At 50.5% G+C, this 57,671-nt stretch carries 46 protein-coding genes (2 of these 46 only partly in view); 20 read left to right on the forward strand and 26 right to left on the reverse strand.

Annotation, left to right across the window (positions count from 1 at the left end; translation table 11 throughout):
• Positions 1–1,442, reverse strand: partial view of an ATP-binding protein gene (locus tag ACO0LK_RS07000; RefSeq protein WP_422973492.1) — the 5' portion only. It extends 595 nt beyond the left edge of the window; the window shows 1,442 of its 2,037 coding nt (coding positions 1–1,442); the start codon lies at positions 1,440–1,442; its stop codon lies beyond the left edge, outside the window.
• Between the two features lie 375 nt (positions 1,443–1,817).
• On the opposite strand from ACO0LK_RS07000, the gene tviB reads away from it, so the two are divergent.
• Positions 1,818–3,092 carry a Vi polysaccharide biosynthesis UDP-N-acetylglucosamine C-6 dehydrogenase TviB gene (tviB, locus tag ACO0LK_RS07005; RefSeq protein ID WP_422973494.1) on the forward strand — a complete coding sequence of 425 codons (1,275 nt, stop codon included), beginning with the start codon at positions 1,818–1,820 and terminating at the stop codon, positions 3,090–3,092.
• A 41-nt stretch (positions 3,093–3,133) separates the two neighbouring features.
• Entirely contained in the window at positions 3,134–4,177 is a 1,044-nt protein-coding gene (locus ACO0LK_RS07010) for an NAD-dependent epimerase/dehydratase family protein (RefSeq protein WP_422973496.1), read from the forward strand.
• 91 nt (positions 4,178–4,268) lie between these two features.
• On the opposite strand, the gene ACO0LK_RS07015 is transcribed toward ACO0LK_RS07010, so the two are convergent.
• The 4 genes from ACO0LK_RS07015 to ACO0LK_RS07030 form a co-directional block, all read right to left on the reverse strand.
• On the reverse strand, positions 4,269–4,724 hold the full coding sequence (locus tag ACO0LK_RS07015) for a cache domain-containing protein (RefSeq protein ID WP_422973498.1): 456 nt from the start codon (positions 4,722–4,724) through the stop codon (positions 4,269–4,271).
• A gap of 142 nt (positions 4,725–4,866) precedes the next feature.
• Positions 4,867–5,754 (reverse strand): alpha/beta fold hydrolase, encoded by an 888-nt coding sequence (locus ACO0LK_RS07020; protein WP_422973500.1) that lies wholly within the window; start codon positions 5,752–5,754, stop codon positions 4,867–4,869.
• A gap of 59 nt (positions 5,755–5,813) precedes the next feature.
• Positions 5,814–6,647 (reverse strand): hypothetical protein, encoded by an 834-nt coding sequence (locus tag ACO0LK_RS07025; protein ID WP_422973502.1) that lies wholly within the window; start codon positions 6,645–6,647, stop codon positions 5,814–5,816.
• A 67-nt stretch (positions 6,648–6,714) separates the two neighbouring features.
• The gene (locus ACO0LK_RS07030) at positions 6,715–7,995 is read right to left on the reverse strand and encodes an MFS transporter (protein WP_422973504.1); all 1,281 of its coding nucleotides are present in this window, start codon (positions 7,993–7,995) and stop codon (positions 6,715–6,717) included.
• Between the two features lie 103 nt (positions 7,996–8,098).
• Between ACO0LK_RS07030 and ACO0LK_RS07035 the strand changes: the two genes are divergently transcribed.
• Entirely contained in the window at positions 8,099–9,001 is a 903-nt protein-coding gene (locus tag ACO0LK_RS07035) for a LysR substrate-binding domain-containing protein (protein WP_422973506.1), read from the forward strand.
• Positions 9,002–9,071: 70 nt separating this feature from the next.
• Here ACO0LK_RS07035 and ACO0LK_RS07040 read toward each other — a convergent pair whose 3' ends face one another.
• Complete coding sequence (locus ACO0LK_RS07040) at positions 9,072–9,776, reverse strand: SOS response-associated peptidase (protein WP_422973508.1); 705 nt, start codon at positions 9,774–9,776, stop codon at positions 9,072–9,074.
• 230 nt (positions 9,777–10,006) lie between these two features.
• Here ACO0LK_RS07040 and ACO0LK_RS07045 point away from each other — a divergent pair, with 230 nt between their 5' ends.
• Positions 10,007–10,429 carry an Ig-like domain-containing protein gene (locus ACO0LK_RS07045; protein ID WP_422973510.1) on the forward strand — a complete coding sequence of 141 codons (423 nt, stop codon included), beginning with the start codon at positions 10,007–10,009 and terminating at the stop codon, positions 10,427–10,429.
• Positions 10,430–10,533: 104 nt separating this feature from the next.
• Here ACO0LK_RS07045 and ACO0LK_RS07050 read toward each other — a convergent pair whose 3' ends face one another.
• From ACO0LK_RS07050 to ACO0LK_RS07060, 3 genes are read right to left on the reverse strand one after another with little or no spacing between them, the layout of a single operon-like run.
• Entirely contained in the window at positions 10,534–11,112 is a 579-nt protein-coding gene (locus tag ACO0LK_RS07050; RefSeq protein ID WP_422973512.1) for a DUF4865 family protein, read from the reverse strand.
• An 11-nt stretch (positions 11,113–11,123) separates the two neighbouring features.
• A complete protein-coding gene (locus ACO0LK_RS07055; protein ID WP_422973514.1) occupies positions 11,124–11,528 on the reverse strand; it encodes a tautomerase family protein in 405 nt (134 codons plus the stop codon).
• A 3-nt stretch (positions 11,529–11,531) separates the two neighbouring features.
• Positions 11,532–11,894 (reverse strand): carboxymuconolactone decarboxylase family protein, encoded by a 363-nt coding sequence (locus ACO0LK_RS07060; protein WP_422973516.1) that lies wholly within the window; start codon positions 11,892–11,894, stop codon positions 11,532–11,534.
• A 104-nt stretch (positions 11,895–11,998) separates the two neighbouring features.
• Here ACO0LK_RS07060 and ACO0LK_RS07065 point away from each other — a divergent pair, with 104 nt between their 5' ends.
• On the forward strand, positions 11,999–12,898 hold the full coding sequence (locus tag ACO0LK_RS07065; RefSeq protein WP_422973518.1) for a LysR substrate-binding domain-containing protein: 900 nt from the start codon (positions 11,999–12,001) through the stop codon (positions 12,896–12,898).
• Between the two features lie 125 nt (positions 12,899–13,023).
• Positions 13,024–13,497 carry a YbaK/prolyl-tRNA synthetase associated domain-containing protein gene (locus ACO0LK_RS07070; RefSeq protein ID WP_422973520.1) on the forward strand — a complete coding sequence of 158 codons (474 nt, stop codon included), beginning with the start codon at positions 13,024–13,026 and terminating at the stop codon, positions 13,495–13,497.
• A 38-nt stretch (positions 13,498–13,535) separates the two neighbouring features.
• On the opposite strand, the gene ACO0LK_RS07075 is transcribed toward ACO0LK_RS07070, so the two are convergent.
• The 6 genes from ACO0LK_RS07075 to ACO0LK_RS07100 all read right to left on the reverse strand — a co-directional run bounded on the left by ACO0LK_RS07075 (position 13,536) and on the right by ACO0LK_RS07100 (position 21,646).
• Positions 13,536–14,678: a DUF1624 domain-containing protein gene (locus ACO0LK_RS07075; RefSeq protein ID WP_422973522.1), complete on the reverse strand. Its 1,143-nt coding sequence runs from the start codon at positions 14,676–14,678 to the stop codon at positions 13,536–13,538.
• 234 nt (positions 14,679–14,912) lie between these two features.
• Positions 14,913–15,086, reverse strand: a complete 174-nt coding sequence (locus ACO0LK_RS07080; protein ID WP_422973524.1) for a hypothetical protein — start codon at positions 15,084–15,086, stop codon at positions 14,913–14,915.
• A gap of 3 nt (positions 15,087–15,089) precedes the next feature.
• On the reverse strand, positions 15,090–16,298 hold the full coding sequence (locus ACO0LK_RS07085; protein WP_422973526.1) for an RtcB family protein: 1,209 nt from the start codon (positions 16,296–16,298) through the stop codon (positions 15,090–15,092).
• A gap of 446 nt (positions 16,299–16,744) precedes the next feature.
• Positions 16,745–17,779 carry an RNA 3'-terminal phosphate cyclase gene (gene rtcA / locus ACO0LK_RS07090; protein WP_422973528.1) on the reverse strand — a complete coding sequence of 345 codons (1,035 nt, stop codon included), beginning with the start codon at positions 17,777–17,779 and terminating at the stop codon, positions 16,745–16,747.
• Positions 17,780–17,954: 175 nt separating this feature from the next.
• Positions 17,955–19,190, reverse strand: coding sequence for an RtcB family protein (locus tag ACO0LK_RS07095; protein WP_422973530.1), 1,236 nt, complete (start codon positions 19,188–19,190; stop codon positions 17,955–17,957).
• Positions 19,191–20,080: 890 nt separating this feature from the next.
• Positions 20,081–21,646: a vWA domain-containing protein gene (locus ACO0LK_RS07100; RefSeq protein WP_422973532.1), complete on the reverse strand. Its 1,566-nt coding sequence runs from the start codon at positions 21,644–21,646 to the stop codon at positions 20,081–20,083.
• Positions 21,647–22,254: 608 nt separating this feature from the next.
• Here ACO0LK_RS07100 and rtcR point away from each other — a divergent pair.
• A complete protein-coding gene (gene rtcR / locus ACO0LK_RS07105) occupies positions 22,255–23,862 on the forward strand; it encodes an RNA repair transcriptional activator RtcR (protein ID WP_422973534.1) in 1,608 nt (535 codons plus the stop codon).
• Between the two features lie 49 nt (positions 23,863–23,911).
• Here rtcR and ACO0LK_RS07110 read toward each other — a convergent pair whose 3' ends face one another.
• Positions 23,912–24,832: a GNAT family N-acetyltransferase gene (locus ACO0LK_RS07110; protein WP_422973536.1), complete on the reverse strand. Its 921-nt coding sequence runs from the start codon at positions 24,830–24,832 to the stop codon at positions 23,912–23,914.
• A 423-nt stretch (positions 24,833–25,255) separates the two neighbouring features.
• On the opposite strand from ACO0LK_RS07110, the gene ACO0LK_RS07115 reads away from it, so the two are divergent.
• The 3 genes from ACO0LK_RS07115 to ACO0LK_RS07125 all read left to right on the forward strand — a co-directional run bounded on the left by ACO0LK_RS07115 (position 25,256) and on the right by ACO0LK_RS07125 (position 30,237).
• Positions 25,256–25,993, forward strand: coding sequence for a DNA/RNA non-specific endonuclease (locus ACO0LK_RS07115; protein WP_422973538.1), 738 nt, complete (start codon positions 25,256–25,258; stop codon positions 25,991–25,993).
• 272 nt (positions 25,994–26,265) lie between these two features.
• Positions 26,266–27,489, forward strand: coding sequence for a Yip1 family protein (locus ACO0LK_RS07120; RefSeq protein WP_422973540.1), 1,224 nt, complete (start codon positions 26,266–26,268; stop codon positions 27,487–27,489).
• Between the two features lie 354 nt (positions 27,490–27,843).
• A complete protein-coding gene (locus tag ACO0LK_RS07125; RefSeq protein ID WP_422973542.1) occupies positions 27,844–30,237 on the forward strand; it encodes a tetratricopeptide repeat protein in 2,394 nt (797 codons plus the stop codon).
• A 74-nt stretch (positions 30,238–30,311) separates the two neighbouring features.
• Here ACO0LK_RS07125 and ACO0LK_RS07130 read toward each other — a convergent pair whose 3' ends face one another.
• The 4 genes from ACO0LK_RS07130 to ACO0LK_RS07145 form a co-directional block, all read right to left on the reverse strand.
• The gene (locus ACO0LK_RS07130; RefSeq protein WP_422973544.1) at positions 30,312–30,752 is read right to left on the reverse strand and encodes a BON domain-containing protein; all 441 of its coding nucleotides are present in this window, start codon (positions 30,750–30,752) and stop codon (positions 30,312–30,314) included.
• A gap of 151 nt (positions 30,753–30,903) precedes the next feature.
• A complete protein-coding gene (locus ACO0LK_RS07135; protein ID WP_422973546.1) occupies positions 30,904–31,542 on the reverse strand; it encodes a Crp/Fnr family transcriptional regulator in 639 nt (212 codons plus the stop codon).
• 616 nt (positions 31,543–32,158) lie between these two features.
• Positions 32,159–32,470: a BON domain-containing protein gene (locus ACO0LK_RS07140; protein ID WP_422973548.1), complete on the reverse strand. Its 312-nt coding sequence runs from the start codon at positions 32,468–32,470 to the stop codon at positions 32,159–32,161.
• Positions 32,471–32,552: 82 nt separating this feature from the next.
• Positions 32,553–33,095: a hypothetical protein gene (locus ACO0LK_RS07145; RefSeq protein WP_422973550.1), complete on the reverse strand. Its 543-nt coding sequence runs from the start codon at positions 33,093–33,095 to the stop codon at positions 32,553–32,555.
• Between the two features lie 523 nt (positions 33,096–33,618).
• On the opposite strand from ACO0LK_RS07145, the gene ACO0LK_RS07150 reads away from it, so the two are divergent.
• From ACO0LK_RS07150 to cls, 6 genes are all read left to right on the forward strand, one after another.
• A complete protein-coding gene (locus ACO0LK_RS07150) occupies positions 33,619–33,801 on the forward strand; it encodes a CsbD family protein (RefSeq protein WP_422973552.1) in 183 nt (60 codons plus the stop codon).
• Positions 33,802–33,852: 51 nt separating this feature from the next.
• Positions 33,853–34,380 carry a hypothetical protein gene (locus ACO0LK_RS07155; RefSeq protein WP_422973554.1) on the forward strand — a complete coding sequence of 176 codons (528 nt, stop codon included), beginning with the start codon at positions 33,853–33,855 and terminating at the stop codon, positions 34,378–34,380.
• An 87-nt stretch (positions 34,381–34,467) separates the two neighbouring features.
• Complete coding sequence (locus ACO0LK_RS07160) at positions 34,468–34,764, forward strand: hypothetical protein (protein ID WP_422973556.1); 297 nt, start codon at positions 34,468–34,470, stop codon at positions 34,762–34,764.
• Between the two features lie 96 nt (positions 34,765–34,860).
• Positions 34,861–35,013 carry a DUF3309 family protein gene (locus ACO0LK_RS07165; RefSeq protein ID WP_422973558.1) on the forward strand — a complete coding sequence of 51 codons (153 nt, stop codon included), beginning with the start codon at positions 34,861–34,863 and terminating at the stop codon, positions 35,011–35,013.
• Between the two features lie 37 nt (positions 35,014–35,050).
• On the forward strand, positions 35,051–35,383 hold the full coding sequence (locus ACO0LK_RS07170) for a hypothetical protein (RefSeq protein ID WP_422973560.1): 333 nt from the start codon (positions 35,051–35,053) through the stop codon (positions 35,381–35,383).
• A gap of 248 nt (positions 35,384–35,631) precedes the next feature.
• Entirely contained in the window at positions 35,632–37,029 is a 1,398-nt protein-coding gene (cls, locus tag ACO0LK_RS07175; protein ID WP_422973562.1) for a cardiolipin synthase, read from the forward strand.
• 76 nt (positions 37,030–37,105) lie between these two features.
• Here cls and ACO0LK_RS07180 read toward each other — a convergent pair whose 3' ends face one another.
• The 4 genes from ACO0LK_RS07180 to ACO0LK_RS07195 form a co-directional block, all read right to left on the reverse strand.
• Positions 37,106–37,282: a hypothetical protein gene (locus ACO0LK_RS07180; RefSeq protein WP_422973564.1), complete on the reverse strand. Its 177-nt coding sequence runs from the start codon at positions 37,280–37,282 to the stop codon at positions 37,106–37,108.
• Between the two features lie 71 nt (positions 37,283–37,353).
• Positions 37,354–37,929, reverse strand: coding sequence for a BON domain-containing protein (locus ACO0LK_RS07185; protein ID WP_422973566.1), 576 nt, complete (start codon positions 37,927–37,929; stop codon positions 37,354–37,356).
• A 92-nt stretch (positions 37,930–38,021) separates the two neighbouring features.
• Complete coding sequence (locus tag ACO0LK_RS07190) at positions 38,022–38,951, reverse strand: OmpA family protein (RefSeq protein WP_422973568.1); 930 nt, start codon at positions 38,949–38,951, stop codon at positions 38,022–38,024.
• Positions 38,952–39,027: 76 nt separating this feature from the next.
• Positions 39,028–39,405 (reverse strand): DUF4398 domain-containing protein, encoded by a 378-nt coding sequence (locus ACO0LK_RS07195; protein ID WP_422973570.1) that lies wholly within the window; start codon positions 39,403–39,405, stop codon positions 39,028–39,030.
• Positions 39,406–39,707: 302 nt separating this feature from the next.
• Between ACO0LK_RS07195 and ACO0LK_RS07200 the strand changes: the two genes are divergently transcribed.
• Positions 39,708–48,494 carry a GH36-type glycosyl hydrolase domain-containing protein gene (locus ACO0LK_RS07200; RefSeq protein WP_422973572.1) on the forward strand — a complete coding sequence of 2,929 codons (8,787 nt, stop codon included), beginning with the start codon at positions 39,708–39,710 and terminating at the stop codon, positions 48,492–48,494.
• Between the two features lie 330 nt (positions 48,495–48,824).
• On the opposite strand, the gene ACO0LK_RS07205 is transcribed toward ACO0LK_RS07200, so the two are convergent.
• Positions 48,825–49,628 (reverse strand): beta/gamma crystallin-related protein, encoded by an 804-nt coding sequence (locus tag ACO0LK_RS07205; RefSeq protein WP_422973574.1) that lies wholly within the window; start codon positions 49,626–49,628, stop codon positions 48,825–48,827.
• A gap of 993 nt (positions 49,629–50,621) precedes the next feature.
• On the opposite strand from ACO0LK_RS07205, the gene ACO0LK_RS07210 reads away from it, so the two are divergent.
• The 3 genes from ACO0LK_RS07210 to ACO0LK_RS07220 are packed head-to-tail and all read left to right on the forward strand — an operon-like array spanning position 50,622 to position 56,432.
• Positions 50,622–53,828 carry an efflux RND transporter permease subunit gene (locus tag ACO0LK_RS07210; RefSeq protein WP_422973608.1) on the forward strand — a complete coding sequence of 1,069 codons (3,207 nt, stop codon included), beginning with the start codon at positions 50,622–50,624 and terminating at the stop codon, positions 53,826–53,828.
• Complete coding sequence (locus ACO0LK_RS07215; RefSeq protein WP_422973576.1) at positions 53,818–54,987, forward strand: efflux RND transporter periplasmic adaptor subunit; 1,170 nt, start codon at positions 53,818–53,820, stop codon at positions 54,985–54,987. Before ACO0LK_RS07210 ends, ACO0LK_RS07215 begins: the two co-directional genes overlap by 11 nt.
• Positions 54,984–56,432 carry an efflux transporter outer membrane subunit gene (locus ACO0LK_RS07220; RefSeq protein WP_422973578.1) on the forward strand — a complete coding sequence of 483 codons (1,449 nt, stop codon included), beginning with the start codon at positions 54,984–54,986 and terminating at the stop codon, positions 56,430–56,432. Before ACO0LK_RS07215 ends, ACO0LK_RS07220 begins: the two co-directional genes overlap by 4 nt.
• 80 nt (positions 56,433–56,512) lie before the next feature.
• On the opposite strand, the gene ACO0LK_RS07225 is transcribed toward ACO0LK_RS07220, so the two are convergent.
• Positions 56,513–57,671 carry the final stretch of a two-component regulator propeller domain-containing protein gene (locus tag ACO0LK_RS07225; protein ID WP_422973580.1) on the reverse strand. The gene runs 2,828 nt beyond the window's last position, so the window shows 1,159 of its 3,987 coding nt (coding positions 2,829–3,987); its start codon lies beyond the right edge, outside the window; it ends in the stop codon at positions 56,513–56,515.

Raw genomic sequence — 57,671 nt, forward strand, 5'->3', positions numbered from 1 at the left:
GGTGACAGTTCTGTGATGGTGCCGGATTCCAGCAGGCCCAATGCACCACGGATTGATGTAATCGGGGTGCGCAGTTCATGGCTGACAGTGGAAACAAAGGCTGCCTTGATCGTGTCTACCTGTTTGCGTTCTGAGATATCGCGGGCGATGGTGGATGCCCCGATAATCAGTTGTTGGCCATCACGAACGGGGGACATCGCAACCGATAACTGGACCCTGCCGCCGTCCTTGCGGCGACCGGTAGATTCAAAGTGGCTGACGCGCTCGCCTCTAATAATACTACCCAGGCGGGTTCTGGCAAGGTCGGTCTGTTCATCAGCGTACAGCATATTGGTGGACGAGCCTATGGCTTCGCTGGCGGTGTACCCAAACAGTTTTTCTGCGCCCGCATTCCAGCTGGTAATCACCCCGGCCAGAGTTTCACCAATGATGGCATCTTCGGAACTGTCAATGATGGCGGACAATTGCGACAGGCTGTCCGCAGCCTGTATTTGCCGGCTGAACTGGCGGACGATCACAATCCCAAAAATCACCAGGATAATCACCAGCACTCCGTTGCCAATTACTTGCACAATGGCGCTGGAACGCCAGCCCTCCAGTATTTCATCCCTGGACAGGGCGGCAACGGCGATAAGAGGGAATTGATCCAGGCGATTGAAGCCGACTACACGCTCGACCTTGTCGAGCCGGGATGTTACGGCAAATGTGCCGGACTTTGCGACTGAAACCTGCTGCCGGAAAATAGGATTGCTGCTGTAATTTTTACCTATGGCTGTCATCATCATGGGACGGCGCAAGACCAGGGTACCGTCCTCGGTCAGCATGGCGATGGAACCTTTTTTCCCCAGGTTAATACTATTGAAGTATTTCAGGAAAAACTCTACATTGATGTGGGCGAGCACGATGCCCGCAAAATCGCCGTTGGCATGATTGAAACGGCGCGACATCATGAAGACCCAACTGCCGTCATTCAGCACTTGTGCTGATTTACCGATGTACCATTCGACATTGGCATGGTCGCGGTGGTAGATAAAATTGGCGCTTTCCAGCTCGCTAATCCTGGTGAATTCTGTTGCTGTAGATACCAGCACCTTGCCTTCTGCATCGGTGACAGAGAGTTGTTTTAACTGCGGCAGACTTTCCCGCTGGCGACTCAGGGACAAGCCCAGTTTCTCGGCATGAGCGACCAGTACGGTATCCTGTTCCAACCGGTCTACCAGCGAAACGAGTGTGGCATTCACGGCCTTTAAGGTGTCACCGGAATGCTGGGACATGGCATGGGCAAGATTGCCAGCCGCCACTTCACCTGCACGCAAGGCCATTTCATGCGTCTTCCACATTTGCCAGACATTGTTCCCGATCAGCACACCGCAAACCAGCACCACAAACAGAGACATGGCTAACTTGATGGATAGTCGCTTTACTGGGAAAATTTTCTTCATACGGTATCAAGAAGGCAATAAAAGAAAGAAAGGCTGTTTGTGATTGCCTGCCATTGTAAGGCGCGTACCTGGAAATCGGCGTAAAGCGATCATTTTTTCTTGGGCCACCGCTTCGCTACTTCTTTGAATGGGTGGATACGAAGCAGCAGAAACATCTGCACTTTCTAAACACCGTGAATATTAGCTAAACAAATCAATCACTTGCTTGAGCCAGGCAGATCGAACTGAGCAACTGATGCTTCTTCTTTGCAGTGCATCAAAATCGGTGCAGATCAGGCCCAAAGTGCAAACTTGCGCATGAACCCGCACAAAAAGCCTGCTTTCACGCATAATGCAATAAACAACATGCACAGTGCCAAGAACCAAATGCCCTTCATGAAATTAACAGACATAAAACTTGCCGTCATTGGACTGGGCTATGTGGGCCTGCCACTGGCAGTTGAATTTGGTAAAAAACGCTCGGTGCTGGGCTTTGATATCAATACCAAACGCGTGCAGCAATTGCAGGCCGGCTATGACCATACGCTGGAAACGGAAGAATCCGAGCTAAAAGCTGCCCAACATTTAAGTTTCACGACCGATGCAGCATTACTGGCCGAATGCAATTGCTTCATCATCACGGTGCCGACCCCGATCAACATCCACAAGCAGCCCGACCTGTCGCCTTTGTTGATGGCGAGCGAATTAGTGGGCAAGGCGGTGACGGCCGGTGCGCTGGTGATATTTGAATCAACGGTGTACCCAGGTTGCACCGAAGAAGATTGCGTGCCGGTGCTAGAGCGTTTTTCCGGTCTGATATTTAACCAGGATTTTTACTGCGGCTATAGCCCGGAACGCATTAACCCGGGCGATAAGGAACACCGGGTCACGACGATCAAGAAAGTCGTCTCGGGTTCTACGCCAGAAATCGCGGATCTGGTGGATGCCCTGTATTCTGAAATCATTATCGCGGGCACCCATAGGGCACCATCGATCAAGGTGGCGGAAGCAGCCAAAGTCATAGAAAACACCCAGCGCGACCTGAATATTGCGTTGATCAATGAGCTGGCACTGATCTTCAACAAAATGGGAATCGACACCGAAGCGGTGTTGCAGGCAGCCGGCAGCAAATGGAATTTCTTGCCGTTTCGTCCTGGCCTGGTAGGCGGTCACTGCATAGGTGTGGACCCGTATTACCTGACCCATAAAGCCGAAAGCATAGGCTACCACCCGGAAATCATTCTGGCAGGAAGGCGCTTGAATGACGGCATGGGTGCCTATGTCGCCTCGCAATTTGTCAAAGCCATGACCAAACGCAGGATACAGGTGGATGGTGCCAATATACTGGTGATGGGTCTGGCATTTAAAGAAAACTGCCCGGACCTGCGCAATACGCGGGTGATTGATATAGTCACTGAATTGCGGGATTACCATTGCGAAGTGGATGTGTATGACCCCTGGATCAGTGCTGAAGATGCGCAAAGAGAATATCAACTGACGCCGGTGACACAACCCAAGGCACATGCCTATGACGGTATCATCGTCGCAGTGGCGCATCAGCAATTCCGCGCATTGGGTGTGGAAGCAATACGCCAGTTTGGCAAACCCGGACATGTGCTGTATGACCTGAAATATCTGTTCCCGGTTGATGCATCAGATTTACGTCTTTAAGTCAGAATTAGCACTATAAGCAAGCATTATAAGCAAGCCCTATGAGCACCATACAGACACTGGAAGCACAACTCCTGAAGCAGCCCAAACACTGGCTGATTACCGGCGTTGCCGGCTTCATCGGCAGTAATCTGCTTGAGCATTTGCTGAAGCTGAACCAAAAAGTGACAGGCCTGGATAATTTTGCCACCGGCTTTCAGAGAAACCTGGATGAAGTACGTAGCCTGGTCAGTGCAGAACAGTGGGACAACTTCCACTTCATTGAGGGTGATATACGTCAATTGCCTGATTGCCAGCAGGCCTGTGCCGGGGTTGACTATGTATTGCATCAGGCGGCACTGGGTTCTGTTCCGCGCAGCATTAATGACCCCATCGCCACCAATGCCACCAATATTGACGGCTTTCTCAATATGCTGGTGGCGGCCAGGGATGCGCAGGTGGCCAGTTTTACCTATGCAGCCAGCAGTTCTACCTATGGCGACCACCCAGATCTGCCCAAGCTCGAACATAAGATCGGTAACCCGCTGTCACCGTATGCCGTCACCAAACTGGTGAATGAGCTGTATGCGAATGTGTTTTATAAGACATATCAGTTCAAGGCCACGGGTCTGCGTTATTTCAATGTGTTTGGCAAGCGACAAAATCCCAACGGCGCCTATGCCGCCGTCATACCCAAATGGGTTGCCGCCATGATGGGAGGGGAAGATATTTTCATTAACGGTGACGGCGAAACCAGCCGTGATTTCTGCTACATACGCAACGCCATCGAAGCCAATTTGCTGGCCGCGCTGGCAAGTGATGAAGCGCGCGGCGATGTCTACAATGTCGCGCTGGGTGACCGGACAACCCTGAACCAGTTATTTGACGCCATCAAACATACCCTGAATGAAAATGGCATTGTCTATGCACAGGCAGCGCATTATCGCGATTTTCGTGCGGGGGATGTCAGGCATAGCCAGGCTAACGTAGACAAGGCTAAAAGCTTGCTGGGTTATCGGGCGCTATATAAAATCGCGGATGGCATCAAGGAGGCGATTCCCTGGTATGTCGCAGCCCAACGTGCCGGTTTTCTGGATCTGGAATAAGCGCAGTTCGTTCAATGTACTGTTCAGCACTGGATCAAAGTTGGATCAGTGTTGAAGATGGCTACGCATGCCGCGTAGCCATTCACGTGTATTATTTGCCTTTGTAAATACCAGCTTCCAGTATCACATCACCGCTACGCACGTAGTAGGTTGATTTGTGTTCCAGCTCTTTGGTGACGGGATTATTGAAACGGTAATCCACCCATCCCTTGCCTTTGGTTTTTGCGCCTTCCACGATTTCCTTGCGAAACATTTTTCCGTCCGCATCAGGCAAAACAATCAGATTTTTGCCGACCAGCTTGGGGTTAACGGGGTGGGCAATCGTGGTGCCATCCATCGCACGCATGTAGAGATAAATTTCACCTTTGATAAATTCAGGGTTTTTATTATTGATTTCCTTGATCAGGGCTTCTGCACCATTCTTCTTGATATAGGTCAGACCTTTTTCAACCATATCTACTGCATCGGCAGGATTATCTGCCGCCATTGCACCAGAGACAAACAGACTGGTCAGTAATGCCAGAAAAAACTTTAAATATTGTTTCATAGATGTCTCCGGAAAGGTGGAACACCCAGTGTAGGCAGTAATACTTGCTTACACAAGCTGCACTGCCGCATGGAAACATTTTATTCATCCAACTTTCCGGGTCTGTCGGTCAGCACAATAAGCTGATCATGCTGACTCTGGCTTAATTGAGGAAGGCTTTGACTTCAGTCTGAAATTGTTCTGGCTGATCCCACATGATAAAGTGGGCACTGGACGGAATACGCTTGAGCGTGACGTTTTTCACACTGGCATAGACCCCCTTGTAGAACACGTCCATCTGCGCTTCAGTCAGTGGCACCCCATTGGGCAATACGTACAAAACCGTCGTCGGTACCAGAATGTTTTTCAGTTCGGGTGTCAGGTCGGTAATGATCAGTTCATGATATGCGCGTGCAGATACATCGGGGTCACTCTTTTGCGCATCGTCAAGGGCACCGGGACGCATGGCCAGCGTATTGATCATGCTGTTGATAGTGGCTTCTGTTCTTTTTGCACGTGCTGCAGGTTCGGCATTGCGCATTTTAGCCAACATGTCGTCTGCCATGGGTTTGATGCTTTGCGATGTTGTTCCTGGTGGCCCAAACATGGCGCCCAGGAAAGGAAGCATGTCCACCACCATCAAGCTGCTGATGGCTTGCGGATGCCGTGCTGCCACCATCATGCCTATGGAACCACCCATGGAATGCCCGATAAGCACAGGTTTTTTCAAACCCTGCTGCTGAATATACCGGGCGACTTCTTCCGCCACCGGTGCCGCCACGGCACCGTCGGTATTGCCGCCCTTTGCCTGACCGGCAAAGCCCGATACCTGCACCAGATGATAACGATAGCCAGGCACAGCCTTGACCAGTTCAGCCCAGACCCGTGGCGAAGAACTCAGACCGGGTACCAGAATTACGTCCCTGCCCTCGCCTTCGGTTTTGACGGTGATGCGATCAGAACTGAAATCAGTTGCTGAAGCAAGCAAAGGAGTAAGGGTAAGGAAACTTACCGCAACTGCGGCAGTCAACAAATGACGTCGAGTAAACATGGAGGCGACTCCAGAAAGAAAAAAGTAGTGTAGCAGAGAGTACAACAATTACATTCGGACTAAACGCAAGAAACTCTCACATTTTCGAACCTTGTACGTAATCGCTTTATTTGCTTCTCATCTAAATCTATCCCATCCAACCAGATATTTTTTAATGAAGGAAATTTTTCCAGCTTTTGAATTAACTCAGCTCCATTGAATGTGGGCATATGGTCAAAATTACCAAGAGATAAATATTCCAAATGAGGCAAGCGGGTCAGTATGTCCAGATCATCAATGGTGATTTGCGTCGCCCATAAATCAAGTACCTTCAATTGACGCATATTGCACAGGTATGCGAGGCCTGCACCTGTGATCTTGGTAGCTCCGACATGCAACGTATGTATTTGCTTGCTGGTGCTGATTATTTCGGCCATGGAATCGTCAAATTCAGTACGCTCAATATCTAACGCAGACAGAAAGGGATGCGTCAGCACCTTGGCAATAACGCGAGAGGATAAAGTCGCTCCTTGTATTCCGACTTCTTGTAGAGAAGCACAATTGAGGACTTCTAATACATCGTCTTCAGACAAATAATGGTTAGCACGAAAAATCTCAAGACTTGATGCACCTGCGAAATTTTCCAATCTCCCAGGAAACTTAATTGCCAATATGTCGAGTACACGCAAGCCAGGAATTCGTACTACATTACGCATGGCACTACGGGTCACATCACACCAAAGCCATAGTTGTTCCACCGATTGCAAAGAAGGTAATGGGCGGGTCAACTCAACTGTCAACGTAGATGATTTCGTGATTTTAAGTTCGTGTATTGGCCCTTTAACATGCAAGCCACGGATATCAGCAATTGTGATCTTGCCGCTCAATTCAACGTCGATGTCGCTCTTGACCAATCGCTTTTTCGCTTTCTAAAGTGGCCCCACGCCAGTGCATGACATGTTAGCACAAGAGAAAGTCATTTCAGGCTGTAACCACCGGCAACACCGTACGCAAGCGCAGCGTAATCATCAACCCAATGCTGAGCAGCCCGCCCAACAACATGACCACACCTTGCCAGCCATGTGATGCCCAAACGACGCCGGTGTATGAACCTATCAGGCTGGAACCCAGGTAATAAAAACACAGGTACAGCGCCGACGCGACAGCCTTGTGGGCCTGGGCACGACGGGCAACCCAGCTGCTGGCAACAGAATGCGAGGCAAAGAAGCCAAAAGTGAACAAGGCAACACCGGGAACCATGATGAATAATGAATTGGACAAAGTCAGTAGCAAACCACTGATCATCACAAGCAAGACCAGCCACAACACGCTGCGGCGGCCGATACGGTCAACCAGACGCCCGACCCAGACCGAACTGCCCATGCCCAGCACATACATCAGGGCAATGGCGCCAGCGGTACTCTGGCTAAAACCAAACGGCGCGCCTTGCAGGCGATAGCCTATATAGTTATACATACTGACAAAGCAGCCGGTCAGCATAAAGGCCAGGCAAAACAGCATGCACAGGCCGCCATCTGACAAATGCATGCGCAAGCCCTTGTTGATGGTGCCCCAAACATTTTCCGCAGGTTTGAAGTTACGCGCAAGTGGCAGACTGCGCCAGAATTCCCAGGCGGCATAAATGCCCGCCACACCCATCGCTGCCATGGCGGTGCGCCATGAAAAATAATCGCTGAGTACCGCCGTCAACAAGCGCCCCACCATACCGCCCATGGCACTACCTGCAATGTACAGGCCGACGGCCAGTCCCATGGAGGTGGCTTCTATTTCCTCACCAAGATAAGCCACCGCTACCGCAGGCATGCCACCCAGGGCAAAACCCAGCAAGCCGCGCAAGACCAGCAACTGCGAAAAATCTTCCGTCAATGCGCACAAGAGTGTGGCAATCGCAGCCAGGGCGAGCGCGGTCACCATCATGGGCTTGCGGCCTATGCGTTCACTGATGGCACTACTGATCAGCAAGGACAAGGCCAGCGACAATGTGGAGATGGACAGGGCCCAGCTACTTTGGGCCGGTGTCAGATGGAATTGCACAGCCAACAAGGGCATCAGCGGTTGCATGCTGTACAACAAGGAAAAAGTGGAAAAGCCGCCAAACACCATGGCACGATTGATACGACTGAATGCGGGTGTACCCGCAGCGATGCGATTGACCTGCCTGATTTCACCGACCTCACCGATCTCACTGGCCTTGCTGATCTCGCTGACCTGCTGTGGGCTATTGCTGCTTGCGACCGTCATGATGCTGTACCTGGACTATCAAGGAGTCGCCATCTTATATTTGCGCTTTTATAGCGTCCAATATATATTAAAGTACTTAGTAATACTTTTTTTAGATAACAATATGGAACTGCGCCATCTCAGGTATTTCATCGCTGTCGCGGAAGAATTGCACTTCACCCGTGCGGCAGAACGCCTGCATATAGGTCAGCCGCCCTTAAGCCATGCCATACAGATGCTGGAAGCTGATGTCGGTGCACAGTTGTTTGAACGCAGCAAACGCTGGGTACGCCTGACAGAAGCCGGCAAACTGTTTTTACAGGATGCGCGACATATACTTGCCTTGTCCGAACAGGCCAGTGAAACAGCACGCCGCGCCCAACGCGGAGAGACCGGCGAACTGCGCATAGGCTTTACGTTCTCTACCCCTTTCACCCCCTTGTTTGCTGCGGTTATCAATGGCTACCGCCAGCAATATCCGGATGTCACGTTGACGCTGCGTGAAATGGCGACGAATAAACAGCTGGAAGCACTTAGTCAGCATGGCCTTGATGTGGGCTTCATCCGCCCGCCTGAAGGCGGCGAACTGGCACGCGGCGTTTCTTCACCATTGCGCTTCAAGGCACTGCGTGAAGACCCGCTGGTGGTGGTGTTGCCAACCACACACGCGCTGGCGAAAAAGAAAAAAGTCCCGATGAAAGAGCTGGCGCAACTGCCTTTCATCATGTATCCACCCAGCGCCGGTACCGGTATTTATCCGCATATTTTGCGCCTGTGCCATGCGGCTGGCTTTGCCCCCAGGGTGACGCAAGAAGCCAATGATGCCTCTACCATCATCGGCCTGGTCGCAGCGGGTTGTGGCATATCGATACTGCCCGGCTCGTTTTACACCATCCATTTCGACGGCATCTGCTACCGGCCCGTCGCTGATACTGGTGCCACCACATCACTGCTGCTGGCGCAACGTAAAGATGAAGTGTCGCCACTGGTGGCTGCGTTTGTCGAGTTGGCGGCTGAGTTGGCTTGATCAACGGCAGAGATTTGACTAAGCAATATTGTCATGTTTGACAAACCTCGCATCAAAAGTGTTGATGCTTTCAATCAAATAAATCCATCGTTCTTGGCACAATGATTGTTGGATTTTTTGGCTTAGTGGCTTTCGCTACTTTTTCTTTCGGCGCTATTTCGGTGACCATGTGTTCAGCCGGATAAGGGCGCAGAAAGGCGCGGGCAAATTCGGGGTCGCGGCAAGACAGCCATTCGTCAAAATCTTCCGGCGGCACGATGACGAGGGAACGCTTTTCTTCACCTGGTTTGTGGAAGCGGCTCATCAAGGGATGGTCGTCAGCATTGATGGTGATCTGAGTGAAAGAATAACTGACGCTGCCATCTGCTTCCGGCCATTCTTTGAACAATCCGGCGACAGCAAAATCTGTTGTATCTTTCAAGCCAATGCGCCAGCGTTCGGCGACACCATTTTCGTAGTTGGGTTCAAAGAAATGCTGCATGGGAACCAGGCATAATTTACCCGTCTGCCATGAGGGTGCATAACTACGTAATGCGCCCAGGGTTTCTGCACGTGCATTCATGGTGGAAAAGCGTTTCACGCCAGGCGCTATCTTTGATTTGGGTATCATGCTGTACTGACCCAGCAATGCCTGTCGCCGCCCCCTGGCATCGTGCATGATGAAAGGCGCGTCATAATCCTGCCAGGTCTCGCCTTCCCATTCGTCCAGCGGATTGCTGCTCACGTCAAAATAACCGAGCCCTGTTTTGGTGGAGGGGGTGAAATTGATACACATACCAACAATCTTTCATGAGATTTTGCCTGAGCTAGCCCGGCACTCTGACGCCAGCACAAATGTTCTGCGGAAAACCCCTTATCTTATACCAGACTGGAAAAATCCACTGTCATCGCAAGTGTCGCCTTGACAAATCGGCTGTTCTGGCAAAGTATGCGCATTAAAGCTTATATGCGATACTTGCAGACACTGTTTCCCCCCGGGGATTGCCATTACCAGAAAGACGATAGATGATTTTTTACGACATGCCGCAAGACGCAGGCGCCCATGCATCGCCACCTGCCATCATTGCCAAATCCGCAGATAAAAAAGATGTTGCCAAGACCCTGACCATAGGGGGTTTTATTGCAGTGGATGCAAAGCAGAAATTTGTAGTCTGGGATGTGGCCAAAGTGGCTTGTGATGAATTGCGTTCTACCGGCTGGTTTCGTGAACCTGCCTATAAAAAGAAAGCCCCCGATTGCCAGGTCAAACTGGTAGAGAAAAAACCTGAGCACGGCAAACTGGAACAGCTTGCCGGCGGCAGTTATCAATATACACCAGCCAAAGGATTTTTCGGGGTAGACAAGGCGCAATTCATCGTGGATGCAGAAGGCAAGAAAGTGCGCCTGATGTGGTCTACGTCCGTACTGGAAAGTGAACCGAAAAAATAAGCGACACTCCGGCCATGTACCGCGCGCTGTAAGGAGACTCCATGCCATTCACATTGCGCTGAAGTTTCAATTACCTTGCAATTCCTCACATCACGTCAATACCGCTATTTCCCCGGTGCCGACACATGCCCCACGTCATAGCATTGTGCATCTGCGGGCAAACCCGCAGTCTGGGCGGCGCTGGTATCAGACCATAAAGTAAAACGTACCAACGTCCATTCATCCGGATCAAATGCAGTCAGCACAGCCAAGGCGCCATCTTGCTGGCTGGCAGTTTTGGCACTGGCAACTTCAGCTTCCCGCAGAGCACCCAGTGCGCTATAAGCTGCGACGGGTATGACCTGACGTGTCGCAAACCTGGCACTGCGGACCTTGTCATCCACATGGCTATGCCATACTGCCCAATGTTTGACAGCAGGCCAGCCAAAGGCTTGCGAGACTGCCGCGAAGCCATCACCGCAGAGGAAATTGTTCATGCCTTCACTGCTATCCCACAGATAAAACGGTGCATACACATTCTGTGCTGATGGCGGGTTCGTGCCTAGTTTGCTGGCGTGCAGATAGGCCTTAAAAATCAGACCAGGGAAATTATCCAGCATATGCCCCTTGCTGGCGATACGCTGACGCACAATATCCATGTTGTAGTCCGCTGGCAGGACAAAGTTGTATTGCATAGCGATCATGTGCATGTTCCTCAAGTTCTCGTGGTGAATGCGGGCACACCGTCGTACATCACGCCGCCACCGAACGACCAATCCTCTGCTGCGCTGGTACTGATGATGACCATGACATCTTGCGGCGGCAGGCCCGGCGACTGTGCCAGCAGGCTGACCAGTCGCTGGTAAAACGCCTGCCTGACGGCTGTGCTGCGCACACGCGCCACATTGATCTGGATCAGCACAAAATCATCCGATCTGGGGCCGCCCAGGTAATGCCGGTCAAAGATTAATTCATTCGCTTCGTGCTGATGAATAATTTGAAAACGGTCCGTGGGCGGCACTTCAAACGCCTCGACCAAGGCTTGATGCAAGCCATCCGACAAGGCTTGCAGATAAGCGGGCGATTTACCCTTTAATAAAGACAGGCGACTCATGGGCATGATTTATTCCTTGGTGGAAGATGGGGTGGATGAGACAGCTAAGGCAGATTGTCCAGGAGACAACTGGCGCAGCGCCGTAACAGCAGATGCAGCACACGGCCAGCCGGCATAAAATGCAAGGTGAGTGATTACTTCCACCAGTTCTGCGTGTGTCACGCCATTGTCGATGGCGCGGCCAAGATGAAAGGGTAATTGCTCGCTGCGGTTTAAGGCGATCAATGTGGCGACGGTGATCAGACTGCGTTCGCGGCTGGGCAAACCCTGTCTGCGCCAGACATCATCAAACAGGACCTGGTCAGTCAGCTCCGCGAATTTGGGAGCGATGTCGCCCATTAATTCACGGGCGATAGTACTTGCTGCTTGCATGCCGGGCTCCTGAAGATTGATTGACAACATCAAGATACCGTACTATCTTCATCCAGAAAATCAGATAATTTTAAATCAATAGTTCAGAAAAACAGGATTATTATATGAGCAAGATTACCTTTGATCTGGACGTCATGCGCACTTTCGTGACTGGCATAGAATTGGGTAGCTTTGCCAAAGCCGCAGACAGGCTGGGACGATCCACATCGGCAGTCAGTGCCCAGATCAAGAAACTGGAAGAACAGGTTGGCAGCCCCATCTTGCGCAAAGCCGGGCGCGGCATGCTGCCCACCGCAGCTGGTGAAACCCTGCTGGCTTATGGACGCCGCCTGCTGGAATTGAATGATGAAGCCGCAGCAGCCGTGCGTGGCGTAGACCTCGAAGGCTGGATCAGGCTGGGCATGCCCGAAGACTTTGGTGAGCGCATACTTACCGATGTGCTGGGCCGTTTTGCCCGCGCCCACCCCAAAGTCAGGATAGAAGCCAAAATTGCCCGCAATACCAGCCTGCTTGATCTGATGATAAGCGGCCAGCTGGACCTGGCCCTGACCTGGGACGGCGGTGTGGCAACTCCACATAGTGAGCACTTGCGCAGCTATCCCATGCACTGGATAGGCGCGGCAGATCCGCTTCTTCAACCGACAAATACACCTGAAGAGCCTTTGCCCCTGGTCGCCTTTGAAGCACCCTGCCTGATGCGCAGCTGCGCTACCGCAGCGCTGGATCGAGCCCATATCCCCTGGCGTCTGGCCTTTAGCAGCCCCAGCCTCAGCGGCATCTGGGCCGCTGCTGCTGCTGGCTTTGGAATCACAGTACGTACAGAAATCGGTCTGCCAGCTAATCTGCGCATTATCGACAATCAGGCATTACCTGAATTGCCGATGCTGGGCCTGACCTTGCATCGCATGGAAGCAGAACCCGACGCCGCAATACAAAGATTGCGGGAGATTATTGTGGAGGCATTGCAGGCAGATGACATGGGACAGAAACATCTGGCTGCATGACCAGGTTTCTGTTCAATGCAGGAATACTGCAAGCCATAAAACAACGGCTATATGCACAACGCCACTGTGACTTTAAAATTCTGAAATGATCATTTTTCCTGCCTGTGTTCTGACGAAAGACCATCATGTTCGAGCAATTGAAATCCTTGTTGCAAACCCATAACGCCCGCTTCCGTGTGGTGGAACACCCGGCCGAAGGCCAGTCTGAAAAAGTGGCAGCCATCCGTGGTACTGAAGTTGGTCAGGGTGCAAAAGCCATGCTGTGCCAGAGCAAGGATCAGGCAGCCAATCTGATATTGGCGATCTTGCCCGGGGACCAGAAGATAGACTTCAAGAAGCTGGCCGCGGCCGTACAGGTAAAAAAAACCAGCTTTGCGGCCCCGGAAATGGCGATGGAAAAAACTGGCTGCGTGATAGGCGCGATACCGCCTTTTGTATTCTCTGACGATATACAACTGGTAATGGATCCGTCGCTAGTCGCACGCTATACAGAAATTGCCTTCAATGCAGGTCGCCTGGATACCTCCATCATCCTGAACACAGACGACTATTTGCGTATTGCCAAACCGATGTTATGTGATATTTGTGCTACAGCCTGATGCAGCAATCCAAAACTATTCACCTTTGACAAACAGTTTCAATGTACAGATACGGCAGACCTGCCCGTACCTGTATTCTGGCGATTCCTGTTCCACCATCTGGTCAGCCCCCACATCAACACCAGTACCACTATCCAGGCTGCATAACAGATTAACAAAGACGGTTGATAGTCGTGGATGACCACGCCTTTGCTGCGAAAATCAATCTGCTGGCCATAGCGTACCTGCATATATACCCAGCCCAGCGCATGGATAAGGGCAATGTGCACCAGGTAAAAAAACATGGGGGACTTGCCAAACAACATCAGCGTTGGCCAGGGGCGTTGCACATAACGCTCCAGCAATCCCAGCGCGCCCAGCCCTATACCGAGGGTAATACACAGATACAGTAAGGAAGGTGGATATTTATGCACTTTCACAAAGGACATCAAGTCATACAAGAAATTTTTCCCTTGCACACCCCATGCATCCGGGTCGCCATAAAAATTACCACTACGTAAAATGACAAAGCTGAGCAACAAGACTATCGCTGCCGTAAATAAAAATTGTTGTCTGCGCCCTGCATCCCACAACATGACCGGTCCCATAGCGTATGCACCAGCCATTAATCCTATCCAGGGCATGAGGGGATAGGCAAAATAGATACCAACATCTCCCCACAAAGGGTAGTACCCACCCTGATGCCAGGCCATGAAGAGCAGGCCACTGTCCTTGCCATGCAAGGCATCCAGCAGGTTATGCGGCAGGATCAGGGCAACAGCACAGGTAATCAAAGCCCAGCGCGGCAGCCAGATCAAACCGGCCAATGCCATCATCGCGACACCTATGGCCCAGATCACTTGCAAAATGAATGTCGTAAAACCAAATTGCCAGCTAAAGCTGACCCAGGTCCATTCCAGCAATATCATCAGGGCACCACGGCTTAACAGGTAACGTGACATATCTTTCTTGTCCCTGTGCTGGCTGCGCAAAAAAGCCGACATACCGGCCAACATGACAAAAATGGGGGCGCACAAATGCGTGATCCAGCGCGTCCAGAACAATGCCGGATAACCCAGTTGCAAATTCAGGGGATCGAAAGCCGTGGGGGCAAAAAAATCGCGGGTATGGTCCAGCGCCATCAGCACGATGACCAGGCCGCGCAATAAATCGATAGCCTGCAGGCGTGATTGCTTGTTCATGAGATATTTTCGCTTACCTGGAAGCGTTATTATATTTTTGATGCACCGATTCTACCGAGCTACGCTGGCAGACCGCAAAGGATTTTCAGTCCTTCGATGAAAAACTGAAGCAGACTGTTCCTTTTATGCATACCGTCGCTGCAATGAGAAAAATTGCCGAAAAGAAAAAGCCCTCTATCCTGTTCAGACAGAGGGCTGATTCAATCAATACGAAATCAGTATATGGCAAACCTGTCAGTCACCATCCACATCTTTCGCGCGTCCACTCAATACCTTATGCAGACTCTGCTTTGCTTTCCGACGTTCGGTACGTTCGACGCGGTAACTGCCATGGGCACCGGCCTGGCGTTGCTTTGCCAGTACGGCCAGGGGGTTCCTGGGTTTGGGTAATTTAATACGGATTTTCATCTTCTACCCTTTCACACAAACGACCTGGCGCAGCGTATGTACCACTTCCACCAGATCATACTGATGCGCCATGACCTGGTCGATGTCTTTGTACGCTGCCGGAATTTCATCCACCACACCACCATCCTTGCGACATTCTATACCAGCAGTTTGTTCTGCCAGATCGAAGCGGTTAAATTTGCGCTTGGCTTCAGAACGGCTCATCCTTCGTCCCGCACCATGTGAACATGAGCAAAAGGATTCAGGATTACCCTTGCCTCTGACAATATAACTGCGTGCGCCCATGCTGCCAGGAATGATACCCATCTCGCCCGCACGGGCGGAAATGGCACCCTTGCGTGTAATGAACAGCTTTTCATTTGCATGGGTTTCCTGTGACACATAATTGTGATGGCAATTGATTGCCTCGCCATCCAGCCTGAAGCTGGTCACCTGCTGCGCCAATACATCCAGCGCACGACGCATCATTTCGCTGCGGTTGACGAGGGCGTAATCCTGCGCCCAGTCAACTGCCTCGATATAATCATCAAACAGTTCAGACCCTTCGCTGAAATAGGATAAATCCTTGTCCGGCAAATGTATCTGATGTCTTTGCATGTCCTTCTTTGCAGCGGAAATGAAATAGCGTCCTATGACATTTCCTATACCGCGCGAACCGGAATGCAACATGATCCAGACACGCTGTTCTTCATCGATACAGATTTCGATGAAGTGATTACCACCACCCAGTGTACCCAACTGACAGATCCAGGTTTGGGCAAACTTGTGCTGCATTTTCATGATGCCCTTGTGCCGGGCCACTATCCTGTCCAGTCTGTCGTTCAGGGGCCGACCAACGCGGGCATGGGCAGAACCACGTACCTTGTTCCATTCATGCTGTTCAAACCCGACAGGAATGGAAGCTTCCAGTGCACTGCGCAGTTTGGCCAGGTTGTCCGGCAACTGGCTGGCCGTCAACGTGGTGCGCACGGCATTCATGCCGCAACCGATATCCACACCGACTGCAGCAGGAATAATCGCCGAGCGGGTTGGTATCACACTTCCCACCGTTGCCCCTATGCCGGCATGCACATCAGGCATGGCCGCCACATGGGGGTGGACGATAGGCAGGTTGGCGATATTGAGCAACTGCTGCAAGGCAGTGTGATCAATATCGTCCGTAAAAATATGCACAGGGACACGTCCCTTGTGCAGGCTTTTTGCTATAGGCATACATTTTCTTTCTATGATGCCGGTGTTTTTTCATTGCTATATCAAGCAATATTTTGCAGATACTGATCTGGCTTTCTTTGGGATGAGCAAAGCCCGCCCCGTCATGAAATCAATCCATGACAGTGCTGCTTGCTCAAACCGCCATACAGGTCTGGAAAATGAAAAACCCCGACGAGTTTCCTCACCGGGGTTTTCGAAAAAAAACGACCGGCTCGGGTAGGCTGTGCCTTAACCCCGAGCGTCGCGCACGGGGCTAAGAATCTTGATTGTTATTAGCCGTATTCCGTGGCATGGTCGTTCCTTTCTTTGAATTGGGGTTGATGAAAAATCGAATTGCAAAATTACTGCAACCCGAACAACTTCTATTCTGCATGAAAAGAAATCGCTGTGTCAATACAATTAATTCAGATCATGTTTTTTGCATTTTATGCTTTTTCATGATGCGATCAAAGTACCGAACGCATACTGCACAGGAAAGCTTTTTCCTGAACGGAGAATTCGGTGTGTGCCGGTAAAAATTTACTGATTACCCCAGCATTGGTCTTTGCATGGCCGGACACTTGACTGGTCGTAAAGCTGCCACCACCAGCCAGGGCAAACAACAGCATGATCTGATCTGCCAGATGCTCACCCACGGCGGCGCCGGACGCGACGTATTCACGCAGTTCCTGCACTGCTCTTTTGGCGACGTTTTCTGCCTTGACTGCTTTTTCACCGAATCCACAAAACACCTCGGTAACATGTTGATGTTCGAGCGTAATCAGCAACACATTGCCTGGTCCCTGATCATTGCTCAGGCCACGGATCAACAACCGATCTTGTGACCAGCCCATGTCACTGCCCACACATTGCAACTCACGCTTGGCTACGTCTGCCGGTACGCCGGCAATAAAACTTTCGGCATAGCCTTTGAGTCGTTCGCCACGTTCCAGAATATCCAGCTTTTTCAACTGTGCACAAGGTGTGACGCTGGCAATAATTTCGCCTCCGCCTGCCGGAAAAAATCCATAACGTTTCAACTCGAAACTGACTTCAGCACCCATCTTTTCCAGCACCCGGCCATAGGCCTTTTGCAAAAACTGCGCAGGCGGTGCCATATCGTTATGGGTACCGCCCGTAATCTTGACAGTGCTTGCTGCATCGGCATACAGCAAGGCCGGCACCAAGGTCTGCAATACCAGGGTACAGCTACCGGCACTGCCGATGGCAAACTGGTAGTCACCACCACGGATGGTAGATGGAATAAATTCCAGTGTCGTCGAACCCAGTTGTGCACCCGTTACCTGCGCGCCACTGACGGCAGCCGCAGCCTGTACCGCTACCAGATGCTGGCGCAAAAGACCAGGTTTGGAACGTCCGGCACGGATATTTACGATACGGAAAGGCTGACCGGTAATCATGGACAGGCTGAGAGAAGTGCGCAAAATCTGACCGCCACCTTCACCCAAAGAGCCATCCAGCTCTATCATTTTTTTGTTCATTATTTTTATTTTCAAATCAAGTTCAAGACCATTAACCACAGAGACACAGACAAATTCAAGGGAATGTTTTTTTCTTGAAATTGTCTGCAAAAATACAAAATGACCTTGCCCTCCTCTGCTTTTCTCTGTGGCTCTGTGTCTCTGTGTTGAGAGGTCTAAGGCTTGAAAAGCCAAATCAACCCTTAACGCACACAACCTGCTTCAATACGTGCACCACATCTACCAATGCGCTTTGGGCCAGCATCACGGCGTCGATGTCTTTATATGCCATAGGGATTTCATCAATCACATTGGCATCTTTACGGCATTCCACCCCTTCGGTTGCGGCGATCTGATCGGCGACGGTGTACAGTTTCTTGGCTGCAGTACGGCTCATGGTACGACCTGCACCGTGGCTACAGCTGTTAAAACTTTCTTCATTCCCTTTACCGCGCACGATGAAGCTTTTTGCCCCCATGGAACCAGGGATGATCCCCAGTTCACCAGCACGTGCAGACACTGCCCCTTTACGGGTTACCAGTACATCTTTACCGAAGTGATGTTCTTTCTGCACATAGTTATGGTGACAGTTCACCGCTTCTACATGGGTTTCAAACGGCTTGCTGATCACAGTACGTACTGCTGCAATCAAATTCTGCATCATCACTTCACGATTCAAGCGGGCAAATTTCTGCGCCCATCCCACGGCTTCAATGTAATCATTGTAATGCTGGGTACCTTCCGGCAAATAAGCCAGATCCTGATCTGGCAGATTAATGAAATGGGTACGCATATCCTGCTTGGCCATTTCAATGAAATGGCTACCGATTGCATTACCTACACCACGGGACCCGGAATGCAGCATAAACCACACAGCATTGGCTTCATCCAGACATACTTCAACAAAGTGGTTACCGCTACCCAAAGTTCCCAGGTGACGGTAGTTATTGGTGTTTTTCAAACGCGGGGTTTTCAAACAAATTTCGTCAAAACCCTCTTTCAATTGCGCCCAGGCGGTATCCACTGCGCTTGGCGGGCTTTCCCAAGCACCTTTATCGCGGCCTTTGAAGCTACGGGTCTTGGGCGACATACCATGCGGTATGGCTTTTTCTATCGCTGTACGCAAAGGACCCAGGTTATCTGGCAAATCATTGGCATGCAAGGTAGTTTTGGCAGCCATCATTCCGCAACCGATATCCACACCGACCGCAGCAGGGATCACTGCACCGAGGGTAGGAATCACGCTACCGATGGTGGACCCTTTACCCAAATGCACATCCGGCATCACGGCAATATGTTTGTAGATGAAAGGCATACGCGCAGTATTCGCCAATTGTTTTTTGGCTTCATCCTCAACCGGAACCCCTTTGGTCCACATTTTGATAGGACGACCATTTTCGTATTGCACTACATCGTAATCTTCGTGTTTCATATTTTCTCTTTTTCTTTTTAAATTCAGGGTGGCGACAAGGGTTGATGAAACGTCTGTGGTTGCCCACAAGCGCTCTACCACTGAGCTACACGGAATCAATGACACCGTGATGGGGATCGAACCCACGACCTCTTCGTCCTTAGCGATGTAGTTTCATCAGCATTCGCCTAAAACTTTACTTCATGATCAATTTCATTAAAACAAACCCCGACAAGTGTTACCAGGACCTTCTGACCCATCCTTGCGGTGTGGCCCAGTTTGGAGTCGAACCAAATAGAACTCACTTCATCAATCGACATGAGTTCTAATACCTATGTAATCCTGATTGCATTCGGGTAAACCATATTAAACAAGCGCAAGACAAATATCTGAAGTGACCGTTTCATTTTCGTAAAATGTAGTCACGCCTGCATTCTTACACTGTCCAAAACCTTTACTACTTCAATTTCTTTGAATCGCCGAGTGACAAAAATTTCTGTGAACATTGCAAATGTAGTCACATGTGCATTCACACGGCATTCAAAAAACTACAGCAACGATATTTATTGAATATGGCATGACAAGGATTAAACGTGATAATCATTCCATATGTAATCACGTCAGCATTCATGCCATATTCAAAACCTGTACCGCGACATTCAATTACGGCCTTGAGAAACACTGTACGACAAGGTTTGCCTGCGATTGATTTGGATGTAATCGCCTGCGCATTCGTACTGCATTTAAAAATCAACACCATGTTCAAATGGTCTTTGAAGCACCACATGACAAAAATTAAAAGTGATTTTACAGTTTCGAGATGTAATCACATTTGCATTCATGTTGTGTTCAAAAACGTTTGTTACCTGGTCTGGCGAAGCTTTTACAGCATGTGCTCTGCCAGAGGTTCTTTAAATATCTATTGCTTTTACTTCACCTACCCAATGCTCCGCACTCAACTGACCGGCAGCGAATGAGGCGATGATCTTGAAGACGGCATCAGAAAAACCGCCGATATTCAATACATCATCTCTTTCTGCTGCCTGACTAGTGCCATACGGCGCTATGTCTATACAAACCAGTTTCGCTTGCGGATTACGTTTTTTAAACGCATTCCATTCAACCATGGTTGCCGTTGAACGGCTACGGCCGGCATCCATCCATGATTCATTGTCGGATACAAAAATTACCAGGTCGGCCTTGGCATTTTCTTTGTTCAACTGCACCAAAGGTGCGCTGCAATTGGTGCCACCACCGCCGATTGCTGCCAGTTTTTGCGCATTCGTCATCACGCTGTCACGTGGATTCAAATCGCATTTCACTACCTGGTTTTCAAATGGTAATACCAGCGTGGATGGATTCTTGCGCAACATGGCCGCCGCAACCAACGCTGCCACGTCTATGCAACGTACTGCTGTCGTCGCAGAACCACGATGACCGCTGACTGGTGAAGACATGGAGCCGGACACGTCAGCACAGACCACGACTTTGCCAAAAACTTCTGGCACATTACTCAAGGCAATTTCCATCGCATCCTGCAAGGCATTCTTGATCGGCAACGGTACGCCTTCATTGGCGGCCTTGTATGCTGCCATCAACTGATAAGGAAACACCTTGGCTTTGGCAATTGCCCCGGCATTACGCAGTTTGTCGGCAATCAAGTCAACCATGCCTGGCAATTCATACACGCCATGACGAGCAAAGGTATTCAGATTCATACGCAACATCTGCCAACCCGCCTGACGGGCGATTTGTGCCCAGTCTTCCGTTGTCAGATCCATCGCTGTCAGCATCTGGAAAGGCACATCCGGCAAAGCCAGGCTGCGGTCTTTCTTGTACGCTTCAAACGCTGCCACCACGGGCGGCAAAGCTTCGGTCTTGTATGGCTTGTCGATCAACCAGGCAAAGAAAGCTTCACGCCATGCTTCGACTGGTTTTGGATGCACCATCTTTACGACATCAGCCAAAGACGGTGTCGTACCTACGGCTGCCGCCAGCAGTTCTTTTTCGCTAGCTGTGTTCAACCAAGTTTGTACCAGTTTCTTTGGACGTGAACCCAAAGACTTGCGACCGATAGCACCGGAACGCAATATCTGTACAAAGTTACGCAACATCTTGCCGTTGTTCATTACCCGTTTAAAGGTGCGTGGCAATTCAGTTGCATTGCGCATGGTCAGCGCAGCGACCAGCAAGGCCGGCATGTCTTTCATATAGCCACGTTCACGGCAATAGATCGCAGTCTGGGCGGCAAACAGTGGTGACACTTCTTTTGTCAAATCCAGTACGGTTGCCAGTTGCGCTTCTGCACTTGCGTAGTAAGTCGCATTCAGGCAACCCGTTGCTGCGTATTGCGCCAGTTTGTGTTCAGGTGTGAACTTGTAAGCAGGTGCACCTGAAAAATTTGTTGTATCCGTCACTGGCAAAAATGTGTTTGCCAGAGATGTTTTTAAAGTTTGGAACAATTGAGTATTAACCATTTTCATTTCCCTTCTTTTTCAGGACTTACACAAAACTGCCCCAGTTGCGTTGCAGCTCCTAGCCGTACTGTTCGTACTGTCTTCGTCGCTACGGTGTAGTTGGGGTTTCAGACAACACGTTGTCTGCCAACCTAACGAGCCGCCCCTGCAAGGGCGGCTTACCAAAAGCGTTAGCCTTGCTGGGACAATTTTGTGTAAGTCCTGTAGCTTTCTCCTAGTGGACACGACGGGATTCGAACCCGCAAAACGTGGCAACCAGAGCATTACTTCCGGCCGCTGTGATGATTGGAAACGCGCGCCAGTTGACACCCTTACGGGGAGCGGCAACCTGCATCTGCAACCTTGCTCATCACAACACTTAGACCACATCTGGTGTTATCCAGACCACCCAGTCCTTAATCGTTTTCGGTGGTGGCACTCCCTTCATGCCTGCATGCCCTTCCCTTCATGTATTGCAATGGCCGTGCCAGCTTTGAAAAATCTGCATTTATTTTCTTTAAATCATTGATTTACATGGATATTTTTATAAATTACCCATTTCCATGAATTTTTCTTTTTATTCGAAAATAAACTATAATTATCTTTTTAGATACATATTTATCCAAAATATGAAACCCAAAAGTAAGGTCGTGATTGGATTTATCGGTACCCAGCTGGACAGTGGCAAAGGCAGTGGCCGCTGGGAAAAGTGGCGACCTACAGTGGCACTGACGCAGCGCGACGACATGGTCATCGACCGCATAGAGTTGTTGCACAGTGGTCAGCATGATGGATTGATAGGACAATTAAAAAACGATATCGCCGCCACATCGCCGACCACGGCATTACGCACGCATCAGTTAGCGATTCAAGATCTATGGGATTTTGAAGAGGTGTATGCCAGCCTGTTTGATTTTGCCAGGTCATACCGCTTCGATACCGATACTGAGGAATACTGGATACATATCACCACTGGCACGCATGTAGCGCAAATCTGCCTGTTCCTGATGACAGAGGCCAATTATCTGCCTGGCAAACTATTGCAGACTTCGCCACCACGTCGGCAAATCAAGGGCAATACCGGTGAAATTGCCCTGATTGACCTGGATCTGTCACGCTACAACCAGATCGCACAGCGCTTTACCCGTGAAAAAGAAGACGGTGTGGCTTTTTTGAAGTCCGGCATTGCCACCCGCAATGCGCGCTTCAATGCCATGATTGATGAGATTGAACGTGTCGCCATCAAATCCCGTGCGCCTATCCTGTTGATGGGCCCAACCGGTGCCGGCAAATCATTTCTGGCAAAACGGGTATTTGAATTAAAGAAAGCCAGACACCAGTTGGAAGGGAAATTTGTCGAAGTTAATTGCGCCACCCTGCGCGGTGATGGTGCTGGCTCTACCTTGTTTGGCCATATCAAGGGGGCGTTTACCGGTGCCATGTCGGATCGCCCCGGCTTGTTGCGCGCTGCTCACAAGGGCCTGTTATTTCTGGATGAAATCGGCGAACTGGGTCTGGATGAACAGGCCATGCTGCTCAAAGCGGTGGAAGAAAAGCGTTTTTTGCCAGTTGGCGGTGACCATGAAGTACAAAGCGATTTCCAGCTTGTGGCCGGTACCAACCGCGATCTGGGCAAGGAAGTCGCAGCCGGTCGTTTTCGCGAAGACCTGTTTGCCCGCATTAACTTATGGACCTATGAATTGCCGGGTCTGAGTGAACGCGCAGAAGATATCGCACCGAACATGGATTATCAGTTGGCGCAGTTCAGTAGCGAATATGGACAAATGGTGCGCTTCAATAAAGAAGCCCGGGATCGCTACATGGCCTTTGCCACATCTGCGCAAGCGGTATGGACAGGTAACTTCCGCGACTTGTCGGCATCGATCACCCGCATGGCAACCCTGGCAGACGCAGGACGTATCAATGACGACATCGTCGAGGATGAAATCAAGCGCCTGCAACGCCTGTGGTCCTTTTCCGGAGACAGGGCTGGTATTGCGTCAGAAGTTGATTTGCATGCCTATCTGGACATAGCGCAAATCGCAAATCTGGATTTATTTGATGCCTTGCAGCTCAAAGCGGTACTGGGCATATGCCTGCACAGCAAATCGCTATCAGAAGCAGGTCGGAAACTATTTGCTGCCTCGCGCAGTGCGAAAGCCAACCCGAATGATGCTGATCGACTGAAAAAGTATTTGCATAAATTTGGCCTAAGCTGGGCGACATTGAACCAGTAAGCCCAGGCAAACCACAGAAAACACGCAAATTGCCGACGCTAATTAAGCACTAATTAAGCCGCTCGATGATGATGTATTCGTTATCCGTAGAGCAGAAAAACGCAAACCCTCTACGGGTCAGCATTTTCATCATTTTGGAATCTGGCTTGCAGGCCGCAAACAAGCGGCGATTTTTAAAATGCATGCAGAAAAAGTCCGTCATGGCCGAGCCTATACCCAGCCCCAGATAATCGTCTTTCACCACCATGGCATGCAGTTCGCGCTCTGATCCATTCATGCTGTCCAGGCCATACAGCATGAAAAAACCGGCAACCCGCCCGTTGATGATGGATACCCAGAATTCGACGGAAACTTTTTGCTTTCCACCTATCCAGACATCCCTGATCGTTTGCCCCTCAACAATGCCTTGCCTGAATGCCTTGGCCAGCGTCTTTTGCAACACCGTATTGGATAATTCTTCCGACAGGCCACCACTCCTGGCACCGCAGACAGCAACCTCGACGATTTCATCTGCATCCTCTGGCAAGGCGCGCCTGATACTGGCCTTGATGCGTTTTTGTCGACGCAAATGCCGCAAATGAGTTTCCAGGAAATCTGCATACCTGGACTGGCGCCGACTTATTCTCTGGATGGCAATGGCCAGTATTGCGACAGTAGAAAACAGCAAAAAACTCTGGGCAATATCAAAGACCATCAAGGCAAAACTACCAACGGGAAAGCTTTGACTGAATACCTGTACCCGCGCCAGACTGCATAAACTGACAAAGAAAATAGTCCACCGGCGTGACAGCAAACTGGCACTCATCGCCACCGGAAAAATATAGAAAGGCGCAAAAAAAGTCAGTTGCCCGGTATATTCATCCAGCCAATAAATCAGGCTGACCATAAGCAAAAGGCACAGCACTAACCAGCGTTTATCCAGAGTGATAACTTTGTTTTTTACGACCGTAAGGAAAAGCTGAGCAGACATGACACTTCTAAAAGAGGGTGAAGATTTGCTGCAAGAATAAGTACAAATTAAATACAAATTAAATACAAATAAGGCGCACGTGAACGCCGACATAACTTGCATGGCAATCAATAACAATATGCCATGTTTCTTTAAAAAAAGACGTTTCAATTTGTTACCGTCACAACAATACCACTTGCCAATATGCCATTCAGCTTCATGTCAAAGAAATGAACTGCCTTGCTTGAGGGAAATGCCGTGTAGAATGCAGCCCCTTTTGCATTATTAAGGTCTTCATCTGTTTCATACCCAGCTTAGCGTCTGTTTCATCAGCAGCTTCACTCCCCCATTCCTCATTTGCTTCAACCCACGCACTAAAACCGTCATGACACGCGCCTGACGGCGACATTGCTCTGTCTTTTTTCTTACACTTTATATTTACCCATGCTCAAACAAGTCATTGTTGGTCTTGCTGTATCCCTTATTGGCATTCACGTTTCTGCGGCATCGGAATTTTCTGAATGCCGTCATTTTTTTGCCCAAGGGCAAATCCCCGACCTGCCACGTCAATCAGAATGGCGCACCCGCGCACTGTGTTCTTCTTCATTTGCCGTGCTGCATTCCGGCAAAAGCCGCACCCCCGTCTACGTCGCTGAAAAATTGAATCGCCAGACCATCAAGCTGGCCAAAGACAATGAAAGAACGAACCATTTTTTTGCCGATGCCCGCCTGCCGCGCGCGGACCGTGCAGAACTGGACGACTACAAAGGCTCAGGCTTTGATCGCGGCCACATGGCACCAGCCGGAGATATGGCTGGCACAGCAGCCATGGCGCAAAGCTTCTCGCTGGCGAATATGGTGCCGCAGGCACCGGTCAATAATCGCAAGACATGGGCATCCATAGAAAAAGGGACACGCCAGTACATTGCACGTGCGCAGGGCGATGTCTATGTCATCACCGGCCCGGTGTATGACGCCCGCCCGGCCACAGTGGGGCCGAACAAGGTTTGGGTGCCAAAATACCTGTTCAAACTTGTGTATGACCCGATTGCAGGACGTGCCTGGGCTCACTGGATAGAAAATTCAGACACCGCCCGAGCCAGCAAACCCATCAGCTATCAGGAACTGGTAAGCAAAACCGGCATACGATTTTTCCCTCGCTTGGGACAGATTGATATCTGAGCAGTATCCAACATAAATCGAGAAAAATTCATGCGTAAAACGGCTGAATCGCAGCAAATAAATGCTATCACTTTGGCATTATCGATGATTTATTACCGGCATTTCACGTCTAAATACTGATAACTGCCACAAAATACTCTGATTTAATGACTAACTTGCAAAAATCTGTAATAAACTTTGCCAGTTAGTCAAAAGCTAAGTAGCATCCCTTTCGCTTTATTGTTTTCCGTTACAAGTACTTGCGCCTTACCCTACTTATTGAAGGAAAATCCATGAACCTGATTGAACGTGCGAAAAACATCACGCTGACCCCACAAACAGAATGGCCAGTCATTGCGGAAGAAAACACCACTACGGCGAGTCTCTATCAACACTATATCGCCCCACTATCTGCCATCCCCGCTGTAGCCAGTTTCATCGGCATGACTTTCATCGGTATGAGCCTGCCTTTTGTCGGCACCGTACGTACACCTATCCTGCTCGGCATTACGACGCTGGTATTGGGTTTTGTGCTGGGCTTGGTCGCTACTTATCTGATCTCACTCATCATCAACGCGCTTGCGCCGAATTTCGGTGGTGAAAAAAATCCCATGCAGGCGTTGAAGGTCACCGCCTATGCATTTACACCGGCCTGGGTGGCGGGAATACTGAACATCATTCCTTCGCTGGGCATGCTGGGTATCATCGCCGCGCTCTACAGCTTTTATGTCTTGTACCTCGGTTTGCCTGTGTTGATGAAAGCACCCAAAGAAAAAGCGGCTGCTTATACCGCCGTATCGGTGATCTGTTCCATTGTCCTGATGGTGGTGATATCTACCGTGGTTGGTGCGGTAGGCGGTGCCTCGCTGTTCGGCGCAGGAGCAATGCACTCGATGAAATCCGAAGAAGCCAAAGGTGCTTTGGGCGAATTGGAAAAAATGGGCAAGCAAATGGAAGAGGCCAACAAGAAGATGGAAGCCGCAAAAAAATCTGGCGACCCACAAGCTGAAGCAAAAGCAGCAGCAGAAGCCCTGGGTACCGTCATGGGTGCTGGCAGCCAGGCTGAAGTGGTGGACAAGGATAAGTTGAAAGCACTACTTCCTGACGCCGTCGGCGGCCTGAAGCGCAGCAGCCTGGAAGGTGAAAAATCGGCCATGGGCGAATTCAAGATTTCCAAAGCCGATGCGCGCTATACCGATGACAATAACCGTCAGATTCAGGTGACAGTCACCGATACCGGCGGCAGCAAAATGTTCGGTGCCATGTTTGCCTGGGGCATGATGGAACAGGATAAGGAAACCGATGGCGGTTACGAAAAAATGGGGAAGATCAATGGTCGTCCCACCCATGAAAGATTTCAAAAAGATGGCTCGTCCGGTGAATACAGCTTGCTGGTAGCGGGCCGCTTCATCGTCGAAACCCGTGGCCAGAATGTCGATATGGCTGCAATCAAGGCGGCGTCTGCCGCTGTCGGTTACGACAAGCTGGAAGCGATGAAGAACGACGGAGCGAAATAAATCCTGCAAGCTCAGTGGCGACACCCGCAGGTGTCGCCATGACCAGAATAGCTCCTGACAACGCCAGGAGGCCAGAATATATTTCCTGCCCCCTACCGCGCTACCCAACCGACCCCACCAGTCACACAAGCATGAATGCTGATTTGCTGATCTGAGCCGCATGCGTCCTGTTTCCCGCATCAAATACAATCTTACCAGCTTTCCAGAAAGCAAAACAGCAAAAACGCAGGTTATACTGTTCATCAAAGTGCTTGAGTCCCTTATCCAGGATAGTGGGAAAGCGGAAAATAACATACCGCAACAAAGACACCCCAACCTCACCAAACTTTAATCTTGCATAGATAGACAAAGACGATGCTCAACAAGATCAAACAACTTTTTTCCGGCAAGAAAGCAGCTTCTGAACCGGCGCCATTGCCGGTACAAAGACCTGTCAGCCAGCCTTCAGCGATGCCAGAAAAAAACGCGCCCGAGCACAAAAAGCAAGGTGATCTTTATCTTGCCGAGGGCAAGCTTGCTGAGGCCGAGGCCAGCTATCGTCAGGCGATTACACTTGATCCTGGCCTGGCAAAGGCCCATGGTAATCTGGGCTTTGTGATTAAAGAGCAAGGCCGCATGGAAGAAGCAGAACCGCATCTGCAAAAGGCACTGAGTCTGGACCCATCCATCTCTGACGCCCATTATTTTTTGGGTAGCCTGTATCAAGCGCAAGGAAAAGCGGAGTTGGCCAAAGCCAGCTATGAGAAGGTGATTGAACTGACACCGGATTTTGAACTCGCCTACCGGGAACTATGTTTCCTGTTATTCCAGACTGGCCAGATGGAAGAAGCCAGGCAGGTCATCATCAAGGCACTTGTCATCAGCCCGCAGTCTCTTGAACTGCACTATTATCTGGGAAACATCAACTATGAAAGCAATCAGTTTGCTGCGGCTGCAGAAAATTTTAAAAATGCGCTGCGCATACAGCCAGACAATGCTGACATCCTGACCAATCTTGGCCATGCTCTGTTCAAGATGAATGATCTGGACCAGGCTATTGTCACGCTGAGACAGGCCATCGCCCTCAATCCAGATTTGCCGCATGCTTATCTATGCCTGGGTACTGCACTGCATAGCCAGGCAAAATTTGCCGAAGCAATAGACAGTTTTGAGCGTTCGATTTCGATCCACCATCAGAATATCGAAGCCCATGAAAACCTGGCATTGAGTTTCATCGCCCAAAACCAGCCAGAAAAAGCTATTGCCAGTTGGAAAAAGGTACTGGCAATGAACCCGGATCTTGCACACATACACAATAATATCGGTGCGGCCTCACATGAAATCAGGGAATTCGATGCAGCATTGAAAAGCTGTCGGCAAGCCTTAAGAATCCAACCCAATTTTGCTGATGCACTGTATAACCTTGGTAACGTCCAGCATAAACTGGGGCAACACAATGACGCCATTGCCAGCTATCGTCAGGCACTGGCTATTGCGCCAGATTCACCGGATACACTCAACAACCTGGCAATCGTCTACAGGGATATTGGGCAGCTCGATGAAGCAGTCAAGCATTGCCGCCAGGCACTGGCAATCAACCCCGAACTGGCTGCAGCCTATAACAATCTGGGTAACGCCTTACACGCCCTTGGCCAGCTCGACGAAGCCGTAGCCAGTTGCCGCCATGCGCTGGCGCTTAAACCGGATATGGCGGAAGCCTACAACAACCTTGGCATGGCATTGAAAGACTGCGAACAACTGGATCAAGCGCAGGAAAGTTATCAACAGGCGCTGAAGTTCAATCCTGACATGACCAATGCCACATTCAATCTTGGTCTGTTGTTACTGGCCAAAGGCCATTATGCAGAAGCCTGGCCCTATCACGAATATCGTTACGATAATCGCACCCAACAATCCAATACCATGAAACCGGATGTTCCATTTCCTCAATGGAAGGGCGAATCACTGCACGGAAAATCGCTGGTGATTTGGCCTGAGCAGGGTTTCGGTGATTACATCCAGTTTATCCGTTACGTTAAATTGTTGAAACAAGGCGGCGCTGCCAAAATCAGCGTCTTCTGCAAGCTGCCACTAAAGGCATTACTGGAAACCGCCGAAGGCGTAGACCGCATCCTCAACGATGGTGATACCTTGCCGGCACATGATTACTGGTGTTTTGCACTCAGCCTGCCCTTTCATTTCAAAACCACACTGGAGAGCATCCCTTCCAACTTCCCTTATCTGAAGGTCTTGCCTGAAAGGGCAGCGCAATGGCAAAGCCGTATACCGGATGCCGGTTTCAAGGTCGGCCTGGTATGGAAAGGCAGCGAGGGGCATAAAAATGACATGAACCGCTCATTGCCGGGTCTGGCAACGCTGACCCCCCTGTGGCAGTTGTCGCATATCAGCTTTGTCAGTCTGCAAAAAGGCCAGGGTGAAACGGAAGCGCTGCAGCCGGCAGCCGACCAGCCTATTCTGCCACTGGGCACGGATATCAAAGATTTTGCTGATACAGCAGCCATCGTCAATCAACTGGACCTGGTGATTTGTGTCGATACCGCTGTCGCCCATATCGCCGGTGCGCTTGGCAAGCCATGCTGGGTGTTGCTGCCAAGAATTGGTAGCGACTGGCGCTGGATGCGCCATCGTGAAGATACGCCATGGTATCCAACCATACGCCTGTTCAGGCAAGCTGAACACGGTGACTGGAATGCCGTGATCAGCCGTGTTCACGACCAGTTGCGGGAGTTGATCGCTAACAGTCGCTGAGAATAGCTAGCAAAACCACAAAGCCCTGACTACTCAAAAAAAACAGCTCTGGCCCCCCATTTAATGAGTAGGTTTCAGGGCTGGATTGTTAGCTGACTGCACAAGCCACGCACACCAGTCAAACCGGCTACTCCATGCATCAATGCATTCTGCTGGAATTCCCATTCCAGTTCACCGCTGACAGTCACGTTACCATTTTCGACAATGAAACTGATCTTTTCCTCATCAAGATAATCTGTAAGCTGTATCAATTGTGTCAGCGCCAGTCCAATATCTTTATCCGTTCTTGCATCAGCAATCGGCAGGTGTACTTCCACTGCCGTATGCAAGGCGACCACATCGAAAACACGCATGACCGCCAGCTCTGCACAGCGCTTTTCGGCAAAACTGGCTACCTTGCCGCTGAGGGTGACCACACCGTCTTTCACGGCAACGTCAAAATCGGCAACAGTGAGGCTGGTTTCCCATGCCAGTCCTGACAGGATATCCAGCTGTATTTCGTTATCCGATCTCATGCGTCAAGCTCCGGTTTATGTCAAAAGACAAGTTGAACTCATAACTCATTTCATCAAAAGGATGAGTTCTAGTTACTGCACATTGTTCTTCGCGTGATCACTGATACTGCTGCAATATCTTACCTGGCAACAGCGCCTGTACAGGCCCCTGTCACCGCCGGCCTTGCGTAAAAGATTTGGAAGTGGCATGTCCGATAATGCGTTGAAAACAAGCGCAGGAGACCGCCTGCAAACCAACTGCATCTAGCACACTGACCTTGCCACGGCTGTATGAAATCAGTTCACGCTTTTGCAAAACACTGGCTGCCTTGGTCACGCCAACCCGCCGCACCCCCAATGCCAGCGCCAGGTATTCGTGAGTGATAAAAAAGTGATCTGACTGCAACCGTTCACGCATGGTTAATAAGGACCTGGCGAGGCGCGCCTCCAGCAAATGAAAATGACTGCAAACCGCAATTTGACTGGCTTCGGCGTATAGCATTTCGCCATAAGAAAAACACATTTCCTGTACTGCCTTGCTATGTTCCCGCACCTGTCCGAATTCGGTTGCACTGATACAATCTGCACTGCCTGACTGCTGCACGATCACCCGCAAGCCAGAATGCTGATGGTTTGCCAGCCCGGAATAACCCAGCATCCCTTCCCGTCCTAACAAAGCTATTTCCAGTACCTGTTCTTCTTTGACCTCTGCCATCAAAGATAGCAGACAGTCATTCGGAAAATAGACAGTATCCATTTTTTCGTCATGACGGTACAACACGGTACCCACCACAAATGCATGTGTATGCATTTTTTTTGCCAATGCCTTTTGATCCGCTAAAGGTAATCTGGCCAGTAAATGATTTTTAGAAGGCAATATCACACGCGGCCCAATCAATTTTTTTCCGATTATTTTCCAGAAAAAAATGCTTTATCCGATGTACTGTAAGGCTGCTCAATTTCAGTATGAAAAAAGAAGATCTCAAATCCATCATTATTCCGTCTCCAGTTGCACACTATCTGTCAACGCGTAGCATATTGTTCATCACGCGACGTACCTGACATCTGCATTTCAGACCTGCAAATAAAATGCCATCCCGGACAGAATAAACGCTATCAGAAAAAAAGTATGTGCGCTATGCCACGTAATTCCATGCGATCTAAGGTAATGACAGATTTAATTCATGCGCGCTCGTGTTACGAAAAATGCTGCCAGCGACTGATCTGTTCGCTTTAAAAAATACCATCAAGTACCTGAGCTGGATAGTATTGTCAGTGCATCCAAAATCGCAATTGAAGCACAGTGAGTGATCTGAGTGTAACAATTGAACTGAGTAAATAAAAAACAGAAAAGCAGCCATATGGCTGCTTTTCTGTCTCAAAAAAATCCCCTATTACTTATGACATAGCGGGATCTTTTTCATGGCTTATTTCAGGCGCATGTCGTTCTTGACAGCACGAACACCTTTGACATTGCGGGTAATACTGACCGCTTTTTCGATGTTGGCGCTAGAAGTGACGAAGCCGCTGAGCTGCACCGTACCCTTGAAGGTTTCGACATTGATCTCGGCTGATTTCAGAGTAGGTTCATTCAGTATTTCAGCTTTGACTTTGGTGGTGATAACGGAGTCATCGATATATTCACCGGTACCCTCACGAGTAGGAGTTGCAGCACAACCGGCGATAGCCAGCAAGGAAGCGGAGAATATCAATGTGATGATGCGTTGAGTGATTTTCATTTTTAGCTTTCAGGATGATTGAGGGGAAATAAAAAAACAACAAAGAATGAGGGACAGGGGCCACCCGTCCTTCAGATCAAAATTACTTACCGAATTTGGTTTTTGCTGCTGTAACACAATTGTCTTTTCCTGCGCCAGCCAAGGCATCGCATTTCTCAATGGCAACCTTGTATTCAGCATTGCGTTTGTCGTCGTTGGCATCTACACGTGCTTCAACTACTTTTTTATCGGCCTTGGCATTGGCAACCGCAGCGATCTTGTCTGCATTCGCTTGTTTGACGCATACATCTTTGTCGTTGCCGGTCAGGCTGCCGCACTTGGTTTTTGCTACATCGTAATCGGCATCGGCAATATCCTTGGCGGCGCTGGTGCGCGCAGCCAGCGTATTCTTGTATTCTGCCTTGGCATTTGCCTCTGTATGTACGCGTGCAGCTTTGGCCTCTGCAATACACACATCCTTAGGATTGCCGGTAATGGCATCACACTTGGCTTTGGCGAGTTTGTATTCTGTCGCGGCAGAATCTTTCGCTGCTGTATAAGTGGCAGATTTTTCTGACGTAGCAGACCAGGCTGCACTGGAGAATGCTGCCGAACACACGATTAACATAGCTAATTTTTTGTTCATTTTTTTCCTCTTTAGAGTGAATATCCAGCGAACATCAATTACCGGATATGAATATCGCGTCGGAGAAGTCCGATACCAAATTGTGCTATGGGGGCATGGTTCACTTCTGTACGGTATCGAACATAAATTTATTTATTTCTAAAAATCTTTAAAAACAATTTTTCAAACAGGACTTCCGAAACTCACGCAACACTGTTCCGGCAAGAAATCCGTGGCGAAGACGGTATATGACGGCACCCTCTAGTACGGTAAGGCATTCGAACGTGGAATGGATCGTTTTACTTAATCCCTGTCAATATTGTTTTGTACGGCAACGCACAGAACCGTCTATTGAAAAACAATAAGCTTGGTACATGTGAGGTGACATGTGAAAGACGAACAGAGATTCTTTTCTGCCTGATTGCAAAGCGCTTAAAGGAATCTGTTTAACTGTCTTACTACATGCTACAGCACTAATTTTTCAACAGCTGCCATTCATTTCTCGCAGAGAATACGCAGCAGCATCTCAACCTGGGGAAATCTCATGAACAAAGATCAAATCAAGGGCGTAGCCAAAGACATCGCCGGTAAAGTGCAAGAAAACACCGGTAAATTGATAGGCAGCAAAGAACAGGAAATAAAAGGCCAATTGAAGCAGGTCGAAGGAAAAATTGAAAAAACTTCAGGTGATGCGCAAGAAGCCATCAAAGATATCATCAAAAAATAAGTTGTCGCACAGAGGGACGCCAGACTGGCGCCCTCCAACGGAGGAATGATCATGACCACAAGCATTGAAACTCTGCAGTCTGCCGATCACACGTCTGATGATTTGATGAAATCACATCCATTGCACAATCGTCCTGCCACCAGACGCGGTGATATCAAAAAAAATGCCGCGATGAAGCTGAAAACAGGTAATAACCATTCATCTGCCTCCTGGGCATTGGAAAGTGAACTGACATCAAATATGTCGACAGGCAGTTCCATGGGCATGGCAGTAGGTGGTACTCTGGGCATGATCAACGCGACGCTGGCTGTATTGATATCCCCTTTTGTCATACCCGGAATCAATCTGCTCATCACACAACCATTGGAGGCCGCTGCCACAGGTGCGGTATTCGGAGTCATTTTGGGTGGCTTGATAGGTGCATTGCTGGGTTGGGGCATTTCCGACGTCCGCTTACAACAATTTGAGCGCGATCTGGAAACAAAACACAGTCATTCACCGCAATCTACCAGCAGCGCGAATGGCGAATATCGTGCATTGGCGTGGAAGACGCAGCACGGTGAATATGCACGTATGTAAAACCATCCAGACCAGATGTACAGGTAAACCCAGTCTAGTATCAAGAAAGATCAAGAAAGACTGAAATCAACAGGAAGGTGAACCATCATGAAAGCCAAACGAGAAGCCTACATAGCCAGCATCAAGACCCAGCTTGACGAATTGAATGTCAACCTGGCAGAAATAGAAACCAAGGTCGCGAATACCAAGGCAGCAGCGCAGGCGCACTATGCAGAAGAGATGATCAAACTGCACAGGCAATCGCAGCAGGTTCAAGACAAATTGGCCGAAATCAAAGTGGCTAGCGAAGAAACCTGGGAAGACATGATCAATGGCACCGAGAAAATCAGGGATGCGTTTGTAAATTCATTTCATTACTTCAAAGCACAATTGAAGGACAAATAATTAGTGGGCAGGACAAGCACAGCGCATCTTTTCAGTATGACTAATTGCAGTTTTTAATTTTATTGATCACTATTTGTGGTCAATAAGGAGACCTTGATGAGCACTATCCTTCTTGTCGTACTGATACTGGTACTGATCGGCCTGTTTCCTGCCTGGCCACATAGCAAATCATGGGGTTATGGTCCCAGCGGTGCCACCAGCCTTATCGTCATCGTACTGATCGTCCTGCTGTTGACAGGCCGGATATAACTTGATGCTTTAATTTTTTTTACATAACGGAGCTAGTATGGAAACGAATACAAAAATCAATGCATTACGCGTACTGACCTTGATGGCACTGCTCAGTACTGCAATACTGGTTAGCTCGGCACACGCTGCCGAACCGAATGACGCCGTGACACAGCAAGGCGACCCTGCGCGCTGGTACCAGGAAGAAATGACGCCCACGGCCTATTTCAAGACACTGAAAAAAGAAGCCGAAGCCGTATATCAGGAATCTTCGATCGCCTGCAAGCACATGGACAAAAAGGATGTAGGCCCATGTCTGCGTGCAGCCAAAGAAACCTTGCAACAGGATATGGCCGCAGCGTATAGCAAATCCGGTATCAAGACACGTTGATGTCCTCTCCGTCACATGCGGTCACTAGCGGTCACACGCGGCCAAATATACTGATGTGGCCTTCTTGACATACGTGATGATAAGAGTGGAAACTCATTTTTGTATAGAATGATCCATGAAGGCGAAATACGTTTCGCATACACAAAAATATGACAGGCAGAAAGAAGTTCCACTACCGAAGACACATTTGACTATATACAGGCGCCGCAGGTACAGGTGCCTGTTCCTTTTATGAAGGAGGAGACGGCATGGCGCATCAAACTACGGCTATCCGCTTGGCTGCGCCACTGGCAGTGGTGCTATTGTTGAACGCCTGCGCTACATTGCCAGAAATTAATTACCTGGATGCGTCTGCTATTGATTCTGCTGGCAGTAATAAAACAGCCCCTACAGTAAAAAATGCAAAAGGCATATTAAGCGACAAAAAAACCGTTGCCTTGATGCGCCAGCGCTGGAAGAATTTCAGCCCGGATCAGGCGGCCCAGGCCGTGCTGGAAGAGGCAGTCACCGGCAGTCCGCTGATCTCAGGCAATCAGGTCACGCTGCTGTTCGACGGCCCGCAAACCATGGCTGCCATGATGGAAGCCATCAAAAAGGCAAAAAGCCATATTCATCTGGAAACTTATATCTTTGACCAGGATGAATTGGGAACCGCATTTTCTGACCTGCTGATAGCGCAGCAACAAGCCGGCATACAGGTCAGCATCATCTATGACAGCGTGGGTACGATAGGCACACCACAAAGCTTCTTCGATAAAATGCAGGCTGCAGGTATACAAATGCTGGCGTTTAATCCCGTCAATCCCACCAAATTGAACGGCCCCTGGAGACCGAACCGGCGTGATCACAGGAAAATCCTGATTGTCGATGGTGAAGTGGCGTTCACAGGCGGTGTCAATATCAGTGCCAGTTATGCCAATAGTTCTCTGTTTCGTTCAAAAAATAAAAACCAGGCTGCGGTAGGATGGCGTGATACCCATATCAAGATAGAAGGCCCGGCAGTGGCTGCATTGCAGTGGGTATTCCTGGATACCTGGACCAATGCAGGCGATGCACCTTTGCCCGAGAAATCCTATTTCCCCCCCTTGCAAAACCGCGGCAACAAGATGGTAAGGGTACTGGCCAGCGAGCCTGAGGGCAACCCGGCAATTTACAAAGCATATATGCTGGCCATACAGGAAGCCAGCACCTCCATTCATATTACTTCGGCCTACTTCGTTCCTGATGCCCAGATCCTGAAGGCATTGATCGCTGCAGCAAAGCGCGGTGTGGATGTCAAAATTATTATGCCCGGCGTCACCGATAGCGGCCTGGTCTTCCATGCGGGACAATCCTTTTATAGCGAGATGCTAGAAGCTGGAATCAAGATTTATGAATTACAGATTGCCGTCCTGCATGCAAAAACTGCCGTTATTGACCAGGTATGGTCAACGGTAGGCTCAACCAATATCGATACCCGCAGTTTTTTGCACAACAAGGAAATCAATGTCGTTGTCATTGATACGGAATTTGCGCTGTCGATGGAAAATGCATTCAATGAAGACTTGCGACTGTCACGTGAAATACAGATGGAGCAATGGCAGCAACGACCAGTGACTACAAAATTGAAGGAATGGCTGGCAAGACGCTTTGAATATTGGCTATAGTACTGAAGGAATATGCCAGGCCAGATGGCACATTCGATGACATAACGGCATGCCGAAAACAAAAAAACGGATGACCTCAGGTTTTCTTGGGCGGTGGTGTAATCGACACCGCTACTGGATCACTGGCAGGGAAACTTTCATCCAGGGCTTCATCGAGGGCATTCTCTTTTTTTTCTTTGTGCTGCGGATTCGGGACTGGTGGCGGCTGGATTTTCTTTTCCTGTTCCGGCGTCATCGCATTTTTCTTAATCATTTTTGATCCTGTCCATATGGATTATCAAGTTATCTGGCGTTGCCCGGCCATATTGCGCCGGGCAGCCGTTCTTATTTTTTGATCGCCAGATTATTGACAACACCTGTCACGCCTGACACGCCTTTGGCAATATCCAAGGCACGCTGAGACTGGGTATCACTATCGACAAAACCGCTGAGCTGCACCTCACCCTTGCGAGTGACAACCGATACATCCAGACTTTTCATCTGGGCATCGCCCAACAAGGCAGCTTTGACGCCAGCAGTAATGACACTGTCATCGATCTTGTTGCCGACAGTCTGCACACCTTCTTTCAGACTCATTTTGTTGTCGACTTTTTTGACTCCCTCGACCGTCATTGCCACAACCACGCTGCGATCGATCTGAGCCCGGTTGTCTGCAAACCCGCTCAGCAACACTTCACCTTTGCGGGTGCCTATTTTTACATCCATACTTTTAACCGTGTCATCTGCCAACAAGGCCGCTTTGACCTTTGCAGTAATCACCGAGTCGTCAATTTCAACGCCTATGGTGGTTGCGGCGTTGGGTCCATTGGTATCGGCACCTTTATTACACGCCATCAGCGTCAATAACAGGCTTACAGAAATAGCAGGCAGGATATATTTGGTTTGGCGAAAATTAGTCATCATTCCTCCTTACGGACTATTATGAAATTAAGGCCTTGTTGCAACTGCATACCGGAAATGCAACAAGGCGCGGAATTGCTAGAGCAGAATTATTAGCGCGGAATTGTCTTGCCGCTGGCGTCCGAGAGGACAATTTCAACGCGGCGATTCAACTGACGATTTTGTGCCGTGTCATTTTCTGCTGCAGGATAAGACTCACCATAACCACGTATGGCAATACGGTCACGTGCCACGCCCATCAATACCAGTGCACTGCGCACAGCAGCGGCGCGTCGTTCAGACAAATCCTGGTTATGTGCCTTCGAACCGGTGTTATCGGTATAACCTTCTACCAGTACTGTTCTTTGCATATTGCTTTGCAAGACATCGGCCAGTTTTTGTGTTGTGCGCATGCCATCCGGCGTCAATTTGGCCTGATCAATACCAAACAGTACGTCACCCAGGGTGATGATGATGCCGCGCTCTGTGGTCTTAGCCTTCAACTCTGCCAACTGTGCTTCCAGCGCTGCATTGCGGTTTTGTATCTCATTGGCTTTGGCCTGTTCATCCATGATGCGTTTTTGTGCCTCACTTGCCTCGGCCTGGGCGATTTGTGCGGCCAACCTGGCTTGCTCAGCCTGTGCTTTTGCCTGATCTGCCTGAAGTTTTGCCTGGTTAGCTTCACTGGTTCGTTGATCCAGACGTATCTGGTCACGTGTCTGTGCTGCCGCAGCGGCGCTGGCTTCTGCCATTTTTTGTTTGGTCAGTTCCTGTGCCAGTCCTATTTTCTGTTTTGCCAGGTAAGCCAGGCGATCGATTTTTTCCGAATTTTCATCATTCTTTGCGGCGGTATTCGCGTCATTCATCGCCACAGTTGCCTGGCTCATTTCCAATGGTGCCAGGGTGCTTACATTCGGATTATTTTGTGCTGCCTGATACTCCATACGAGTCTGCTCCAGCAAGCTGGTGGTTTTTGGCATGCTGCTACAGGCAGCGAGTACAAGAGTGGTCAGCAATGCCGCTGGCAAGAATATTTTCTTCATGATAGTTTCCCGAGTAATTGGTAATAAAGACTGCGATAGTGGTTTTGCGTAGTCAGACTGTTCGCCAAACTGCTTATTACTTATTGCTATTGGCGCGATTCAGCTCTTCCCGCAAGATACGGATATCGTCCTGCAAGGCATTCGCTGCCTTTTCGGCCTTGGCAGAATTTGCCTTGCCTTGTGCCAGCTTGGCGTCAGCCTGTGCCTGAGCGGCAAGATCGCTCGCCAGTTTGTAGTCTTTGTCCTGCATGGCCTTGTTTGCCAGTGCCAGTTTTTCACGTGCAGAATTCATCTCGGCAGGTGCAAATTCAGCGCCCCCTGCCACGGCTGCGTTATCGACCGCTTCTTTGGAAACTGCCACCTCTGCTGTAGCAGGTGTCTTCATGCTGCTGCAACCCAGCAATACGGTCATCGCGAATGCACTAGCTATGCAGTATTTGAAATTTTTATTCATCATTTTCTCCATTAAATATCGGCTTAACTACAACGTAACAATCAGATGTTCTGTGCTTGTAGGTTATCGTTATAGGCCTGCTCCATGCTCCGGTCTGTGCGCTGACGCACATTCCTGAATGGTGTCATTCCTGCCATGCAATGTTCGGTAGCGCACTGACATAAACGGACACCACCTATAGCATCCGGATGACGCACATACACAGCATGAGCGGCTTCGATTCGCTCTCTTATCCAGGCTGTCTGCAATGTCAAACAAGCAGGAAGAACAGGCATATCGCATACAAAACGGACATCGTCTGTATGGCTGAATTTTCTGCACAACAGAAAGAAGTGAGCGCCTTGAAATCAGCACAAAAAATGTTTTCCGCCAGCCTGCATTATTTGAAAAATAGTTGGAAAAATGGGCAAATTCGACTAGGTTCTTACAATACTGCCGGTGCGGCAGAATTACCCTTGCGTGCAGATCTGTACAGCGCCCTACAAATGGAACAACATGGCCGCATACTGGCCAACAGTCATAAACTGAGTTCAGTATTCGGCAGAGATCAGTTGCTGTCACGACTGGCTGACAATCAACTCATCATTACGAATACCTGCACCCTGCTGACTGAAGCCGTCAAGAATGGCCAGCAGGTGACACCAGCAGCAGCGTGGTTGCTCGACAATTTTTATCTGATCGAAGAACAGATACGTACAGCCAAACGTCACCTTCCCAAAAATTACAGCAAAGAACTGCCACGCCTGCTGCGCGGCAGTGCAGCAGGCAGACCACGTGTTTATGACATTGCACTGGAAACAATCTCACATGGTGATGGTCGGGTTGATCCGGAAAACCTGAGTCGCTTCATCAGTGCCTACCAATTGGTTTCTGTCATGAAGCTGGGGGAACTATGGGCAATTCCCATCATGCTGCGCCTGGCACTAATAGAAAATCTGCGCCGGGTAGCCATGCGTCTGACCAATGCACACAAAAGTCGAGATCTGGCCGCATCATGGGCAAGCAGAATGACAGAAACCGCCGACAATGATCCCAGCAACCTGATATTACTGGTGGCGGACATGTCGCGTTCACATCCACCTTTGGAAAGCGCATTTGTCGCCGAGATGGTCAGACGTCTGCAAGGCCAGGGGCCTGCACTGTCCCTTCCCTTGAACTGGCTGTCACAGCGTCTGGCAGAAACCGGGCAGACCATAGAGCAGCTGGTGCATCAGGAATCGCAACAACAGGCTGCAGACCAGATATCCATCAGTAACAGCATAGGCAGTCTGCGGTTTCTTACTGCGATGGACTGGCGCGAATTTGTAGAAAACATGAGTGTCGTCGATCGCTGCCTGCGTGATGATCCAGCCGGTATCTATGGCAAGATGGATTTCGCTACTCGTGATCTATACCGGCATGCGGTCGAAAAAATTGCCAAGCGCAGCACCCTGTCAGAATCAGAAATTGCCAGCAATGCCGTCCGTTATGCGCATGAACACGCAGTTAAAAAAGGACATGCTGACCGCAGTGCCCATGTGGGTTACTTCCTGATTGGCAAAGGGGTGGCAGAGCTGGAACGTTCTGCTGCCATCCACTTGCCCTTGCCAGAACTGATACAACATGCCGGGCGAAAATCTGCATTCAGTATCTACATAGGCAGCATCACCATTCTAAGTTTACTGACCGCAGGCCTGCTATTTGGCCTGGCCAGACAGTATGCGACCAACGTCTACATATTAGTGGCCTTCACCCTGGTCAGCCTGCTGGCGAGCAGCCAGTTCGCTCTGAGTATGGTGAACTGGATAGTGACGCTGATTGCCTTGCCCCGGCCCTTGCCTCGCATGGATTTCTCAAAAGGGATACCAGTCGAATTCAGTACCCTGGTGGTTGTGCCATCGCTGCTGATTGACCCGCAGAGCATTGACAATTTATGTGATGCCATGGAAATACGCTTTTTGGCCAACAGCGATGCCAATCTGCGTTTTTGCCTGCTGACAGACTTCACGGATGCCGATCAGGAGCATCTGCCTGGAGATGCCACCCTGATCGATCGTCTAAGCCAGAATATAGCGGAATTGAACCGCAAATATCCACGCCCGAACGGTGACCATTTTCTGGCCATGCACAGGCCCAGAGTATGGAATCCACAAGAAAAAATCTGGATGGCATATGAGAGAAAACGTGGGAAACTGGGTGCCTTGAATGGTTATCTGCGCGGTGGCAGCGATCAGGCCTTTACCTGCATCATTGGCAGCACGATCGGTCTGGAACACATGAAGTATGTCATCACCCTGGACACCGATACTGAATTGCCGCGCGATACAGCCCGAAAATTCGCGGCTGCCATGGCACATCCCCTGAACCGCGCCAGCTACGATGAAGTTAAAAAAAGAGTCGTCGAAGGTTACGGCATTTTGCAACCACGTGTGGCGGTCAGCCTGCCAGAAAAAGATGCCTCTTTCTATGAATTATTATGCAGCGGTGAAGCAGGTATCGATCCGTACACACGCAGTGTCTCCGATGTATATCAGGATGTGTTCGAAGAAGGTTCTTTTATAGGGAAAGGCATTTACGACATTGATATCTTTGAACATGCGCTGAAAGACCGCATGCCCGAAAATCGTATTCTGAGCCATGATTTACTGGAGGGCTGTTATGCCCGTGCCGGTTTGCTAAGCGATGTACAACTGTATGAAGAATATCCATCGTCTTATCTCGCCGATGCCAGGCGCAGGCATCGCTGGATACGCGGTGACTGGCAGATCGCCTCATGGCTGCTGCCCAAAGTTCCTGGCATGGGGAAAGTGCGGCATACCAATACACTATCCATACTTTCACGCTGGAAGCTGCTGGATAATTTGAGACGTAGTTTGGTGCCGATTGCACTGACCGCATTTCTCATCATAGGCTGGAGTGCCATCAGCCATGCATGGCTGTGGAATACCGCAATGATCGGTTTCCTGTTATTACCATCGCTTAGTGCTTTTTTTCTGAATCTGTTTCAACAACCGGAAGACGCCTTCTTCCGCCAGCATTTGCTCTCCCTGGTGCGCTCAACCAGACAGGATTTTATCCAGGCATTTCTAAATCTTGCCTTTCTGCCTTTTGAAGCATGGAACAATGCCGACGCGATTGTCCGCACGCAATGGCGGATCATGGTTAGTCGCCGCCGTTTGCTGGAATGGCGTCCTTCCATCATCAGCAACCACCAGAACGAAAACAATATATGGAGTTACATACGTCGCATGTGGGTGGCACCTGCCCTCTCCCTGCTGATATTAGGCGGGTTGATGTGGGAAAGAAGTGCCGCTCTGGCAGCCGCCTTGCCGTTTCTGCTACTTTGGACAGGATCGCCGCTGTTGGCTTATCGCATCAGTCGCGTCCAGACCAGAAGTGATGCGCATCTGTCACCGTCGCAAACCACTTTTCTGCATGCGCTGTCACGCAAGACCTGGTTGTTCTTTGAAACATATGTTGACGCAGAAGACAACTGGCTGCCACCCGACAATGTGCAATTTCAACCTGTTGCCGTCACTGCACACCGCACCTCGCCAACGAATATGGGATTGTCTTTGCTGGCCAACCTGGTTGCCTATGATTTTGCCTATATACCAGTTGGTCAGTTGCTGCAGCGCACGCAAAATACCTTTGGCAGTCTGGCCAAACTGGAGCGCTTCCAGGGACATTTTTATAACTGGTATGACACGAAAACCTTGAGCCCGCTACAGCCACTGTATATCTCCACGGTGGATAGCGGCAATCTTGCAGGTCATTTGCTGACCTTGCGACCCGGGCTGCGTGATCTGATCGATGCCCCCATCTGTCAAGCCAATATTTTTTGCGGTTTGTGCGACACATTCCAGATTTTGAAACAGGAACTCAACGGTGAAATACCAGATCAACTAAGCGGATTTGCAATAGATATCGATATCCTGTGTCTGACTTCGACCCATTCCATGACTGTCATCCATGACTGCCTGCGCAGATTGACCTACCATGCTGACGTGTATTTCAGCCATTTGAATCTGGCCAGCGATGCTCCGGTCCATATATGGGCATCTGCATTAAGCAGACAATGTCACGCGCAACTGGATGAAATTATCTTTCTGGCCCCCTGGGTCAGCTTGCCGGACCCTGCCAAATGGATGCAGGCCTATCCTGAACTGGATGTCATCCCCAGCTTGCAAACACTGGCAAAACTGGTCGATTCACTATCACCGTTAGAAGCTGACAGTCTTGCCGTCGATCAATGCACACAGATGGAACACGCAAATAGCAACCTGGCCATGTTGGTTGGCGAAGCAAGTCAGCGTGCAGCCACACGTATTCTGCAAATCCAGCAGTTAATACTACAGACAGGTGAATTTGCCAGGATGGAGTATGACTTCCTGTATGACGCCACCACACACTTGCTGACCATAGGTTACAACGTACATGAAAGACGGCGCGATGCAGGTTGCTATGATCTGCTGGCATCAGAAGCCAGGCTGGCTACATTTGTCGCCATCGCTCAAGGCCAGATTCCACAGGAAAGCTGGTTTGCACTGGGAAGACAGTTGACCATCGCGGGCGGCGAACCCATCCTGCTGTCTTGGAGCGGTTCGATGTTTGAGTACCTGATGCCACTGCTGGTCATGCCTAATTTTCAGAATACACTGCTGGACCAGACCTATCGGTCAGTCGTGCAACGGCAGATAGAATATGGCGAGCAACGCAATGTTCCCTGGGGTATTTCTGAATCGGGTTATAACACTTTCGATGCACAATTAAATTATCAGTATCGCGCATTCGGTGTGCCCGGGCTGGGCTTCAAACGCGGCCTTGGTGATGATCTGGTGATCGCCCCCTATGCATCAATGATGGCACTGATGGTGGTGCCCGAACAGGCCTGCAATAATCTGCAACAGTTGTCGGCCCAGGGTTTTGAAGGAAAATTCGGTTTCTTTGAAGCGATAGATTACACGCCTTCACGTCTGCCACGCGGTCAGGCATACACGGTAATCCGTTCTTTCATGGCCCATCATCAGGGTATGGGATTCTTGTCGCTGGCTTATCTGCTGCTAGACCGTCCTATGCAAAAACGCTTTGAGTCAGATCCTTTTTTCCAGGCAACCATGTCGCTGTTGCACGAAAGAGTGCCCAAAGCCACTGCCACGTATTCGAATACGACGGAACTGGCCGACATTCGCACTGGCCATAATGGTCAGGAAATGCCTTTGCGAATACTCCATCACGTCAATACCAGAACACCCGAAGTACAGCTTTTATCGAATGGCCGCTACCACGTGATGATCAGTAATACCGGCGGCAGCTACAGCCGCTGGAATGACCTTGCCGTCACCCGCTGGGCAGAAGACAGCACGCGTGATCACTGGGGCACATTCTGCTACGTAAGAGACGTGGAAAGCGGACGCTACTGGTCTACTGCCTTTCAGCCGTGCCTGGTGGCATCACCCAATTATGAAGTTATTTTTTCCGAAGGTCGTGCTGAGTTCCGTCGCAGTGACAACAATCTCGATATGCATACCGAAATTGTCGTATCACCGGAAGATGACATCGAATTGCGTCGCACTCGCATTACCAACCGTTCACGCAGTCGCCGTACCATAGACTTCACTACCTATGCAGAAGTGGTACTGGCACCAGCCGCAGCAGATGCCATGCACCCGGCGTTCAGCAAACTGTTTGTGGAAACCAGGATTTTGCCGGCTCAGCATGCGATTGTATGTGCCCGCCGCCCGCGCTCGGTTGATGAAAAAGTGCCCAGCATGTTCCATCTGATAGCGCTGCATGGAGCAGGAATGGACAAACTGTCGTATGAAACCGATCGTGCAAAATTTATAGGTCGTGGCAACACGCTGGAAAAACCGGATGCAATGCGGATTGGCAGGCTATCAGGCAGTCAAGGTTCGGTACTGGATCCGGTAGTTGCCATCCGCTGCCAGATTACCCTGGAAGCAGAACAGATCGTCACCATTGATGTGGTCACCGGCATTGCCGAAAACCGTGATCTCTGCCTGGCATTAATAGAAAAATACCAGGATCAGCATCTGGCTGACCGTGTGATAGAACTGTCGTGGACTCATAGCCAGGTGGTCTTGCGGCAATTGAATGCCACCGAAACCGATGCACAACTGTATGGCAGGCTGGCCAATTCAGTCATTTATGTCAACCCGCTGTTACGTGCAGAGGCCAGCGTATTGATACGCAACCACCGCGGCCAGTCGGGCTTGTGGAGTTATGCCATCTCGGGCGATCTGCCCATTGTACTGCTGCAAATCAACCACCAGGACAATATAGAACTGGTGCGGCAACTGGTGCAGGCGCATGCCTATTGGCGTGCAAAAGGGCTGGCGGTGGATCTGGTGATCTGGAACGAAGATCACGCCAACTACAGACAGGCATTGCAGGATCAGATTATCGGCCTGATCTCTTCTGTCACCGGTACCCATGCCATAGAAAGACCGGGCGGCATTTTTGTGCGTCTGGTGGAACAGATTTCCAACGAAGACAAGATCCTGTTTCAATCCGTTGCCCGCGTCATCCTCAGTGATAACCGGGGTACACTGGCAGAACAGTTGAACCGCCGTGATTTGCTGGAAGTAAGGGTTCCCAAGCTGGTGCCAACCAGATCTGCGTCGTATGACATTAGTCGAACCGCGCCAGTCCAGAGTCCGGCGAAGGAGCAATTAATTGCAGACAATGGTCTCGGTGGTTTTTCTAAAGATGGCCGGGAATATGTGATCACTACCAGTGCAGTCCGGACTACACCAGCGCCCTGGGTCAATATACTGGCCAACCCGCATTTTGGCAGCGTCATCTCCGAAAGCGGTCAGGCATATACCTGGGCCGAAAATGCCCATGAATTTCGTCTTACACCGTGGAATAATGACCCAGTCTGTGACAGCAGTGGTGAAGCCTTCTACCTGCGCGACGAAGATACCGGCGCTATCTGGTCGCCCACCGCCTTGCCTTGTCGCGGCAGCGGCGATTACACGACACGCCACGGTTTTGGTTACAGTATTTTCACCCATGAGGAAGATGCTGTGCGGACAGAACTGACGGTCTTTGTTGCGCTTGATTGTGCTATCAAATACAGCATCCTGCGGGTGCAGAATCTTTCGGAAGAACAAAGGAATCTGTCTGCCACGGGCTATGTAGAATGGGTAATGGGCGATCTTCGTCCCAAATCAGTCATGCATATTGTCACAGGCATCGACCCGGCCAGCGGTTGCCTGGTTGCACGCAATCCCTACAATACCGAATTTCAGGGGCGTACCGCCTTTTTTGATATCGACAGCAATAACCGTAGTTATACCGGTGACCGCAATGAATTCATAGGACGAAACGGTCATCTGCAACAGCCAGCGGCACTGGAAAGAATACGCCTGTCCGGTAAAACAGGCGCCGGACTTGATCCCTGTGGGGCTTTGCAGCTTGCTTTTGAACTAAGCGCCGGGCAAGAAAAAGTCATGGTCTTCATGCTGGGCATGGCCAATGCCTCGCAAACGAATATCACGCCACTGATACTCGAGCGTCGCGGCATCGTGGCCGCAGAGCAAGCTTTGGCCAAGGTGCATCAGTACTGGCGCGAAACGCTGGGTACAGTGCAGGTCAATACGCCAGACCAGGGCCTGAACATGCTCGCCAATGGCTGGCTACTGTACCAGACCATTGCCTGCCGTCTGTGGGCACGTAGCGGCTATTACCAGTCAGGTGGCGCATTTGGCTTCCGTGACCAGTTGCAAGACAGCATGGCGCTGGTACATACGCAGCAAAAACTGGCCAGGGACCAATTACTGCTGTCCGCTGCCCATCAGTTCAGTGAGGGTGATGTACAGCACTGGTGGCATCCACCTTCAGACCGTGGAGTACGCACCCACTGCTCGGATGATTATCTGTGGCTGCCACTGGCAGTGGCACGCTACGTGACCGCCAGCGGTGATCGTGGTATTTTGAACGAACAGATTTTCTACATCGAAGCGCGCGCCGTCAATCAGGATGAAGATTCCTATTACGATTTGCCGATCCGGTCCGGGCAATCTGCCAGTCTGTATTCGCATTGTGTGAAGGCGATACAGCACGGACTGCGCTTTGGTAGCCACGGTCTGCCCCTGATTGGTTCATGTGACTGGAACGACGGCATGGACAAGGTAGGTCACCTGGGCAAAGGTGAAAGTGTCTGGCTGGCGTTTTTCCTGCATCAGGTACTGACGCGCTTTGCCGACATCGCACGCCTGCAGCAAGATCATGATTTTGCCGCACTGTGCAAAGACCAGGCCAAAAAACTTTCTAAAAACATTGATGAACATGCCTGGGATGGTGACTGGTACCGGCGTGCCTATTTCGATGACGGCAGCACCCTGGGTTCGGCACACAATGTGGAATGCCAGATCGACTCGATATCGCAAAGCTGGGCGGTGCTGTCCGAAGCGGCGGATCCCCAACGGGCATTGCACGCCATGCAGGCAGTTGATCAGCGCCTGGTGCGTCGTCAGGACCAGATCATACAATTGCTGCAGCCGGCCTTTGACCAGTCGGGCCAAAATCCCGGCTATATCCGTGGATATGTGCCTGGCGTGCGCGAGAATGGTGGGCAATACACCCATGCTGCAATCTGGACGGCCATGGCCTTCGCCAAAATGGGAGATGCAGAGCGTGCCTGGGATGCTTTTCAAATCATCAATCCAATTAACCATGGCAATTCTGTGGATACCATAGCGCGCTACAAGGTAGAACCCTATGTCGTGGCTGCCGACGTGTATGCAGCAGAGCCGCATATCGGCCGGGGTGGCTGGACCTGGTACACCGGCTCTGCCGGCTGGATGTACACCTTCATCATGGAATCGCTGCTGGGGATCAGACGGGAAGGTAACCATCTGTCGTTCACTCCCTGTGTACCGGCGGACTGGAAAGACTTCAGCATGTGTTACCACTACCTGAACACGACTTACAACATCCATATCAGACTGCAAGATGCCACATACGGACAAAGCAAGCTATACGTAGATGGTGCCGCCATCGCGAATTTATCACTGACCTTGCTGGACGATAAACTGGAACACAAGGTAGAACTGGATTATGTACGCAATACCACCAAGCCCTAGTGGACTGTAACAGCTGAAAACAGAGTGCCTTCCGCTTGCGCGGCGACCATGACTGCGTTGCAAATGCTCGCGATAGTTCACTATCGCTGTGCATAAGTGTTAACCTTGCCTTGCCCTGATCGCCGGGCAAACGTCTTTCACTTCTGTTTTAACTGTTACAGTCCACTAGTCGGGAATAAAGAATCATTGATGAAAAATGCCAGCCTTGTAAGAGCTGGCATTTTGCATCATTTCAAGGTATAAAAAAAACAGGCCGTATGCTGGCAAAAGCATACGGCCTTGTCCTAATCCATCAATAGCGATGGAGGTACTGGCAATCAAACACCAGAATTACAATCTTGGATCGCCATTGCGATTGACAGCAATGGTGGATCCCGGTGGCGTACTCATTTGCACGCGGTGCTCTACGCCACGGTAATTATAAGTAACGTCCCAGTATTCGGGTTTGTTATTGGCGGTAGTTTCGCAACGACGTACGTCACGCTGGTAACTGTTGCCATTATTGCGTCCCACATTGGAGCCCAGTGCACCACCTGCTACTGCACCACCTGCTGTAGCCAGATCACGGCCGGTACCACCACCAACCTGATGACCAAGAATGCCACCTATCAAGGCACCGGCAATGGCACCACCGACGTTCGGCTCACTACGTTCGCCCTGTACTTGCTGACGTTCGATCCAGCAACGTTCACTTGGTGGACCAACCACGGCGCGCACCGATGTGACGGGTGCTTCGTACATGCTTTCATTCGGACGACGACGGTATTCATAGTTGGGTGTATCAAGGGGCGCTGGTGCTTCATTTTCATAACGACCGTTGCCTCGCAGAGGGCGCACGGATGAAATACGATTATTCAAACCCATGCCTGACAGGGTATCGTAGCTGCCTTTACGCAACACCATGCAACGGCCACCGAAATTGGCATCATCACAGACTTCCCAGCGCCCGCTGGTCACAATCACAGACGAGGCCTGATCATTGAAGCCGCTGTTGCGTAAATTAGACTGTTGTCCGTTGGCATTGAAGGTACGCCCACGAAAGCCCTCGCCTTCATAAAACGTGATCTGAGCACTTGCATGAGCCGCCAGAAGCAGACCGGACAAACCGAATATCAATTTTATTTGCTGTTTCATTTATTTCTCCAGAGTAGAAGTCCAGCTAAGAATGGGCACCATAGGTATATTCCGCCAGATTTGAAAGAGAGCCTTTTCGGTATGGAACATTATCCAGACCCAAATGCCATGCGTATCAGAATCTACCAGAGTCGGTTTAAAGTCTGTTCGCTGGCGTACATAGCATTTTGTAGCCAGACTGATAATGCCTGCAAGTACGGCTCAAAAAACCATAAAATGAAAATAAAGACAACTTTCCTGCACGGAGCATGGCAACAGTATTCAAGAACCACATTTGACTGGTTTACCAGCTTTTTTCCTTGCGCAAATGAATAATATGTAACAGCCAGGTGACAACAATGTGACAGGTTGCTCACCCGCGCTTGCAAGCAAGAATCAAGATTCAATACCAGCCTGCCAACCGGGGCAAATGGCTTTATTGTCAGTCATTCATGAATGTAATTCATAAGCTTATGCGCATTATCCCCACTAGTCATGCATGCCCAGTTTGTTTACTATTCTATGTATGGTGCATGTTGGTAGCAGCTGGGCATTATTCTTGCCTGCTAGTGGACTGTAACAGTTGAAACAGAAGTGAAAGACGCTTGCCCGGCGATCAGGGCAAGGCGCAAAGCACAGCGATAGTAAACTATCGCGAGCATTTGCAACGCAGTCATGGTCGTCGCGCAAGCGGAAGGCACTCTGTTTTCAACTGTTACAGCCCACTAGTATTCTGACCAGCCATCGCATCAATAGCCTGTTGCATGTCGTTCCAGGTGCCTTGCCTGCTATCCGGGCAGATTGCTGCGTCACCATTTTTTACCCTTTGTGCAGTTTCCCGGACTAGCTGGAATTCATTCCATAAACAGGGACGAGTTCTGGTCTACATTCACACCCATTGCACCCATTGCACCCACTTCACCCATTTAGAGGCGAAAGTAAAATGCGTTCCATGATCATGCTTTTTTCTTCCACCAAGGCTTATCTGCCGCAGTCCACCGGAGCCCTACAGTGTTGATTGATGTCGTCCGCGTTGCCTTGCGACGCCCTTACACTTTCGTCGTCATGGCCCTGGTGCTGGTGATAGTTGGTCCTCTGGCTGCATTGCGTACGCCTACCGATATCTTTCCCGAGATACGCATGCCGGTCATCGCTGTGGCCTGGCAATATACTGGCTTGCCGCCTGACCAGATGGCGGGCCGTATCTCTACCTTGTTTCAGCGTAGCCTGACGACAACGGTGAACGATATTGAGCACATAGAAGCAAATACTTATTCCGGTGTCAGTGTCGTCAAAATCTACTTTCAACCTGGCGTCAACATTGCCGTTGCCAATGCCCAGGTAACGGCGATTGCACAGGTAGCATTGCGCCAGATGCCAGCCGGTATCACGCCACCACTGATCCTCAACTACAACGCCGCCACTGTGCCGATTCTGCAACTTGCGCTGTCCGGCCAGGGCTTGTCGGAACAGAATCTGTTTGATCTGGGCATGAACACCGTACGTACGCCATTGATCACAGTACCAGGCTCGGCGATTCCCCTGCCTTACGGCGGCAAACAGCGTCAGGTACAGATAGATATCAAACCGGCTGCGTTGCAGGCACGCGGCCTGTCTGCCCAGGATATCTCTGCGGCACTTGCCGCCCAAAACATCCTGGTGCCCGTAGGCACGCAAAAAATAGGCAGCCTGGAATACACAATACAACTCAATAGCGCACCCTCGGTGATTGAAGAATTGGGGCGACTGCCGGTGAAAGTAGTGAATGGCAGTACCATTTACTTGCGCGATGTGGCGGACGTGCATGACGGTAACGCCCCGCAAACCAATATTGTGCATGTCGACGGTGGCCGTTCTGTGCTGATGTCGGTACTGAAAAATGGTTCGGCATCCACACTGGCGATTGTCGACAATATCCGGGCCAAACTGCTCGCCCTTAAACCCTCGTGGCCAGAGGCACTGAAGGTGGTGCCCATCAATGACCAATCCCTGTTTGTGCGGGCAGCGATACGCGGGGTGGCGCTGGAAGGGGCCATCGCCGCCGCGCTGACCAGTGTGATGATCCTGCTGTTTCTGGGTAGCTGGCGTTCCACGGTCATCATCGCGATATCGATACCACTGTCCATCCTTGGTTCCATCATCGCGCTGGCAGCTTTTGGCGAAACCTTGAATCTGATGACGCTGGGCGGCCTGGCGCTGGCCGTCGGTATTCTGGTGGACGATGCCACGGTCACCATAGAAAACATCAACTGGCATCTGGAACAGGGCAAGGATGTAGAAACCGCCATACTTGACGGTGCACAGCAGATTGTCACACCGGCCCTGGTTTCATTGCTATGCATCTGTATCGTCTTCATCCCCATGTTTTTCCTGGAAGGGGTATCACGCTTCCTGTTCGTGCCCATGGCCGAAGCGGTGATTTTTGCAATGATCTGTTCTTTCCTGCTGTCACGCACTCTGGTGCCGACCATGGCAAATTATTTGCTGCGGGCACATACAACCCACCACCCGGATGCACATGCATTACCGAAGACACGTAATCCGCTGCTGCGATTCCAGCGTAATTTTGAAGCACGTTTTGAACACCTGCGGGAAGGCTACAAGAATTTGCTGAAAACGGCGATCAGCCATCGCCCCATCTTCATCATTGCTTTCCTGGCAGTGACTGCACTGTCATTCCTGTTATTACCTTTTATCGGCAGCAATTTCTTCCCTTCAGTCGATTCGGGTCAGGTATTGATGCATGCCCGTGTCCCTGTCGGTACACGGGTGGAAGAAACTGCCGTCCGGTTCGCCCGTATTGAAAAGGTAATACGCCGCGTGATACCGGCTGAAGAAATCACGACACTGGTCGACAATATCGGCTTGCCACCAAGCAGTATCAATCTTACCTACAACAACACCGGGGTGATGGGACCGCAAGACGGGGATTTTCAGATTGCATTGCGCGAAGGCCATCGCCCTACCGCAGAATACATCCGGCAGTTGCGCGATATCCTGCCACGTGAATTTCCGGACACTACGTTTTCATTTCCACCAGCCGATATCGTTAGCCAGATTCTCAATTTCGGCGCACCCGCGCCGATAGATGTGCAGATCCGGGGTAACAACATCACGGCCAACTTTGCCTATGCGCAGCAACTACTGAAACGCATACGTGCCATTCCTGGTGTGGCAGATGCGCGCATACAGCAATCCAACAAGGCGCCTGTTTTCAATGTGGATGTTGACCGCACCCAGGCGCAACTGCTGGGTCTGACCACGCGTGATGTCACCAACAGTCTGGTGGTCAATCTTGCCGGCAGCAGCCAGGTAGCACCGACCTACTGGCTGAATCCGGTCAATGGCGTCAGTTACCCTATCGTCATGCAGACACCGCAATACCAGCTGGATTCTCTCGCTGCTCTCGCCAATCTGCCGGTTGGCAATGGCATCACCACAAATGCAACTACACTGGGTGGCCTGGCCAGTTTTGAACGCAGCACCGGTAGTGCTCTCATCAGCCAGTACAATGTACAACCCATGGTACAAATCCACGCTGCCATTCAAGACCGTGACCTCGGTGCCGTGAGTGAAGATATCCGCCGCGTCCTGGCCGACACCACGGCAGATTTGCCCAAAGGTGCCTCCGTACAATTACTGGGTCAGGCGTACACCATGGACCGGGCTTTTTCCGGCCTGCTGTTTGGACTGCTGGGTGCCGTGCTACTGATTTATTTGCTGATCGTGGTGAACTTCCAGTCGTGGCTTGATCCTGCTGTCATCGTCTCTGCCCTGCCTTCTGCACTGGCGGGTATTATCTGGATGTTGTTTGCCACTCATACGACCCTGTCTGTACCTGCACTGACGGGTGCCATCATGTGTATGGGGGTGGCCACGGCCAACAGTGTGTTGGTCATCAGCTTCGCCAGGGAAAGACTGGCAGAACTGGGCGATGCCTCCAGCGCGGCCCTGGAAGCCGGATTCGTGCGCTTCCGTCCGGTATTGATGACTGCGCTCGCCATGATTATAGGTATGCTGCCCATGGCGCTGGGGCTGGGTGAAGGTGGCGAGCAGAATGCTCCGCTGGGCAGGGCCGTCATTGGCGGCCTGCTCTTTGCAACCCTGGCCACTCTGGTATTCGTCCCCGTCGTCTTCAGCCTTGTACATGACTGGCAAGCCCGCCGCCGCACATATGCACTGCCGCAACCTGCTTTAGGAGTATCCATAAATGAAAACTGATTTCTTGCGTTCCCGGCAAAAATTGTTCGGCCTGACCCTGACTGCCGTCGCCATTATTGTCGTCATCACCGGTCTTATCAGTCGCCGCTCACAGGCTGAACAACTGAAGCAAAGCACGGGTGAGCGCAATATTCCGACGGTGTCATTGCTATCAGCATCAAATGTCAATACTGCCCAGCTTGAATTACCGGCCCGTATCGAGCCATGGGCCCGTGCCCCCATCTATGCGCGCGTCAGCGGTTACCTGAAAAACTGGACTGTTGATATAGGCAGCAAGGTCAAGGCAGGGCAATTGCTGGCACAAATAGAAACGCCGGATCTGGACCAGCAACTGCTACAAGCAAAGGCGGAACTGGCCACGGCCCAAAGCAACCTGGCACTGTCAAACAGCACCGCGCAACGCTGGCAGGCATTGCTGAGTTCAGATGCGGTATCCAGGCAAGAAGTTGATGAAAAAACCGGTGACCTGACGGCCAGACAATCGGTAGTCAAAGCCTTGCAGGCGAACGTGGATCGGGTGCAATCACTACAAGCTTATACTCGCCTGGTAGCCCCCTTTGATGGCGTGGTCACTGCGCGCAATACTGACATCGGTGCACTGATCAATGTCGGTGGTGCACCAGGCAGTGAATTGTTTGTGATTTCAGACGTGCGTCGCCTGCGTGTCTATGTCAGCGTGCCGCAACGTCAGTTGGCCGTCATTCGTAGCGGTAGTGTCGCCCAGGTCAGCGTACCAGAGCGCCCTGGTCGCAGTTATGCAGCAAAAGTCGAATCGCTGGCGCAAGCCATCAGCCCCGGTTCGGGCACGATGTTGATACAGCTTTCCGTCAACAACGAAAGCGGAGAATTGTTACCAGGCGGCTTTGCCACAGTCAGCTTTGCTGCCGCAAGCTCTGTAGAAAATGTAAGTGTGCCACCAGGTGCGCTGATGATAGGCAAGAATGGCGTGCAGGTCGCTACCGTCAATAGCGATAACCGCGTAGTGCTGAAGCAGGTCACGGTGGCACGTGATATGGGCAATGTCATTGAATTGGCCGCTGGAATTGACCGCAAGGACCGTATCGTCGAAAGTCCTCCGGACGGGCTGGCAAACGGCGATCTGGTGCGTATTGCCGCCAGCAGTCAGAACCCTCAGAACAAGCAGAAAGGGACACCGTGAAACGATATGTCGCAGCGGCACTCGCCCTATGGTGCGCAGGCTGCAGTCAGGTCCCGGTGGCACAGCCGGGTGGCGTGACAGTTGCAGCTACCTTCAAGGAAGCTAAAGGCGCATGGAGCACCGCAGAAACTGATGTGAGCTTGCCCAGCCAGGCCTGGTGGAGCATTTTCCAGGATGCTGAACTGAATGCGCTGGAAGAACAGTTGTTACAAAATAGCCCTGACCTGGCAACTGCCCTCGCACGCTATCAACAGGCACGTGCGGCAACGGATGTGTTGCTGGCTGCACAATCCCCTAGCTTGGGCACTTCTGCCAACGTCCAACGTAACCGGCAGTCAGAACGTCGGCCACTGCGTGTCCTGGGGCCTAATTCGCCGAATGAATATAATAGCGCCACCTTCGGTCTCGACTTTGCTTATGAAGTTGACCTCTGGGGTCGTGTGCGTCAGCAAGTCAATGCCGGTGTCGCCCAGGAACAGGCCGCCCAGGCAGACCTTGCAGCGGCAAAACTGTCCTTGCAGGTACAACTGGCAGATACACTGATTGCCTTGCGTGGTATGGATGAAGAATCAAGGCTATTACGCGAAACAGTCGCGGCCTATGCCCGCAACGTAGAAATGATAGAGCGGCGCCACCAAAATGGCATTGCATCTGGTCTGGATGTAGCGCGCGCCCAGGTTCAACTGGAATCAACACGTTCACAAATGCAGCAGGTACAGGGGCAGCGAGCGGTGCTTGAACATGCAATAGCTGCACTGACAGGTGCCAATGCATCGAATTTTTCCATCACACCAAAGGCCGTCTCCGTGACGACGCCACTGATACCGATTGGCGTACCGTCTACACTGCTGCAACGCAGGCCAGATATCGCGGCGGCGCAATTGCGTGTGACAGCGGCGGCAGCCAGACTGGGCATGGCAAAAACTGCATTTTTCCCAACGCTGAACTTGAACGCGTCTGCAGGCTTGCAAAGCAGCGATCTGGCAAAATTTGTAGAAATGCCCAATCTGTACTGGGTACTGGGGCCAACACTTGCCCTCAACCTGCTGGACGGTGGACGCCGCAAAGCACAGATCGCTGATGCTGAAGCTGTGCTGGATGAAAACGGGCAGCGTTATCGTGCCGTCGTACTGTCTGCCTTCCAGCAGGTTGAAGACCAACTCGCATTACTGGTCCAATATGGCGAAGCAGCAAAAGCCGATAGCCTGGCAGCCGCATCGGCCCAGCGTGCGCTGGAACTGGCGAGCAAGCGTTACCAGCAGGGTGTGATCAACCAGATTGAAGTGATCGTGGCACAAACTGCCTATCTTCAGGCTCAGCGCAGTACTTTGGATCTCAATACCAAACACAGGCGGGCAACGGTACAATTGGTCAGGGCATTGGGTGGCGGCTGGTCTATGGACCAGATCACGGCACAAACGAAGACTAAACAAGCAAACGAATAGCGAATACATCATCGCCGGTTTTGACTGTACTGTAGTTTTACGATAAGGCTTTGCATTCGCTGCTGCGGATGCAATCCGTTTTAATTCGGTTGCGCTTTGACGGGCAGACGAATGGTGAAACAACTACCGTTTCCATATTCTGACCGCACGGTGATATCACCGCCATGCGCGCGTATGATGCTGTACGATGTTGACAGCCCCAGGCCTACGCCCTCTTCTCTGGTGGTAAAGAAGGGTTCAAAAATACGTTCCATGTGTTCCGCCTTGATGCCTGTTCCATTGTCTTCAAAATCAATCAACAAGCAATTGACGTCGAGCGAACTGCGTATCGCAAGAAGACCAGCAACATCACTATTTGTCTGAATCTGTTTTTCTCTTACCGCGTGATAGGCATTCAGAATCAGGTTCATGAATACCTGGTTCAGTTGACCGGGAGCACAATCTATCATTGGATTCGCATCCAGCTCACATTGAATCTCCATCGCATCCTGAGTCTGGCTATGCAGCAGTTTGATTGACGTCAACAAATTATTGACAATCAATACCGGCTTGCGCAGCGACACATCAACCCGACTGAAAGTCAACAGATCCTGTACCACCTGTCTGATTTGACGGGTACCATCCAGTACGCTCTTCACATGCATCTGCAAGCCAGTGAAGCTATCGCGAAACTGTTCGATCACAGTCTGATCTGCATCATTCCCGGCCATGTTCAATAGCATGATATAAAACCGTTGCAGATCATGTTCCAGGTTCTGCGCACCGACATGTGAAAAATTAACTGCATTATTGAATTCGTGCGCTACCCCGGCAGTCAGAGTTCCCAAAGCGGTCATTTTTTCCTGAAAGATCAGTTGCTGCTGCGCGTCTTTCAAAGTATCAATCGCATGTGCCAGTTGCTGGTGCGCTTCCGCGTTATCCAGCGCAACGGAGGCAAAAGAACAAATGGTGGAAAACATCAACTTTTCACGTTCACCATAGGCATGTGCCCTGTCCGAATACAGACAGGCAACGCCCTGTATCGCATTTGAAGCAAACAATGGCACCAGATAGGCTGTTTGCAAATAAACAGGTATGCCTGCCATCTGCAAATCTGGCGAGGCATCCATGAGCAAATCCTCACCACTGCCGGCGACCTTTGACACACACGACGCTTCAACAAAAAGAAACTGATGCAGGTCATCCGTATTGATTTTCCGTTCAATCCCGAACACCAATTGAAACTCGCCCGTGACACTG

The sequence above is a fragment of the Undibacterium sp. Ji49W genome (genome assembly GCF_049340205.1).
In the GTDB taxonomy this organism is placed as follows: Bacteria; Pseudomonadota; Gammaproteobacteria; order Burkholderiales; family Burkholderiaceae_D; genus Undibacterium.

Bases quoted from the DNA above. Each gene is read 5' to 3' on its own strand.
- tviB (WP_422973494.1), top strand. From the start codon at position 1,818: ATGAAATTAACAGACATAAAACTTGCCGTCATTGGACTGGGCTATGTG.
- ACO0LK_RS07010 (WP_422973496.1), top strand. From the start codon at position 3,134: ATGAGCACCATACAGACACTGGAAGCACAACTCCTGAAGCAGCCCAAA.
- ACO0LK_RS07015 (WP_422973498.1), bottom strand. From the start codon at position 4,724: ATGAAACAATATTTAAAGTTTTTTCTGGCATTACTGACCAGTCTGTTT.
- ACO0LK_RS07020 (WP_422973500.1), bottom strand. From the start codon at position 5,754: ATGTTTACTCGACGTCATTTGTTGACTGCCGCAGTTGCGGTAAGTTTC.
- ACO0LK_RS07030 (WP_422973504.1), bottom strand. From the start codon at position 7,995: ATGACGGTCGCAAGCAGCAATAGCCCACAGCAGGTCAGCGAGATCAGC.
- ACO0LK_RS07035 (WP_422973506.1), top strand. From the start codon at position 8,099: ATGGAACTGCGCCATCTCAGGTATTTCATCGCTGTCGCGGAAGAATTG.
- ACO0LK_RS07040 (WP_422973508.1), bottom strand. From the start codon at position 9,776: ATGTGTATCAATTTCACCCCCTCCACCAAAACAGGGCTCGGTTATTTT.
- ACO0LK_RS07045 (WP_422973510.1), top strand. From the start codon at position 10,007: ATGATTTTTTACGACATGCCGCAAGACGCAGGCGCCCATGCATCGCCA.
- ACO0LK_RS07050 (WP_422973512.1), bottom strand. From the start codon at position 11,112: ATGATCGCTATGCAATACAACTTTGTCCTGCCAGCGGACTACAACATG.
- ACO0LK_RS07055 (WP_422973514.1), bottom strand. From the start codon at position 11,528: ATGCCCATGAGTCGCCTGTCTTTATTAAAGGGTAAATCGCCCGCTTAT.
- ACO0LK_RS07060 (WP_422973516.1), bottom strand. From the start codon at position 11,894: ATGCAAGCAGCAAGTACTATCGCCCGTGAATTAATGGGCGACATCGCT.
- ACO0LK_RS07065 (WP_422973518.1), top strand. From the start codon at position 11,999: ATGAGCAAGATTACCTTTGATCTGGACGTCATGCGCACTTTCGTGACT.
- ACO0LK_RS07070 (WP_422973520.1), top strand. From the start codon at position 13,024: ATGTTCGAGCAATTGAAATCCTTGTTGCAAACCCATAACGCCCGCTTC.
- ACO0LK_RS07075 (WP_422973522.1), bottom strand. From the start codon at position 14,678: ATGAACAAGCAATCACGCCTGCAGGCTATCGATTTATTGCGCGGCCTG.
- ACO0LK_RS07080 (WP_422973524.1), bottom strand. From the start codon at position 15,086: ATGAAAATCCGTATTAAATTACCCAAACCCAGGAACCCCCTGGCCGTA.
- ACO0LK_RS07085 (WP_422973526.1), bottom strand. From the start codon at position 16,298: ATGCCTATAGCAAAAAGCCTGCACAAGGGACGTGTCCCTGTGCATATT.
- rtcA (WP_422973528.1), bottom strand. From the start codon at position 17,779: ATGAACAAAAAAATGATAGAGCTGGATGGCTCTTTGGGTGAAGGTGGC.
- ACO0LK_RS07095 (WP_422973530.1), bottom strand. From the start codon at position 19,190: ATGAAACACGAAGATTACGATGTAGTGCAATACGAAAATGGTCGTCCT.
- ACO0LK_RS07100 (WP_422973532.1), bottom strand. From the start codon at position 21,646: ATGGTTAATACTCAATTGTTCCAAACTTTAAAAACATCTCTGGCAAAC.
- rtcR (WP_422973534.1), top strand. From the start codon at position 22,255: ATGAAACCCAAAAGTAAGGTCGTGATTGGATTTATCGGTACCCAGCTG.
- ACO0LK_RS07110 (WP_422973536.1), bottom strand. From the start codon at position 24,832: ATGTCTGCTCAGCTTTTCCTTACGGTCGTAAAAAACAAAGTTATCACT.
- ACO0LK_RS07115 (WP_422973538.1), top strand. From the start codon at position 25,256: ATGCTCAAACAAGTCATTGTTGGTCTTGCTGTATCCCTTATTGGCATT.
- ACO0LK_RS07120 (WP_422973540.1), top strand. From the start codon at position 26,266: ATGAACCTGATTGAACGTGCGAAAAACATCACGCTGACCCCACAAACA.
- ACO0LK_RS07125 (WP_422973542.1), top strand. From the start codon at position 27,844: ATGCTCAACAAGATCAAACAACTTTTTTCCGGCAAGAAAGCAGCTTCT.
- ACO0LK_RS07130 (WP_422973544.1), bottom strand. From the start codon at position 30,752: ATGAGATCGGATAACGAAATACAGCTGGATATCCTGTCAGGACTGGCA.
- ACO0LK_RS07135 (WP_422973546.1), bottom strand. From the start codon at position 31,542: ATGCATACACATGCATTTGTGGTGGGTACCGTGTTGTACCGTCATGAC.
- ACO0LK_RS07140 (WP_422973548.1), bottom strand. From the start codon at position 32,470: ATGAAAATCACTCAACGCATCATCACATTGATATTCTCCGCTTCCTTG.
- ACO0LK_RS07145 (WP_422973550.1), bottom strand. From the start codon at position 33,095: ATGAACAAAAAATTAGCTATGTTAATCGTGTGTTCGGCAGCATTCTCC.
- ACO0LK_RS07150 (WP_422973552.1), top strand. From the start codon at position 33,619: ATGAACAAAGATCAAATCAAGGGCGTAGCCAAAGACATCGCCGGTAAA.
- ACO0LK_RS07155 (WP_422973554.1), top strand. From the start codon at position 33,853: ATGACCACAAGCATTGAAACTCTGCAGTCTGCCGATCACACGTCTGAT.
- ACO0LK_RS07160 (WP_422973556.1), top strand. From the start codon at position 34,468: ATGAAAGCCAAACGAGAAGCCTACATAGCCAGCATCAAGACCCAGCTT.
- ACO0LK_RS07165 (WP_422973558.1), top strand. From the start codon at position 34,861: ATGAGCACTATCCTTCTTGTCGTACTGATACTGGTACTGATCGGCCTG.
- ACO0LK_RS07170 (WP_422973560.1), top strand. From the start codon at position 35,051: ATGGAAACGAATACAAAAATCAATGCATTACGCGTACTGACCTTGATG.
- cls (WP_422973562.1), top strand. From the start codon at position 35,632: ATGGCGCATCAAACTACGGCTATCCGCTTGGCTGCGCCACTGGCAGTG.
- ACO0LK_RS07180 (WP_422973564.1), bottom strand. From the start codon at position 37,282: ATGATTAAGAAAAATGCGATGACGCCGGAACAGGAAAAGAAAATCCAG.
- ACO0LK_RS07185 (WP_422973566.1), bottom strand. From the start codon at position 37,929: ATGACTAATTTTCGCCAAACCAAATATATCCTGCCTGCTATTTCTGTA.
- ACO0LK_RS07190 (WP_422973568.1), bottom strand. From the start codon at position 38,951: ATGAAGAAAATATTCTTGCCAGCGGCATTGCTGACCACTCTTGTACTC.
- ACO0LK_RS07195 (WP_422973570.1), bottom strand. From the start codon at position 39,405: ATGAATAAAAATTTCAAATACTGCATAGCTAGTGCATTCGCGATGACC.
- ACO0LK_RS07200 (WP_422973572.1), top strand. From the start codon at position 39,708: ATGGCTGAATTTTCTGCACAACAGAAAGAAGTGAGCGCCTTGAAATCA.
- ACO0LK_RS07205 (WP_422973574.1), bottom strand. From the start codon at position 49,628: ATGAAACAGCAAATAAAATTGATATTCGGTTTGTCCGGTCTGCTTCTG.
- ACO0LK_RS07215 (WP_422973576.1), top strand. From the start codon at position 53,818: ATGAAAACTGATTTCTTGCGTTCCCGGCAAAAATTGTTCGGCCTGACC.